The 57,671-nt window shown below is 66.7% G+C and carries 47 protein-coding genes and 1 CRISPR repeat array (1 of these 48 running past the window's edge); of the genes, 36 read left to right on the forward strand and 11 right to left on the reverse strand.

The features are described 5' to 3' along the window. Positions 1-1,463 precede the first annotated feature (1,463 nt). Positions 1,464-1,730, reverse strand: coding sequence for a hypothetical protein (locus GV792_RS16520; protein ID WP_163825021.1), 267 nt, complete (start codon positions 1,728-1,730; stop codon positions 1,464-1,466). Then, a complete protein-coding gene (locus GV792_RS16525; RefSeq protein WP_163825022.1) occupies positions 1,724-2,098 on the reverse strand; it encodes a hypothetical protein in 375 nt (124 codons plus the stop codon). Before GV792_RS16525 ends, GV792_RS16520 begins: the two co-directional genes overlap by 7 nt. A gap of 95 nt (positions 2,099-2,193) precedes the next feature. On the opposite strand from GV792_RS16525, the gene cas3 reads away from it, so the two are divergent. The 25 genes from cas3 (at position 2,194) to GV792_RS16650 (ending at position 32,349) form a co-directional block, all read left to right on the forward strand. Further along, positions 2,194-4,941 carry a CRISPR-associated helicase Cas3' gene (gene cas3 / locus GV792_RS16530; protein ID WP_163825023.1) on the forward strand — a complete coding sequence of 916 codons (2,748 nt, stop codon included), beginning with the start codon at positions 2,194-2,196 and terminating at the stop codon, positions 4,939-4,941. After that, positions 4,938-6,596, forward strand: coding sequence for a type I-E CRISPR-associated protein Cse1/CasA (gene casA, locus GV792_RS16535; RefSeq protein WP_163825024.1), 1,659 nt, complete (start codon positions 4,938-4,940; stop codon positions 6,594-6,596). Before cas3 ends, casA begins: the two co-directional genes overlap by 4 nt. Beyond that, positions 6,568-7,212, forward strand: coding sequence for a type I-E CRISPR-associated protein Cse2/CasB (gene casB, locus GV792_RS16540; RefSeq protein ID WP_163825025.1), 645 nt, complete (start codon positions 6,568-6,570; stop codon positions 7,210-7,212). The genes casA and casB overlap by 29 nt, the downstream gene beginning before the upstream one ends. Before the next feature lie 11 nt (positions 7,213-7,223). Beyond that, a complete protein-coding gene (gene cas7e / locus GV792_RS16545; RefSeq protein ID WP_175584450.1) occupies positions 7,224-8,360 on the forward strand; it encodes a type I-E CRISPR-associated protein Cas7/Cse4/CasC in 1,137 nt (378 codons plus the stop codon). Next, the gene (gene cas5e / locus GV792_RS16550; RefSeq protein WP_163825027.1) at positions 8,357-9,061 is read left to right on the forward strand and encodes a type I-E CRISPR-associated protein Cas5/CasD; all 705 of its coding nucleotides are present in this window, start codon (positions 8,357-8,359) and stop codon (positions 9,059-9,061) included. The genes cas7e and cas5e overlap by 4 nt, the downstream gene beginning before the upstream one ends. Beyond that, the gene (cas6e, locus tag GV792_RS16555) at positions 9,061-9,735 is read left to right on the forward strand and encodes a type I-E CRISPR-associated protein Cas6/Cse3/CasE (RefSeq protein WP_163825028.1); all 675 of its coding nucleotides are present in this window, start codon (positions 9,061-9,063) and stop codon (positions 9,733-9,735) included. Before cas5e ends, cas6e begins: the two co-directional genes overlap by 1 nt. Next, complete coding sequence (gene cas1e, locus GV792_RS16560) at positions 9,732-10,682, forward strand: type I-E CRISPR-associated endonuclease Cas1e (protein WP_163825029.1); 951 nt, start codon at positions 9,732-9,734, stop codon at positions 10,680-10,682. The genes cas6e and cas1e overlap by 4 nt, the downstream gene beginning before the upstream one ends. After that, positions 10,676-11,053, forward strand: a complete 378-nt coding sequence (gene cas2e, locus GV792_RS16565; protein WP_163825030.1) for a type I-E CRISPR-associated endoribonuclease Cas2e — start codon at positions 10,676-10,678, stop codon at positions 11,051-11,053. Before cas1e ends, cas2e begins: the two co-directional genes overlap by 7 nt. 40 nt (positions 11,054-11,093) lie before the next feature. Then, positions 11,094-12,830: direct repeats of the CRISPR family, unit length 29 nt; unit sequence GTGCTCCCCGCACGCGCGGGGATGAGCCC. Positions 12,831-13,159: 329 nt separating this feature from the next. Beyond that, positions 13,160-15,577, forward strand: a complete 2,418-nt coding sequence (locus GV792_RS16570) for a RelA/SpoT family protein (protein ID WP_163825031.1) — start codon at positions 13,160-13,162, stop codon at positions 15,575-15,577. 378 nt (positions 15,578-15,955) lie between these two features. Then, positions 15,956-17,620: a cutinase family protein gene (locus tag GV792_RS16575; RefSeq protein WP_256670514.1), complete on the forward strand. Its 1,665-nt coding sequence runs from the start codon at positions 15,956-15,958 to the stop codon at positions 17,618-17,620. Positions 17,621-17,677: 57 nt separating this feature from the next. Then, positions 17,678-18,589 carry a hypothetical protein gene (locus GV792_RS16580; RefSeq protein WP_175583007.1) on the forward strand — a complete coding sequence of 304 codons (912 nt, stop codon included), beginning with the start codon at positions 17,678-17,680 and terminating at the stop codon, positions 18,587-18,589. Positions 18,590-18,604: 15 nt separating this feature from the next. Further along, on the forward strand, positions 18,605-19,480 hold the full coding sequence (locus GV792_RS16585; protein ID WP_163825033.1) for a MinD/ParA family ATP-binding protein: 876 nt from the start codon (positions 18,605-18,607) through the stop codon (positions 19,478-19,480). Further along, entirely contained in the window at positions 19,477-20,118 is a 642-nt protein-coding gene (locus GV792_RS16590; protein WP_163825034.1) for a hypothetical protein, read from the forward strand. Before GV792_RS16585 ends, GV792_RS16590 begins: the two co-directional genes overlap by 4 nt. Before the next feature lie 96 nt (positions 20,119-20,214). Beyond that, positions 20,215-20,511 (forward strand): hypothetical protein, encoded by a 297-nt coding sequence (locus GV792_RS16595; RefSeq protein WP_014351788.1) that lies wholly within the window; start codon positions 20,215-20,217, stop codon positions 20,509-20,511. A gap of 8 nt (positions 20,512-20,519) precedes the next feature. Further along, positions 20,520-20,789 (forward strand): hypothetical protein, encoded by a 270-nt coding sequence (locus GV792_RS16600; protein ID WP_163825035.1) that lies wholly within the window; start codon positions 20,520-20,522, stop codon positions 20,787-20,789. 32 nt (positions 20,790-20,821) lie between these two features. Then, positions 20,822-21,472, forward strand: a complete 651-nt coding sequence (locus tag GV792_RS16605) for a hypothetical protein (RefSeq protein ID WP_256667919.1) — start codon at positions 20,822-20,824, stop codon at positions 21,470-21,472. Next, positions 21,469-22,287, forward strand: coding sequence for a hypothetical protein (locus tag GV792_RS16610; RefSeq protein ID WP_163825036.1), 819 nt, complete (start codon positions 21,469-21,471; stop codon positions 22,285-22,287). The genes GV792_RS16605 and GV792_RS16610 overlap by 4 nt, the downstream gene beginning before the upstream one ends. A gap of 113 nt (positions 22,288-22,400) precedes the next feature. Further along, positions 22,401-23,873, forward strand: a complete 1,473-nt coding sequence (locus GV792_RS16615; protein ID WP_163825037.1) for a hypothetical protein — start codon at positions 22,401-22,403, stop codon at positions 23,871-23,873. Further along, entirely contained in the window at positions 23,870-25,360 is a 1,491-nt protein-coding gene (locus GV792_RS16620; RefSeq protein WP_163825038.1) for an SCO6880 family protein, read from the forward strand. Before GV792_RS16615 ends, GV792_RS16620 begins: the two co-directional genes overlap by 4 nt. Before the next feature lie 7 nt (positions 25,361-25,367). Beyond that, positions 25,368-27,482, forward strand: coding sequence for a hypothetical protein (locus GV792_RS16625; RefSeq protein ID WP_163825039.1), 2,115 nt, complete (start codon positions 25,368-25,370; stop codon positions 27,480-27,482). After that, entirely contained in the window at positions 27,479-27,787 is a 309-nt protein-coding gene (locus tag GV792_RS16630) for a transposase (protein WP_163825040.1), read from the forward strand. Before GV792_RS16625 ends, GV792_RS16630 begins: the two co-directional genes overlap by 4 nt. A 16-nt stretch (positions 27,788-27,803) precedes the next feature. Next, positions 27,804-29,489: a peptidoglycan DD-metalloendopeptidase family protein gene (locus tag GV792_RS16635; protein ID WP_163825041.1), complete on the forward strand. Its 1,686-nt coding sequence runs from the start codon at positions 27,804-27,806 to the stop codon at positions 29,487-29,489. Next, a complete protein-coding gene (locus tag GV792_RS16640; protein WP_309138524.1) occupies positions 29,486-30,094 on the forward strand; it encodes a hypothetical protein in 609 nt (202 codons plus the stop codon). Before GV792_RS16635 ends, GV792_RS16640 begins: the two co-directional genes overlap by 4 nt. 36 nt (positions 30,095-30,130) lie before the next feature. Beyond that, entirely contained in the window at positions 30,131-31,966 is a 1,836-nt protein-coding gene (locus GV792_RS16645) for a type IV secretory system conjugative DNA transfer family protein (protein ID WP_163825042.1), read from the forward strand. Then, a complete protein-coding gene (locus GV792_RS16650) occupies positions 31,963-32,349 on the forward strand; it encodes a DUF4913 domain-containing protein (protein ID WP_309138525.1) in 387 nt (128 codons plus the stop codon). Before GV792_RS16645 ends, GV792_RS16650 begins: the two co-directional genes overlap by 4 nt. A 69-nt stretch (positions 32,350-32,418) precedes the next feature. On the opposite strand, the gene GV792_RS16655 is transcribed toward GV792_RS16650, so the two are convergent. Both GV792_RS16655 and GV792_RS16660 read right to left on the reverse strand, forming a co-directional pair. After that, positions 32,419-33,021 carry a hypothetical protein gene (locus GV792_RS16655; RefSeq protein WP_163825043.1) on the reverse strand — a complete coding sequence of 201 codons (603 nt, stop codon included), beginning with the start codon at positions 33,019-33,021 and terminating at the stop codon, positions 32,419-32,421. A gap of 405 nt (positions 33,022-33,426) precedes the next feature. Next, on the reverse strand, positions 33,427-34,305 hold the full coding sequence (locus tag GV792_RS16660) for a peptidylprolyl isomerase (protein ID WP_163825044.1): 879 nt from the start codon (positions 34,303-34,305) through the stop codon (positions 33,427-33,429). Between the two features lie 199 nt (positions 34,306-34,504). Between GV792_RS16660 and hisS the strand changes: the two genes are divergently transcribed. The 3 genes from hisS (at position 34,505) to GV792_RS16675 (ending at position 37,575) form a co-directional block, all read left to right on the forward strand. Next, positions 34,505-35,782, forward strand: a complete 1,278-nt coding sequence (gene hisS, locus GV792_RS16665) for a histidine--tRNA ligase (RefSeq protein WP_163825045.1) — start codon at positions 34,505-34,507, stop codon at positions 35,780-35,782. A gap of 45 nt (positions 35,783-35,827) precedes the next feature. Next, entirely contained in the window at positions 35,828-36,478 is a 651-nt protein-coding gene (locus GV792_RS16670; RefSeq protein ID WP_163825046.1) for a hypothetical protein, read from the forward strand. 92 nt (positions 36,479-36,570) lie between these two features. Beyond that, positions 36,571-37,575 carry a malate dehydrogenase gene (locus GV792_RS16675; protein ID WP_163825047.1) on the forward strand — a complete coding sequence of 335 codons (1,005 nt, stop codon included), beginning with the start codon at positions 36,571-36,573 and terminating at the stop codon, positions 37,573-37,575. 18 nt (positions 37,576-37,593) lie between these two features. Here GV792_RS16675 and GV792_RS16680 read toward each other — a convergent pair whose 3' ends face one another. The 4 genes from GV792_RS16680 to GV792_RS16695 all read right to left on the reverse strand — a co-directional run bounded on the left by GV792_RS16680 (position 37,594) and on the right by GV792_RS16695 (position 42,833). Next, positions 37,594-38,673 carry a 2-oxoacid:ferredoxin oxidoreductase subunit beta gene (locus tag GV792_RS16680; protein ID WP_175583008.1) on the reverse strand — a complete coding sequence of 360 codons (1,080 nt, stop codon included), beginning with the start codon at positions 38,671-38,673 and terminating at the stop codon, positions 37,594-37,596. Then, positions 38,670-40,637 (reverse strand): 2-oxoacid:acceptor oxidoreductase subunit alpha, encoded by a 1,968-nt coding sequence (locus GV792_RS16685; RefSeq protein WP_175584452.1) that lies wholly within the window; start codon positions 40,635-40,637, stop codon positions 38,670-38,672. Before GV792_RS16685 ends, GV792_RS16680 begins: the two co-directional genes overlap by 4 nt. Before the next feature lie 143 nt (positions 40,638-40,780). Next, positions 40,781-41,797: an Rv2578c family radical SAM protein gene (locus GV792_RS16690; RefSeq protein ID WP_163825048.1), complete on the reverse strand. Its 1,017-nt coding sequence runs from the start codon at positions 41,795-41,797 to the stop codon at positions 40,781-40,783. A gap of 31 nt (positions 41,798-41,828) precedes the next feature. Further along, the gene (locus GV792_RS16695; RefSeq protein WP_163825049.1) at positions 41,829-42,833 is read right to left on the reverse strand and encodes an NAD-dependent epimerase/dehydratase family protein; all 1,005 of its coding nucleotides are present in this window, start codon (positions 42,831-42,833) and stop codon (positions 41,829-41,831) included. Between the two features lie 244 nt (positions 42,834-43,077). Here GV792_RS16695 and GV792_RS16700 point away from each other — a divergent pair, with 244 nt between their 5' ends. After that, positions 43,078-43,407, forward strand: coding sequence for a type VII secretion target (locus GV792_RS16700; RefSeq protein WP_163825050.1), 330 nt, complete (start codon positions 43,078-43,080; stop codon positions 43,405-43,407). Next, positions 43,404-45,071 carry a hypothetical protein gene (locus GV792_RS16705; protein WP_163825051.1) on the forward strand — a complete coding sequence of 556 codons (1,668 nt, stop codon included), beginning with the start codon at positions 43,404-43,406 and terminating at the stop codon, positions 45,069-45,071. The genes GV792_RS16700 and GV792_RS16705 overlap by 4 nt, the downstream gene beginning before the upstream one ends. A gap of 79 nt (positions 45,072-45,150) precedes the next feature. Here GV792_RS16705 and ypfJ read toward each other — a convergent pair whose 3' ends face one another. Then, positions 45,151-46,071 (reverse strand): KPN_02809 family neutral zinc metallopeptidase, encoded by a 921-nt coding sequence (ypfJ, locus tag GV792_RS16710; RefSeq protein ID WP_163825052.1) that lies wholly within the window; start codon positions 46,069-46,071, stop codon positions 45,151-45,153. Positions 46,072-46,210: 139 nt separating this feature from the next. Here ypfJ and aspS point away from each other — a divergent pair, with 139 nt between their 5' ends. Continuing rightward, positions 46,211-48,034 carry an aspartate--tRNA ligase gene (gene aspS / locus GV792_RS16715; RefSeq protein WP_163825053.1) on the forward strand — a complete coding sequence of 608 codons (1,824 nt, stop codon included), beginning with the start codon at positions 46,211-46,213 and terminating at the stop codon, positions 48,032-48,034. A 60-nt stretch (positions 48,035-48,094) separates the two neighbouring features. Here aspS and GV792_RS16720 read toward each other — a convergent pair whose 3' ends face one another. Then, entirely contained in the window at positions 48,095-49,030 is a 936-nt protein-coding gene (locus GV792_RS16720; protein WP_163825054.1) for a hypothetical protein, read from the reverse strand. A 192-nt stretch (positions 49,031-49,222) separates the two neighbouring features. Here GV792_RS16720 and GV792_RS16725 point away from each other — a divergent pair, with 192 nt between their 5' ends. Then, positions 49,223-50,392, forward strand: a complete 1,170-nt coding sequence (locus GV792_RS16725; RefSeq protein WP_163825055.1) for a phosphotransferase family protein — start codon at positions 49,223-49,225, stop codon at positions 50,390-50,392. A gap of 185 nt (positions 50,393-50,577) precedes the next feature. Here the strand turns inward: GV792_RS16725 and GV792_RS16730 are convergent, their stop codons facing one another. Then, positions 50,578-52,239, reverse strand: a complete 1,662-nt coding sequence (locus tag GV792_RS16730) for an alkaline phosphatase D family protein (protein ID WP_163825056.1) — start codon at positions 52,237-52,239, stop codon at positions 50,578-50,580. A 99-nt stretch (positions 52,240-52,338) separates the two neighbouring features. On the opposite strand from GV792_RS16730, the gene GV792_RS16735 reads away from it, so the two are divergent. From GV792_RS16735 to GV792_RS16750, 4 genes are all read left to right on the forward strand, one after another. Continuing rightward, positions 52,339-53,694, forward strand: a complete 1,356-nt coding sequence (locus GV792_RS16735; RefSeq protein ID WP_163825057.1) for a replication-associated recombination protein A — start codon at positions 52,339-52,341, stop codon at positions 53,692-53,694. A gap of 79 nt (positions 53,695-53,773) precedes the next feature. Next, a complete protein-coding gene (gene alaS, locus GV792_RS16740; protein ID WP_163825058.1) occupies positions 53,774-56,440 on the forward strand; it encodes an alanine--tRNA ligase in 2,667 nt (888 codons plus the stop codon). Next, positions 56,440-56,997 (forward strand): Holliday junction resolvase RuvX, encoded by a 558-nt coding sequence (ruvX, locus tag GV792_RS16745; protein WP_163825059.1) that lies wholly within the window; start codon positions 56,440-56,442, stop codon positions 56,995-56,997. Before alaS ends, ruvX begins: the two co-directional genes overlap by 1 nt. Further along, positions 56,994-57,671 carry the 5' end (the start) of an endolytic transglycosylase MltG gene (locus GV792_RS16750; RefSeq protein WP_163825060.1) on the forward strand. The gene runs 837 nt beyond the window's last position, so only the first 678 of its 1,515 coding nucleotides appear in the window; its start codon is at positions 56,994-56,996; the stop codon falls past the right edge of the window. The genes ruvX and GV792_RS16750 overlap by 4 nt, the downstream gene beginning before the upstream one ends.

Raw genomic sequence — 57,671 nt, forward strand, 5'->3', positions numbered from 1 at the left:
GGGCTCATCCCCGCGCGTGCGGGGAGCGCGTGAATGCAGCGCGCAGCGTGACCCCCGACGTGGGCTCATCCCCGCGCGTGCGGGTGCGGGTGCCGGTTTCGAAGTAAGGTCGATGACCTCGATACGGTCGTGGTTTCCGGAGTCGATGGTGAGATCGTTGTCGGGATCAGTGCTGTATGTGGCGGAGTTGGGATGCGAACCGTTGCTGTACGCCCAGAGAGTCCGGGCGTACGGGCAGACAGTGCGACCGAACAGACCGGACCGGACCGGACCGGGCAACCGTGCGAGTCCGAAGAGTCTAGTCCGAAGGTTCGACAGAGTTCTCCGATGCACCCGACGACCGTGGGCATTCGCGCTATCCGTGCTGTGCGTCAGATGCCGTGGGCGCGATACCACCTCGACGCGGCACCTCGCGCCGTGACAAGCGTTGCGGCTCTGATCGGCCATGCGTATCACCCGTTAGCCGGGGAACGGATCTGTGCCGTGCTGTGCGCGGCAAGTAGTCTCACGCTCGAGAAGTAGCCGACTCGGCGGCGGATGAATGTCGGATCGTCGTCGGCGCAATAGTGCTGGAGTTTGATGCGCTCGGCCGTCGGAGACTCGAGTATGAATACTTCGGGCGATGGTTGTTGTTTGAGCTGAATCCGCTGGCGGGCTGTGGAGGTGGAAAAGTAAACGAAGTTTCGGCTGCAGGTGGGTAGAGTGCCTGGTCAGGAATTGTGCTCCCCGAAGGCGCGGGGATGAGCCCTGGGACAGCTCACCGACGGCACGCGCGGAGGCGTGCTCCCCGCAGCCGCGGGGATGAGCCCATCGTCAAGTGGGCGGGCTTGCCGAAGCAGTAGTGCTCCCCGCAGGCGCGGGGATGAGCCCAGATGCATAGTCGCGCAGCCGCCCATCGCGCCGTGGTCCCTGCGCACGGACGGATGAGCCCGCGAACCAAAGTATGGCCCGTCACGGCCCTGCGCTACCCGCTATACGCGGTGCCGGGGAATTGGCTCATGCTGGAGAAGTGACCGAACTCGGCAGTGCACGAATGTCGTTGCGGACGCCGACCGTATGTGGCTTTTGTTCACCGACTGCTGTCCTGGTGCTGGGGGACTGTCGTTCAGGATCTGAGCGTATCGCTGGCTACCAGGCTTCAGGTGGCAGAAATTCAGGCTGGCTCTGTCGTCTTCCGATCGGCTGGTCGGAATAGGCAGAGTGGTGAGATCAATCTTGGACGCGTGACTTGTTTGGGTCGGCACATCTATTGCAGGTGCGGTGCTCGTGTATCGATCGCATGAGCACCTGCCCTGGCTGTTATCGGCACGCCAGTCCAACAAGTTGAGCAGTGGGCCGCGCATTCCCGCGTTTGCGGGGAACGATGAACTCGAAGAGGGGGTCATCCCGCGACAGCGGGAGTGGACGTTGGCCCGGCCCGTGCCTGTATACCGTTGCGCCTGTGGGTGCTCAGCCTCGGGGCATCATCCTTCGATCCCCAACTGATCCTTGACGGATTGAAGGTGGCTCTGTAGCACGACGGTCAGCCCTTCGAGCTGGTCGATTGTCCGCGCAAGGTCTCGACTGCGCGCAAGTTCGGCACTTCTCCAGCCGCTGACCGTCTGTCTAGGTATCGCGTACTGTCGGGCCACCTGTCGTTCTGCATCTTTGCCCTTAACTCCTCCCGCTACTCGCTCGCCGATGTCCGACAGCACCGCTGCCTTGAGCGCGGGATCGTGATTCGTCACCATTCTACTCCTGCAGGCTGGTCGATTTCTGAAACTCTAAGAGGTTCACGCGGAACTGCGTGAATGATACGCCCGAAGCGGCTGCGGGCAACATCTCGCTGTCCATCAAAGATCCAGCAGCACAGCACATTTGCTACTGGACAGTCTTGTTCGTAGGTATCGATGCTCTCTCGAGGAGGCGGCCCGTATGCGATAAATGCCGTGCTGACCATAACTCGCTGGGTGGTGGTCGGTCGTGCGTCCTTCAGCTCCGGATGCTTGGTCTGGTTGCTGGGTCGGATGTGAATCGTTTCGATGGCGTCGGCCGGTGGCTTGGTCGAGCCGAACAAGCGGCGGGTTTCCGCCAAAAATGTTTGCGCACCACAGATCATGGAACGCGCTGCTAGCTTGGTGGCGGCAGTTCCGTGACGTTGTGGCCGCACAGTCGGATACATTCCGCAAGGGCAGGTCCTCATGAGGGGGTGCATTGCTGAGCGCAGCGACCATGTCGGCATGGGCGAAGAGTGATCGCGAGGGCGGCAGTCTTTCGCTGGTTCGGCACCTGGCCGACTCTGCCGCCGTTGCCGAATGTGTATGGGACGCATGGCTTCCACTGCATACGCGACAGCTCATATCCCACGGACTCCCAGGGGGCGAGCGCGATGGCCGACTGTTGTTGTGCTGGCTTGCTGCGGTACATGACATCGGCAAGCTGACGCCGGCGTTCGCATGCCAGATGCCGGAGTTGGCTGACGCGATGCACGCCAAGGGCCTGACGATGCCCGGCGCCTTGGGCGGGCGCAAGTTGCTTCCGCACAACCTGGCGGGTCAAGTCGCTCTGGAGAAGTTTCTTGCCGGCCACGGGTGGACGAAAGTGGTTGCGGACACGTATTCGATTGTGGTCGGCAGCCACCATGGAATGCCGCCCACAGTGCGCGAGTCTGTGGGAGCGTCAGCTCATACGATCTTGCTCGGCGAAGGCCAATGGGAGAATTCACGAACTGAACTGCTTACGTTCGTTACCGAAAAGGTCGGTGCAGCAGAACGATTGGGCGCCTGGCGGGAGGTCGCGCTCACCATCTCGCAGCAGAGTCTTTTGACGGCCGCGGTGATCGTGACCGACTGGATCGCCAGTAACCAAGACTTGTTTCCGCTGAACGAGAAACGCGTATCGAGCACCGCGGCGCCCGAGGCGTGGCGGCAGCTCGGTTTGCCTGGACCGTGGCGGCCTCGCGCTCGGATACCGGGGATCGACCAGGATCGGCACGGCTTCATCCGCGGACGGTTCGGCTGGACCGAGTCGATGGCTGCCCGGCCGTTGCAGCTCGAATGCATGCGGATCGCTGCAGCCATGACGGCACCTGGCCTGCAGGTGATAGAAGCACCGATGGGGGAGGGGAAGACCGAGGCGGCATTGATCGCCGCGGAGATACTGGCACAGCGTTTCGGGCTCGGTGGCGTGTTCCTCGCCTTGCCGACGATGGCGACGTCGGACGCCATGTTCGGTCGGGTGGCGACATGGGCGGATAGGCTTCCGGACACGCCTTCGAGTATGTTCCTGGCCCACGGCCGAGCTGCGCTCAATCCAGAGTTTGCAGCCCTGCGCAAGCGCGGATTCGCATCGATCGGCCCCGACTGCGCGGACAGCGGTCTCGTCGCGCATGCGTGGCACGTCGGGAAGAAGGGCCCGCTGGCCAATATCGTGGTCGGAACGATCGACCAGGTGCTGCGGATGGCATTGAAGACGCGACATGTCATGTTGCGCCATCTCGCCTTGGCGAACAAGGTCGTGGTCATCGACGAGGTGCATGCGGCCGACAGCTATATGTCGACCTATCTTTGCCGGAGCCTCGAATGGCTCGGTGCCTACCGTGTCCCGGTGCTGCTGCTGTCTGCCACCCTTCCTCCTGCGCAACGCCGACAGCTTGTTCAGGCGTACCAGCGGGGTCGTGGCGACCAAGGTGGCCACGTCCCTGAAGAGACCGGTTACCCCCGGATCACCGTGTGGCCGAACCCGGGCCCGAGCAGACGGGTGCAGGCATCGAGCCGACGGATCGAGGGGATCCGGATCGAGCAGATATCGGATGATCCCGCCCACGTGGTGAGCGTCATCGATGATGCGACGGCTAGAGGCGGGGGAGTTGTCGGTGTGGTCTGCAATACCGTAGCCCGTGCTCAGGAGATCTACTCAGCGCTCACGGATGCCGGGATGACTGATCGCGAGCTCCTGCTTGCCCATTCCCGTTTTGTGGCAAGCCACCGCGCTGACCTGGAGGGCAAGCTGAGGGACCTGCTGGGACCGCCGAACCTCGACCGTCGGAGGCCGGATCGGTTCGTCGTCGTGGGCACCCAAGTCATCGAACAGTCATTGGACATCGATTTCGATCTGCTGATCACGGACCTGGCACCGATGGATCTGCTACTTCAGCGGATCGGTCGACTGCATCGGCATCCCCGCAATGGACGTCCGCCAGGATTGTCAGTGCCTCGCTGTCTAATCCGAGGCGTGGATTGGAATGTTGTGCCGCCCGAGCCTGTGGCCGGATCGCGCGCGGTGTATCGGACAGCGCGGCTGCTTCGTGCCGCCGCGGTCCTTCATGAGCTTGCGGTAGCGGCAATTACGGTCCCCGAGGATGTGCCAGGGCTTGTCGACGCGGCGTACGACGACAACTATGTCGCCCCTGAGATGTGGGAGGACGCGATGCAGTCAGCAGAAAACGACTGGCGCGACCATGGCGAAGATCAACGTCGGCGAGCGGAGTCGTACCTGCTATCCCGGCCTGGCGCCAACCGGACGTCACTACGAGGCTGGCTGGCAGCTGGGGTGCCCGACGACTCAGATGGTGCCGGTGGGCAGGCTCAAGTACGTGATGCCGAGGACACGATCGAAGCGATCGTCGTGCAGCGATTCGGTGACGAAATCCGTGCGCTCGACCGAGTTCCCGTGATCGGAGGAGCAGTCATACCGACTGAGACCGAGCCGCCATCCTGGCTGGCAAAGAAGGTGTCGGCATGCACAATCAGACTGCCCGCACACCTGACTCGATATGGCGCCAAGGAGAAAGTGATTCGCGCCCTCGAGGACACGTGGTACCCGGGATGGCAAAAGTCGCATTGGCTGGCAGGGGAACTGGTGCTGGAACTCGACGAGGATGGCGCGGCGATCGTGGCCGGACATCACCTTGACTACGACGGGCAATTGGGATTGCTGGTGCAGAAACGAGATGCCGCATGAACACGACAGCGATGAGCTTCGACCTGCTCGAAGAACCATGGATAGCCGTGACGAACCAGTACGGAACTACGCGTGAGGTGTCGCTGCGCGAGGTGTTCCGCGAGTCCGAGTCGATTGCTTCGGTAGCCGGTGAAGTGCCTACACAGGCTTTCGCTATTCTCCGGCTGTTGCTGGCGATTCTGCACCGAAGCGTTCACAACCGAGCCGGGGGTCCGGTGGAGGTCTGGCGTGACCTGTGGTCGGACTGGCCGGCCGATGCCATCGACGAGTACCTAGCCGAGCATCACAGCCGATTTGACCTGTTCGATCCTCGGGCGCCGTTTCTCCAAGTAGCGGACCTGCGCTCCGGTAAGGACGCGGTCAGCTCGCTCGACAAGCTCATCGCCGATGTTCCCAATGGTTCAAAGTACTTCACCACGCGCGCCGGGCGCCACATTCAGCGAATTTCTCCTGCCGAGGCCGCTCGGTGGCTTGTTCACGTCCATGCCTTCGATCCTTCTGGTATCAAGACCGGTGCCGAGGGAGACCCCCGAGTCAAGGGCGGCCGAGGCTATCCGATCGGGGTCGCCTGGAGCGGTGGTCTCGGCGGCGTGTTCCTGGAAGGTGTAAATCTCCGCCAAACGCTGCTGCTCAACCTGGTGCTGATGGACCTCAACAACGAGCGATACCCCAGCGATGATCTACCGCCGTGGGAACGGAAGCCGGATGGGGCGCGTGAACGGAGTTCAGGTGCCCCGACCGGCCCGGTCGATCTGATGACGTGGCAGAGCAGACGAGTGCGATTCGTCCGCACGGACTCATTCGTAACCGGCGTTGTCCTGTGCAACGGCGATGCACTTCCGCCATTCAATCAGCACCTTCTCGAGGCGATGACCGGATGGCGTTACAGCGAGATCCAGTCGAAGAAGGCGAACGATACGCGGCATTACCCCGTACTGCATGATCCGGACAAATCCCTCTGGCGAGGCCTGGCGTCCTTGCTGGGAGATGTAGCGAATACCGCCTCCATAGCAGGACGTTCCATCGCTCCTGGGGTAGTCGAATGGGCGAGCATCCTTCTGTATAGAGAAGTGCTACCGGCGACGCAGCCCATACGCCTGCATGCAACCGGAATTCAATACATCAACAACCAGTCCGTTGTCGGCGACATCGTCGACGACACGATCGGATTCTCAGCGGCACTCCTCACCCGCGATCCAGTGCTGCGGAATTGCGCTCTGACGGCGGTGAATATCGCCGAAAAGGCCGTCGACGCACTGGGCACCTTGGCGGCAGACCTGAGCGTTGCCGCGGGAGGCACACCGGAAGCGTCACGCGGTCGCGCCCGCGAGGCGGGATTCTTCGAATTGGAGGCGCCGTACCGGACATGGCTACGACATCTGCGCCCGCGCTCAGATGACTACAGCGACGAAGCCAGTCGATGGGAACGCGCTGTCGATCATATTATTCGTCGCCTCGGAGCCGAGTTGGTCGCGGACGCCGGCCAACAAGCATGGGTCGGTCGCGAAGTTCGAGATCGCTGGGTGGACTCCGCCCGAGCCGATCACTGGTTCCACCTACGGCTCAGCAAGCTCCTACCCGCCGGTAGGGCACTGGACAGTCGCACCGCGGAAGGAGCAATCGCCGATGACGAAATCGTCGACGTCGCATGGTGATCGGGAGGACGCGCTGGCCGCTTACGTCGGCAAGCAGGTTTCGGTGCTGCAGGACCGGTATCGGAGCCGTCACAGCGACGCGCTGGCCGCAATGGCGAAGCTGCGGCGAGGGGTGGGCGGGCAGCCGGGATCCAACCCGGAGCTATGGGAACTCACGCTCGGTCATATGCCCGAGGTACTCGTCACTCCGGAGTTCATGAGCTGTGACGAGCGAGACGGCGTGTCGACGGTGTGGGAGCGCGCTGCGTTCGATGCGATCACTCTGCATGCGTTGCATCAGCAGTCACGTGTCGGCCGAATGCACACAACCGGAGGAACCGTTGGTAGTGCCGCACAAGCACTCGGTGTGCTTGCAGGTTCCCAGCAGGCAGTCCAAGCTCGGTTTCAGGCGCTGGGCACCGCCACCGATCACGATGCACGGTTGGTTCATCTGCGCGGCCTGATCAGCCAGTTTCGAAGTTTCGATATTCCCCTCGACTACGCGCGCCTCGCTGTCGACCTGCGAAGACTCGACGACGGGTTCTATGCGGACCGCGTCTTGCTGAAGTGGGCGCGTGACTATCGGATCCGTGAGCAATCCGGAAAGACCCCAGATGCACCTGAGACAGGAGACTAGTAGTGACCAGAATGTTCGTCGACGTCCACATCCTGCAGACGGTGCCGCCCAGCAATATCAATCGCGACGACACCGGTAGCCCGAAAACCGCGGTTTATGGCGGTGTCCGGCGGGCTCGCGTCTCGAGTCAGTCATGGAAGCGCGCTACCCGAACCGAATTTCGCGAGCTGGTGGACCCGGCGAGGCTCGGCGTGCGGACGAAACGCGTTGTCGAGTTGGTCGCCGACCGCATAGGATCCGCCATCGCTGATGACGACGCCCGCCTCGCGGCTGCTGCGCAGGTGGTCAAGGACGCAGGAATCGTATTGGAGAAGCCGGCGAAGAAATCCAAGAAGAACGATGGTGCGGAGCCTGCGAATGCTGTCGATCTCGTGGAGCAGTCGAAATATCTCCTGTTCCTGAGTGCCGGACAGATCGACAGACTCGCTCAGCTCGCAGTAGATGCCGCAACCACGGGCGCCAAGACGGACAAGGCTACCGCCAAAGCCGCCGCCAACGGCGCCGACAGTATCGATGTCGCCTTGTTCGGGCGGATGGTCGCAGACTCAGCTGACCTCAATGTCGACGCCGCCGCTCAAGTCGCCCACGCGATCAGTGTCCATGCGGTGAACAACGAATTCGACTATTACACAGCCGTCGACGATCGCGCCCCCGAGGACAACGCGGGTGCCGGGATGATCGGAGTCGTCGAGTTCAACTCCTCTACCCTCTACCGTTATGCCACGGTGAACGTTTCGATGCTCGAGCAGAACCTCGGTGACGGGGCGGCTACCGTCCAGGCAGTCGAGGCGTTCCTGACGGCCTTTGTGCGCAGCATGCCGAGCGGAAAGCAGAACACATTCGCAAACCGCACATTGCCCGACGCCGTTGTGATCAGTGTTCGCACCGACCAGCCGGTGAACCTGGTGACGGCATTCGAAGAACCCGTTGGCGCTGCCGGCTCGGCACGGCCGGTCGCCGCGGCAAAAGCGCTTGTCGCCCGGTACTCCGCTATCGAATCAGCATTTGGTAACGGAGAAGCGAGTAACTTCGTGGTCGTCACTGCCGAAGGTGCCGACGCGCTCGGGGAGATCGCTGAGCCGGTGTCGTTTGCGACGGCAATAGCGGGTGTCTCCGAGCATGTTCATGCGGCCGTAGGCGCGCCGTGACCGTGCTGTTGATGAGGCTGGCCGCACCTCTCCAGTCTTGGGGTGTGAGCAGTCGGTTCGCGCGGCGCGAGACCCAACAGTACCCGTCCAAGAGTGGTGTCCTCGGCTTGATCGCGGCCGCGCAGGGACGGCGCCGGACCGACCCGATCGAGGAAGCACTACAGGATCTCGCCTTCGGTGTCCGCGTCGATCAGCCTGGGCGATTGGTTCGGGACTTTCAGGTTGCGCTCAGCATCGACAAGAAACGGTCGTTCCCGCTTTCTCAGCGCTACTACCTTGCCGATGCGGTGTTCCTGGCGGCCGTTCAGGGCGAGCGTGAACTCATCGGAGGAATCCGTGAGGCCTTGCGTCGGCCGGAATTTCCGCTTTACCTGGGCCGCAGGTCCTGCCCTGTCACTGAGCCACTGATGGTCGGAGACCTGTTGGAATGCTCGCTGGACCACGCTCTGCGGCAGGCCGAATGGCAGGCGGCGCGGTGGTACCGGCGGTCGCAGCAGCTCGAAGTCCATCTGACGATCTATCGAGACCTGACATTTGGCGACCAAGCGGAACAGAGTGAGCTCGTTCGTGACATGCCGCTCAGCTTCGACCCGGAACGGCGTGAATACGGATGGCGAACAGTAGTCGAGGACTCGACCACTGTGCACAATCCGGGAGGCCGTACTGGCCATGACCCACTGTCGGCTCTTGGGGGTTCTTGATGTTCCTATCCCGTGTCCAGCTCAACCCAGCTCGGGTCGGCACCAGGAAGTATCTCTCTTCGCCGCAGGTCGTGCATGCCGCGGTGATGTCGGCGTTCCCCCCGGGCGGGGAAGCGCGGGGTGAGAGCCGGTCCGGCCGTGTGTTGTGGCGAATCGACCGACGCGATATGGCTATCGACCTCTATGTCGTCAGCCCGGTCGAACCAGATTTCACGCATATCGTCGAACAGGCGGGATGGCCGACCACAACGGCCTGGACGACCCGGAAATACGCTCCGTTGCTGGATAGATTGACGGTGGGGCAGCAATGGCATTTCCGGCTCACAGCGAATCCGGTTCTGTCCACCTCCCACAACGCCGCACGTGGTCGCCCAAGGCTGAGCGGGCTCGATATCGGTGATCAAATGGCCTGGCTGGAACGAAAATCCGAGGGAAACGGCTTCCGGCTCGGGACTTGTGGTGGCCCCAATGGGAAAGTGCCCGATGTGGTGATTTCCGACCGCTCGGGTCGGCGTTTCCGACGGGGCAGGGCAACGGTGACGTTGTCGACGGCGACCTTTGAAGGCACGTTGCTGGTATCCGATCCGCCGGCGCTGCGATCGGCGCTGGTCAACGGTATCGGCCGCGCAAAAGGTTATGGGTGCGGTCTCATGACGCTGGCGCCCACTACATGACCGACCAGCCCGGTAGCCGTCCGGTGCGCATCGGCGAACTTGTTCGCGCACGTGATCGGCTGTCGTTTATCTATCTCGAGCGCGCGACCGTCCACCGCGACGGCAATGCCGTGACAGCTACCGATGAGCGCGGCGTTGTTCATATCCCGGCGGCGACGATCGGGGCACTGCTGCTCGGTCCGGGAACACGCGTGACGCATCAAGCCATGATGCTGCTGGCAGAAAGCGGCTCCACAGCAGTATGGGTCGGTGAACGAGGTGTGCGGTACTACGCACACGGTCGAACTCTTGCCCGCAGCTCACGTCTCCTCGAAGCGCAGGCAGCCGCTGTCTCGAATTCGACTTCCAGGTTGCGTGTCGCCCGGCGAATGTACGAAATGCGGTTCCCGGGTGAAGATGTCTCGCGCATGACCATGCAGCAGCTCCGCGGTCGTGAAGGTGCTCGCATCCGGCGGTTGTACCGCGACCATGCCGACCGTACTGGCATCGAGTGGAAGCGCCGCGATTTCGACCCGGACAACTTCGACGCCGGTGACGCCGTGAATCGGGCTTTGTCCTCGGCCACTACATGCTTGTACGGCATCGTGCACGCGGTAGTGGTGGCACTCGGTTGTGCACCTGGCCTCGGATTCGTGCACACGGGGCACGAACGATCGTTCGTGTTCGACTTGGCCGATCTCTATAAGGCCGAATTCGCCATACCCGCAGCATTCGATGCCGCGGCAGATGGCGGCGACGACATTCCAGGGACGACGCGACGCGCGGTCCGCGACGCCGTACAAACCGGCCGGCTGCTCGAACGGTGTTGCAAGGATATCTATGACCTCTTACTTCCCGACCAGCCCGACGGCGCAGAGGAATGGGATACCGACATCGTCGAACTCTGGGATCGGAAGGGCAACGTAGCAGGCGGCACGTCCTACGGTGACGAGGAAGTCCCGTGGTAGTGCTGGTTCTCAGCGCCTGCCCTGCTGGACTCCGCGGACACCTCACCCGGTGGTTCCTGGAGATCAGCCCGGGAGTGTTCGTCGGCGTTGTCAGCGCGAAGGTGCGGCAACTGGCGTGGGAACGCATCGTGGATCTATCCAAGGACGGCCGCGCGATCATGATTCACACGACGCGAGGCGAGCAACGGCTGGCATTCAAGGTTCATCGCCACGATTGGGAGCCAATTGATCTGGACGGGATCCACCTGATGCGGCGCCCCCACACCGCCGACCAGAAACAAGGCGGCGCACGTTCCGGATGGAGCAAGGCAAGCCGATACCATCGAGCGTCTAAACGCCGCAGGCATGGAGACACGAACGAAAGTGAATGAAATTCGCCCGAACAGCGAGTAAACGTGCAGATCAGCAAGTGTGCTCCCCGCACGCGCGGGGATGAGCCCACGGCAGCGTTCGCAGGGCTGGCATCGACGACGTGCTCCCCGCACGCGCGGGGATGAGCCCGCTGCCGCGTCGAACGCGCGGCGCGGTGCCTCGTGCTCCCCGCACGCGCGGGGATGAGCCCACAGGAGGCGCCCACCCTGAGGGGCAGGGGTCGTGCTCCCCGCACGCGCGGGGATGAGCCCAGAGGACGGCCGTTGTTGTCGACCGCCCCGAGGTGCTCCCCGCACGCGCGGGGATGAGCCCGGTGCGCGGCCGCGCGGGTGAGGGCAGCGTGTGTGCTCCCCGCACGCGCGGGGATGAGCCCGACGGGTTTGCATGCGCCCAGGTCGCTGGAGCGTGCTCCCCGCACGCGCGGGGATGAGCCCAGTGCCAACGTCATTGCGACGAGCGAGTCGAAGTGCTCCCCGCACGCGCGGGGATGAGCCCAGGCCCCCGGTCGCCATCGCCGGTACGGAAGCGTGCTCCCCGCACGCGCGGGGATGAGCCCTCGACGCAACCCGCACGATGGTCGACGCGGCCGTGCTCCCCGCACGCGCGGGGATGAGCCCGCCGGAGCGAGCGCCTGCACGACAGTCGAGACGTGCTCCCCGCACGCGCGGGGATGAGCCCTTGCCGCCACCCTCACCGAGGTGGCCGCCGGTGTGCTCCCCGCACGCGCGGGGATGAGCCCCGCATGAGCTCAACGATGTCGGTGGCCATCGTGTGCTCCCCGCACGCGCGGGGATGAGCCCTCCCCAGCCCAGCGTCTTTTCCGGCAGATGCCGTGCTCCCCGCACGCGCGGGGATGAGCCCGCCCGCGACGCCTGGAACGGCATGGCCGCCGAGTGCTCCCCGCACGCGCGGGGATGAGCCCAACGCGCTCGACAAGCTGCCCAACCATGAGGGGTGCTCCCCGCACGCGCGGGGATGAGCCCAGCATCCACCCGTGGCAGCACGAAGACGACAAGTGCTCCCCGCACGCGCGGGGATGAGCCCGGGGTAGGAATGGCTTTCTTCCGGGCGGGCGAGTGCTCCCCGCACGCGCGGGGATGAGCCCAAGGCCGCCCTGCCGGGTGCCGACCTCGCCGAGTGCTCCCCGCACGCGCGGGGATGAGCCCCCCGCCAGCTCGCCGGTATCCGGATCGACCGGGTGCTCCCCGCACGCGCGGGGATGAGCCCGCCCCCGGAATCCCTTCATCCACCTCATGGATGTGCTCCCCGCACGCGCGGGGATGAGCCCAACCACCCACAACACCCATTGAAACCGCAGGTGTGCTCCCCGCACGCGCGGGGATGAGCCCCCGGGTGGCGGACAACGACTCTGCCGGACACCGTGCTCCCCGCACGCGCGGGGATGAGCCCGACGGCGGAGACTCCAGCTTCCACGAGATCATGTGCTCCCCGCACGCGCGGGGATGAGCCCAGCTCGACCGCGACCCCCGCCAGCGCGACGACGTGCTCCCCGCACGCGCGGGGATGAGCCCGTATACCGGGTCGCGGTCGTCGTGGCCCTCGGGTGCTCCCCGCACGCGCGGGGATGAGCCCAGCACTACGCGCCGGACCAGCACACCAGGGACGTGCTCCCCGCACGCGCGGGGATGAGCCAGTCGGCCGATCCACCATGCAACGCTGGGAATCGTGCTCCCCGCACGCGCGGGGATGAGCCCATCGCGCCGACCGGCGGGCCCGCGAACGTGTGGTGCTCCCCGCACGCGCGGGGATGAGCCCAAGACGATCATCTACTCGGCCGAATGCGGCCGGTGCTCCCCGTAAACACGGGAATGAGCCTCCTTGGTGACGGCGTAGTTGACTTCGCCCTCGGCGCATCTCGCACACGATGCGTCTCCGCACGCGCGGGGGACGAGGATCGGCTTACCGTTGCCTGCTGCGTCGGGTAGAAGTCCACGATGGGGTGGTGTCTATCGGTACGAAAGTGCCAGAAAATGGCCTTGGCAACCTGTTGCCGGACAGTGTGCTGGCGCGGGGGCTAGAGTTGATGGTCTGGGAGGTTGCGGTGGTCGGATGAGGTCCCGGCCACAGCGTGGAGAGGTGGTGGCATGACTCAGCATCTGGGCGAGGCGAACGTCGAGCAATCGGCTGCCTCGCGGCCGGGCGGTGCGCCGGCCACCTCGTCCGATGGTGCAGCGGCACAACCCGCACGGCCAGCGACCCCAGGTCCCAATCCTGACGTGGTGCGCCAAGGGGGCACGGCGGCGGTGCCGACCTCGGCCTCGCGGCGGGTGCGGGCCCGCCTGGCCCGGCGGATGACCGGCCAGCGGGGCATCGCGGCGGTCAAGCCGGTGCTCGAGCCGCTGGCGACAGTGCACCGCGAGCTCTATCCCAAGGCGAACCTGACGCTGTTGCAGCGTGCCTTCGATGTCGCGGACGAGCGTCACGCCAAGCAGTTCCGCAAATCAGGTGACCCGTACATCACCCATCCGCTCGCCGTGGCCAATATCCTGGCCGAGCTCGGAATGGACACCACCACACTGGTGGCGGCCCTGCTGCACGACACGGTGGAGGACACCGGATACTCGCTCGACCAGCTCACCGCCGACTTCGGTGCGGAGGTCGCGCACCTGGTTGACGGTGTCACCAAACTCGACAAGGTCAACCTCGGTGCGGCCGCCGAGGCCGAGACCATCCGCAAGATGATCATCGCCATGGCCCGCGATCCCCGCGTGCTGGTGATCAAGGTGGCCGACCGGCTGCACAACATGCGCACCATGCGGTTCCTGCCGCCGGAGAAGCAGGCCAAGAAGGCCAAGGAAACCCTCGAGGTCATTGCGCCGTTGGCCCATCGCCTCGGCATGGCCACCGTCAAATGGGAGCTAGAGGACCTGGCGTTCGCCATCCTGCATCCCAAGAAGTACGACGAGATCGTGCGCCTGGTCGCCGATCGCGCGCCCTCGCGCGACACCTACCTGGCCAAGGTGCGCGCCGAGATCGTCAACACCCTGGCGGCCAGCCGGATCAACGCCATCGTCGAGGGCAGGCCCAAGCACTACTGGTCGATCTATCAGAAGATGATCGTCAAGGGTAAGGACTTCGACGATATCCACGATCTGGTCGGCATCCGCATCCTCTGCGACGAGGTGCGCGACTGCTACGCGGCCGTCGGTGTCGTGCACTCACTGTGGCAGCCGATGGCCGGGCGGTTCAAGGACTACATCGCCCAGCCTCGCTACGGCGTCTACCAGTCGCTGCACACCACGGTCGTCGGCCCGGACGGCAAGCCCCTCGAAGTGCAGATCCGCACCCAGGACATGCACCGCACCGCCGAATTCGGTATTGCCGCGCACTGGCGCTACAAGGAGACCCGCGGTAAGCACACCAGCGATACCGCCGAGGTCGACGATATGGCGTGGATGCGCCAGCTGCTCGACTGGCAGCGTGAGGCCGCCGACCCAGCCGAGTTCCTGGAGTCGCTGCGCTTCGACCTCAAGGCGCCGGAGATCTTCGTGTTCACCCCCAAGGGCGACGTGATCACCCTGCCGCAGAAGTCCACCCCGGTGGACTTCGCGTACGCGGTGCACACCGAGGTCGGTCACCGCTGCATCGGTGCCAGGGTGAACGGGCGGCTGGTCGCGCTGGAACGACAGTTGGAGAACGGCGAGGTCGTCGAGGTGTTCACCTCGAAGGCGCAGAACGCCGGACCCAGCCGCGACTGGCAGGGCTTCGTCGTCTCGCCGCGCGCGAAGGCCAAGATCCGCCAGTGGTTCGCCAAGGAACGTCGCGAAGAGGCGCTCGAGAGCGGTAAAGAGCAGATCAACAAGGAAGTCCGCCGCGTCGGGCTGCCACTGCAACGGCTCATGAATGTCGACGCGATGAACGCTGTCGCCAAGGAGCTGCACTACACAGATATCTCGGCGCTCTACACCGCGGTCGGCGAACACCAGGTCTCCGCCCATCACGTCGTCCAGCGCCTGATGGCGCAGCTCGGCGGCATCGGTGATGTGGAAAACGAACTCGCCGAACGCTCCACGCCGTCGACGACCCCGGCACGTCAACGTGTCTCCGGCGATGCGGGCGTGCTCATTCCCGGCGCCGCGGGCACGGTGGCCAAGCTGGCCAAATGCTGTACGCCTGTGCCCGGTGACGAGATCATGGGCTTCGTGACCCGCGGTGGCGCGGTGAGCGTGCACCGGATCGACTGCACCAATGCCGGATCGCTGCAGGCGCAGGCCGAACGCATCATCGAGGTGGAGTGGGCGCCGTCGCCGTCGTCGGTGTTCCTGGTCGCCATTCAGATCGAGGCGCTGGACCGCACCAGGTTGCTCTCCGATGTCACCAAGGTGCTCGCCGACGAGAAGGTCAACATCTTGTCCGCGTCGGTGGCCACCCACGGTGATCGGGTGGCGATCAGCAAGTTCACCTTCGAGATGGGCGATCCGAAACACCTGGGGCACATCCTCAACGTCGTCCGCAACGTCGAGGGCGTGTACGACGTCTACCGGGTGACCTCCGCAGCCTGAGTCGCGTGCCGCACAGCCCGGTGCCGGCGCACCCAGCTCTGGCTCTTGCGTACATAGCTCGAGCTCATTGGCGCGCGCACGCCTGTGGTTTCCTGACGCGCAGCCCGGGTTCTCCGAGGTTCGGCGGGGCCCCGTTCGGCTGGTGGTGATGTCATGGGGACTTGGCAAGGAACCCGGCGAGTTCGGAAACTTTGTCACAGGTCCGAGTCGGCGCGCCGTGGCGTATCCGGGGTCGGGCGGAGGGTCCTGTAAACTTTCCACCGCTTCAGCGGTGATAGCCGGAATCTGTTACGGTCTATTGCGTTTCACGGCGCTGGGTTACTGCTGCAATACGGATTGCGGGTCGCTATGGCTGGATGCACGGCACGATTGTCGGGGATGCTGATCGCACTCACCGTCGCTGTGTCGACCGCTACCGCCGGTACGGTCGCAGGTGGCGTGGCATCGGCACAAGCACCCGATCCCGCAGGCCCATCAACGAATTTGCCGATTGATAGCTGTCCTGCGCTGTACGCGTTGGGAATTCAGGGCACCGGGCAATCGTCCCCGGATGCCGCACCCACCACCGACACTGGAATGCTGTCGACGGTCTTCATGCCGATGATGGCCAAAGCGCCAGATGACGGGCTTGTCGACCGTGCCTACGTGCCTTACGAATCCGGATTCGGCGGCGCCACCGGCGGTGGGGTCGCGCCGTATTCGGAATCGGTAACCGGAGGGTTGTCGAGGCTACGCACCATGGCGAAATCGGTCGCCCAGCGCTGCCCGGACACCAGGTTCGGGATCGTCGGCTACTCCCAAGGCGCGCATGTCGCGTCGATGTTCGCCCAGGAGGTCGGGCAGGGCTCCGGTGTGCTGCCCGCCGAAAGAGTCGCGGCGGTCGCGCTGTTCGCCGACCCGACCCGCAACCCCGGCGCGCCGCTGTTTCCCGGCGCGCCGGGAAAGGCCACTCCCGATGCCGCGCCCGGCACCGAGGGCAGTGAGCTGGCCGAGATCGTCGCGCTGCCGCAAGTGCCTGCCAGCGGCGGCGGCATCGGTCCCGAACGTGACAAGGCGGAAAACTTCGGCGCACTCACTGGACGGGTGGCCAGTTTCTGTGCGGCAGGCGATCTCGCCTGCGATGCCCCCGAAGGTGCGCCCATTCTGAAGGCGGTCGCGAATATCGCGGGCCAGGCCAAGCTCAGCGGCGGCGACCCCATCGCCTCGCTGGTGTCGATCGCGCAGGCGCTCGCCTACACCTCCATCAAGACCGCCTCCAAGGTGGTCAACGAGGATATACAGGGCAACAGCCTGGCGAATCTGTCCATCTCGCCGAAGAAGTCGATCTCCCAGCGCCTGGCCGATGCCGCCGATCCGCGCGCACCGCTGGACATCCCGGCCGCGCTGCGTGCGCTGCTGAAAGTGGGGATGATCGGACTGAACGCGGTGGTCACCGTCGTGCGCTCGGTGCTCAACCCGGCCGCCATCGCCGATCTTGCCACCGCCGGGCTGTCCAATCCGCCCGCCGCGCTGCTGATGCTCGGCACCAAACTGATCGGCGCCATCCCACAGCTCATTCCGCCGACCACCGGCGTCCGGCTGGTGAACCAGGCCTTCGACGCGGTGGTGCAGAACATCACCGACAATAAAGAGCTGCTCAATACCACCACGTGGGTGCGTTATTGGGATACCGTCCAACGTCACGGCGCCTACGGCACGGCCACCGTGTCCGCCAATGGCGATTCGCCGACCAAGTTCGTCGCCGACTGGTTCGCCGCCGTGGCCCGGGATCTGGCCGGTACCTTCGGTTCCGGTAATACGCCGCAGGCGGGCTCGGGGACCGCGCAGGCTCCGGCACCGGGATTCGCCGTGCCCGACTCCGGCGCGTCGCCTTCACCTGAGGAATTCGGTACGGGACAATTTCCGTTTGGGACAGGAGTCGACGGCGCCTCCTATGGCGGCGCGGCTGCGGACCGAATCACCGAACCGATTGTGACGACCGAACGGATCGAGCCGACCGAACGACCCGACACACCCACTAGCTACCCGTTCTCCACGAACTGATCGCCGAGAGGGTTCGACGATGCGATACCACGTGCCCCGATCTGCGGGAATGGGGGAATGTTGAAGTCGTACAAACAGCTCAATCGCTGGTACGGCGCACTCGAGCCGGATACCGGCTCGGGTACCCGGGCACGCCCTGACGAGGAGAGCGCGCCGGTCGCCGACGAGGATGACGGCCCCGCGAGGTACCCCGATTACATTCACGACGACGAGGCGGTCGACCCTCCCGACCCGCCTGTGCGGCGCAGCGAATTCACCGGCGGCTGGTCGGATTGGGTGGCCGATCGTGCCCCGGGACCCGACGACGATTACACCCCGCGCGACGGTGATGTGGTCCGGTTCCCGTGGCCGGAGGACGAGCATCCGGAGATCGCCGAACCCGTCCGGCTCGGCACGACCCGCGAACTACGCGCCGCCGCGAAGCGGCCAGGGGTCGGGCGTGGGCGCACCCTCGCCGTGCTGATCGGGACGGTGTTGTTGTTGGCCGCCGCGGCGGCCGGTGTGCTGTATCTGCTCGGCGGCTCGGGCGATCGGCAGGCCGGCGAAGCGACCGCGGTGCAGTTCACCGCGGGCAGCTCCGATTCCGCTGTAGGGACGGTCGATCGCTGTCCCACCGAACGCACCGACGAGGTCGTGCGCGGCGCGGAAGCAGGCGGCACCGGCTCCGGCCCCGATGCGATCCTGCGGTTCCAGTACTCCTACTACGTCGACCGATCCGCAGTGCTGGCATGGGAAGTGGTGGCGCCAGGCGCGGCAGTCCCGCCGGTGTCGGTGATCCAGCGCGGGATCGACAGCGTCGCCGAGGGCACCACGCACTGCGTGCGCGTCGTGTCCCTGGAGCAGGGGCGCTACTCGGTCGAGGTGACCGAGTACCGGCCCGATGGTCAACCGGCCACCTACAGCAAGCAGATGGTCACCACTCAGGTGATCGGCGGCCGCACCCTCATCACGGGTATCACGGCCGGATAGAGGGAGAGCAGAGCGATGGGAGACGACTGGAGCCGCTGGCTCGACGACGCGCCGGAGGGCGGCGCGCCGTCGGACCGTTCCGGGCGCACGAAGGCCCCGGTGGTGCGGTTGCGCGGTGAGCGCGGCTCCACGCAGGGCGGGCGAGCGGGGCACCGGCCGATCTTGGTGGTCGGCGGCTGCGGTGGCGCCGGAACCACCACCACGGCATTGGGACTGGCGGGCGAGCTCGCGCTGTCGGGCACCCACACCGTCGCGGTCGATGCCACTGCCGCGGGTAGCGATCTCGGCCTGCGCGGCGCCGACGAGCATCTGCATCCGGTGAGCCTGCAGTCGTGGTTGTACGGGCGCGGCGGCGACGAACCGGCGCCGTTGAAGGAATGCCTGTCGCGGTCGACATCCGGGTTCGGGTTGCTGTGGCGCGACGCGGCACCGCTGCGCAGGCGTGCGAGTTATCTCACGGTCGGGCGTGCGGTCGACGATGCCGGCTACACCGCGGTTTACGACGGTGGCCACCCGATTGCCGGACGTCAGCTGCGACCGTTGCTCGACGACGCGGAAGTCGCTCTGGTGCTTGCCATTCCGGCCCGCACCGATGCGGCCAACCGGCTGCGGGTGACGCTGGAATGGCTCGATGACGAGTTCGGTGACGCCATCGACGGTCCAGGTAGCGGCATCGTCGGTGACACGACCATCGTCATCTCCCATCAGCAGCCCGGTGTCGACTCGCGGGTTGCCGACCATTTGCGTGAACACTTGTCCGGGTGGGTCCGCGACATCGTGGAGATCCCCTATGACGCGCATCTGGCGCGTGGCGAACTCGTCCGGCACATCACGCTGGACGAGCAGACGCGCAGAGCCTATGGGCGCTTGCTCTCCGGGGTGGCATCATGACCGCCGCCATGAATCTTCGCCGCCGCAGGCCCGAACCCGCACCCGCCGGGGTGATCGCCCCGCCGGAGTCCCGGCGCGCCCCCATCTGGGACCGCCCGGTGCCCGGTGCCGGGCGTGCGCCGCTGGTGTGGATGCTCGGCGTGCACGGCGGCGCCGGAGCCAGTAGCCTCGCGCACGTGCTTGCGCCCGCGGCGGATTCGGGCCGCCGCTGGCCCGGCGTCTTCGACCGCGAATCGCCCTTCGTCGTCCTCGTTGCCAGGGAGACCATTGCCGGTCTGACCCGCGCGCACGACCTGCTGCGCCAGCATCACGCCGGGTTCGCCGGACCGTCGGAGGTGCTCGGTCTGGTGACAGTGGCGGCGCGTCCGGGCCGGATGCCCGCCGAGATCCGCCGCTACCGCGAGGTCGTCGGATCGCTGGCCGGCCGGTTGTGGCAGGTGCCGTGGTACGAGGAATGGACTCTCGTCGAACCGGAGAAGCTTCCGGTCTGGGCACCGGGGGTGGAGCCACCGCTGAAGAAGCGCAGGATCGATCCGCTCGACGAAGTTCCCCTCGAGCTGCGCGATCTCGGTGCCGAGATCGTCGCGGCGGCACGAGAGAGCATCGCGGACGAGGCGAACGAGGAGGGGTCGCTATGAGTACGCCTGTCACCACACACCCGCCGGGGCACCGATGAGCGAACTGTCTGCGATGCCGTCGATATCCAACCCTCCACCCATCGAGAAAGGCACCCGATGAGCACGATCCTCCTCGCCGTGCAGGACACATACGGCACCGTTCTCGCCCAGGTGGGCAATCCGACACCAGAGGCGCCTCCCGGGTCGGAGAAGATCCTGCAGCTGGTGCGCTATCTCACCTGGTTCGTGCTCCTGTCGGGTATCTGCGGCATCACCTACGCCGGCGGTAAGTTCGCCTGGGAGAAGTGGACCGGTGGCGGCCTCGAATCGCCGAAGATGGTCGCGGGAGCCATGATCGGTGGTGTTGTCGCCACCAGCGCGGGCACCATCATGAACGCCGTCATCGGTACGTGAGGTCGACGATGTCCAGTGTGCGGGCCATGGAAATGCTGGCCTACAAACAGATGCCGGCCGAGGTCGTCGAGCCGATCATGCAGTTGCTCAACTGGCTGCTGTGGTTCGTGCTGATCGGATGCCTGGCCTGGATGATCGTCTCGGCGGGCAAGCTGTGGATCGCATTCCGCGGCGATCTGGCGATGAACGACTCCTCGCACGGTGTACTCATGAGCCTGCTCGGCGCGGGGGTGGCCAGCACGGCCTCCGGCATCGCGCTGGCGTTTCTGCCTGCATGAGTCGACGGCATCGAACAGAGAATCACCAGTCGATGAACTCCACAGTGTGTGCGTCCGGGTGCAGGCAGGCGCGATGGCGCGGCGTACGCGGCCCGGTAGCGGGTGCGTTCGCCGCGACACTGCTCCTCGCCGCGGCCGGCTGCGGTGGCGGGCAGTCGGGCACTGATCTGTCCGCCGCACCGTCCAATGTCCGGTGGGAGCCGTTCCAGGGTGTCGACCTGCCGCGCACCGACCAAGGGCCGAAGCGGGAATCCGGTGGCGCCGCCACGGGTTTCGACCGCTCCCCGCCCGGTGCCGCCATCGCCGCGATCACCCACACCGTCCGGCTGTCGGTGGCCACCGACAGCCAATGGCCGACAGTGGTCGCCGCGGAAGTCGTACCCGGTCCGGCCAGGGACGAGTGGGTGGTGAGCCGGGTGCAGCTCTCCATCACCGGGCCCGCGGCACCGGAGTACGCCCCCCGGCTGCTCGGCTACAAGATCACCGGATACACCGATGAACGTTCCACCGTGGACGTCTACACCGAGTATTCGGACAGTTCGAAGGCGGTGAACCACACCGTTGTCGAATGGTTCGACGAGGACTGGAGGTTACGTCTGCCCGACCCGGACTCGACCGAACGTCCGGTCGATGCCATCGACGAATTACCAAGCGACATAGTGATATTGGAGGCACCGCAGTGAGCGAGAAGAAGGAGTCCTACGCGCGCGATCGCGTCTCCTTCGGCCTCGTCGCGTCCGCCGCGGTGCTCACGCTCATCGTGATCGTCGGTGTCTTCGTCTATGTCGGAAGCGATGACGCGCCCGACGAGCAGGGCAGCGTGTCAGTCGTCGACGGGCCGGGGGCCGAGGGCTTCGCCGAACCCGATGCCGATATCTTCGGGCGCCGTGTTGACGTGCCGAACAATCCTGCGGGACAGCCACTTCCGCAGGACCCGGAGCTGCAGGCGACTCCGTCGGATCCGGACTGGCTGACGGCGGCACCCGCTGGGACCACCCAGCCGCGCGGCTGGCAGCGGGTGTACGGCGCATCGGTGCCCTTCTCCACCTCCGACGGTCCGACCCGCATCGAAGATGGCCTGGCCGTGGGGTATTCGCATACACCGCAGGGCGCGGCGCTGGCGGCGGCGCAGATCACCTATCGGCTCAACGCGCGTCCGGCGGACCGGGATCTGTACGTCCGGCAGGTCCGGGTCTCCGCACAGCAGATCGCCGCCTACGATCGCGCGCTGGAGGCAGATCGGCTACCGGAACAGCAGCCGGAGGATGTGACTCAGTACTTCGTCGCCCCGGACGCGTTCAAGGTCGATGACTACGCCGACGATATGGCCATCGTGCGCCTGGCTACGCGCGCCCAGGTGGTTGATGGCAAACAGTTGTGGGTGGCCATGCGGATGATCATGGTGTGGGACGCCGGTGATTGGCGGCTCAAACCGACCACCTCGCAGAACCCGCCCGCGGAATACATCGAATCGCTGCAGGGGTGGACGGCATGGTGACCGCAACGGACACACGGACTACTGAGACGGCCGCACGACGATGGGAAGCTCACGAGGGTGACAGGCGAACAGCTGGACCGGACCGATTCCCCGCACGACAACGAGGGGTTGACATGGTGAGGCGAATTGTCACGATCTTCGCGGTCATCTTCACGGTGATGATCGCGACGCCGACGGTGGCCTATGGCCAGACGTACGGCTTCGACGAGGCGTGCAACGAAATCCACGACACCCTCGACAATGTCGGTATTCCCGGCGTATCGCTCGGTGATGCCGCCTCGGCGGTGTGCAAGGCGGGCAATGCCGCCTCCCATCCGGACCAGGCCGCCACGGCGGTCAAGGACAAGGCCTGGGACTCGACCTTCGGCAAGGTCGTCGATTCCCTGATGAACGGTCTCGGTGAGGCGATCATCCTCGCGCTGACCTTCTGGATGAAGGTGCCCAACGAAGCGGTCAGCGATTCCGGTTCGCTGTTCACCAAGATCAACGACTACACCTATCAGGTGCAGATCCTGTTACTCATCGCCTCGGTGATGATCTCGGGGCTCAGATTGGCAGAAGCCAGACGCGGGGCCGTGATGAACGAGGCGGCCGAATCGTTTCGCATGTTCGCGCGCGTGGTGTTCAGTTCATGGATGCTCGGTGCGGTGATCGTGGCTGGAACCATCGCCTCGGACCGCTTCGCCGAATGGATCATCACCGACTCCACCAATGGCAATGCCAAGAACCTGGCCGAGTTGATGGTGAAAACCAGTAAGCTCCAAGCCTTTTCGCCCGGTCTTGTGCTGATCATCGCGATCGTTGGATTGCTCGGCGCGTTGGCGCAGATCGTGCTCGCCATCGTCCGGCAGGGCTTGCTGGTGATCGCGGCCGGTGTGCTGCCGCTCGCGGCCGCTGCCTCGGGAATGAGTACCGGCAAGCAGTCCTATCAGAAGCTGGTTGGCTGGATCATCGCCTTCATGTTGTGGAAACCCGTCGCCGCGATCGTGTACATGATCGCCTTCACCACGGCGGGTCACGTCGACGAGCTGACCAGCACCTCCGGGCTGCCCGATGCCGAACAGGCGCAGCGCATGCTGGTGTCGATCGTGCTGTTGTGCAGCGTGGCGTTCGTGCTGCCCGCACTGATGCGCCTGGTGACGCCTGCCGTCGCGATCGTCGGTAGCGGTGGTTCCGGTCTGACGGCAACCGGCGGCACGCTGCTGGCGGCGGCGGGCATCGGAGCCCTGGCGGGCACCAAGGCTGTCGGCGTCAAGAGCACCGCGACGCCGGGGTCGGCAGGCTTCGTCAGCGGGGCGGGCAGCCCGCCGCCGGGCGGAGGAGGCGGACGCGGCGGTGGTGCGCCACGTCCCACTCCGCCGCCACGCGGTGGTGGCGGCGGCGCGGGCGAACCACCACGAGCCTCCGGCGGGCCCGGGGGTGCGGCCGGGGTACCGTCCGGTGCGGCTGCCGCGGCAGGTCGGATCGGGGCGGCACGAGCCGCGACGGCCGGTATGAGCCGCGCAGATCAAGCCATGGGTGATGTCGCGGGTGACCGCTGGGCCAACCGCGCACCCGACCTCGGGAGGAGCACCATTCCGCGATGACGAGCACTGACACCTACGAGCGCCGTTCCTACGGCCTGTGGCAGAAACCGCGCAGCGCAGGCCTTTTCGGCCTGCGCTGGGAAGAGACCGTGCTCGGTTTCGTCGTCGTGATCACCGCACTGATCACCGCGATGGTCGGCGGTTTCCAGTGGGGTCTGATCGTGGGTGGCGTCGGCATCGCGGTGATGGTTCCACTGGTGTGGCGGACGGGGGGCCGCTCCGGCTACGAGACGGGATTGATGATGTTCAACTGGATGCGTTCGCGCAGTCGCGGCGAGCACGTGTATCGCGGTGGCAGGTTCTCCCGGATTCCCGGCGGGGTCACCCGGCTGCCAGGACTGCTGGCTCCGTCGAAGTTGTACGAGGGCATCGACGCGGGTGGGTACAGCTTCGGCATGATCCACCTGCCGCAGTTCGCCCAGTACACGGTGGTGTTGCGGGCCTGGCCGCAAGGCCATGAGGCGGTCGATCAGCCGGTGATCGATCGCTGGGTGTCGGCCTGGGGCACCTTCCTCGCCTCGGTGGGCCAGACCAGCGACATCGTCGCTGTCGTGCCCGTCATCGATACCGTGCCCGAAACCGGAAACCGGCTGCTCACCGAGGTTTCCACGATCACGCGGCCGGAGGCCCCCGAGCTGGCCCAGCAGGTGATGTACGAGCTGGCCACCGAATTGCCGCAGGAGCGGGTGCAGCTGCTGCCGCGCGTGGCGATCACCTTCAAGGCCACCACGGCCGAACGGCGCAAGAACCCGGCCGAGGAAGCGGTGGAGATCGGGCGCAGGCTACCCGGTATCTGCGCCGCGCTCGCCGAGGCGGGGGTGCGGGCCCAGCCCATGGCGGCCGATGAGGTGATCTCGTTCATCCGGCGCAGCTACGATCCTGCCGCCCAGGCCGACCTCGAGGTCGCCGCCGGTGACCCCGACGGCCACGGGCTGGATTGGGCCGATGCGGGCCCGATCTCGCATGACGAGAAATGGGATCACTTCGTGCACGACGGTGGCCGTTCGGTCACCTGGGAGATGGACGCGGCACCGGAGGGCGCTGTCGACGAACGGGTATTGCAGCGGCTGCTTGCGCCGAATCCCGAAGTGCCGCGCAAGCGTATCGCCATCGTGTACCGTCCGCATTCAGCCGCCGACGCCGCCGAGATCGTCGATGACGACTTCAAGAACGCGCTGGTGGCCCAGCAGAGCGAACGCGGAGTCGTCTCCGCGTCGGCGACATTGCGGGTCGGCGCCACCCAGCAGGCCCGTGAGGAGCAGGCGCGTGGCCACGGCGTGACCCGCTTCGGGGCGCTGGTGACCATCACCGAGCCCCTACGCGGCGATCTGCCGCGGATCGAAGCGATCACCCGTGACCTGTCCACACAGGCGCGGTTGAAGATCCGGCGGTGCTACCGCTATCAGGCGGCGGCCTTCGCGGCCTCACTCGGCTGCGGAGTGATCCTGCCCGAACACGCGACGATTCCGAAAGCACTTGCGGGGTGAGCGATTGATGGCACGCGAGCACGAGCCACCCGTACGGGAGCGCGAGGACGCCGTCCGCCGGACTCGGCGGCCCGAGGCCGACCACGACGAATGGGCCAGGCCCGAGCGTCGGCGCGAATCCACGCGGGAGGACCCCGCCAGGCGTGCCCCTCGCGCGGGTGGACAACGCCCGCGCACAGGCGCACCGCGGACCGACGGTGAACGCTCGCGCGCCGACCTTCCGCGGACCGATGCGGCAGGCGCTGCGGACGGATCCGGCCGCGGCGGCCGAGCCCGGCCCAAGCGCGCCGACCAGAATCGCGCGCGTCCGGTGGCATTCGACAAATCCGCCGACCGCGCGATGCGCACCCCCACACAGGACCGTGCCGCTCAGCGGGCGAAAGCCAAGGCGGACAAGCGTCAACAGTCCGGACCACCGCTGCTCGATGACGAGACGCGTGCCCGGCTGGAGATGATCAGCCGCGAACAGTCCGGGCTGCGCGCGGCGTGGGCGACATTCCGCGTGCGCACCGACGATATCCGCCGCCGTAACTATGCTGCGCGCGCCGAGCAGACCTTCGAGGACGGATTCGACCGTCAGGTTGCCGAACTGACCGATCGCGGTTACGCGGGCCCTGGCGGTGGCCGGATGAACGTGGTGGGGCGCCCGGTCGAATACCGCGCCACCACCGCCCAGGTCGCGGGCCTGTGGCCGTGGTCGGTCGGTGCGGGCGCACCGCTGATAGGTACCCCGCTCGGCTCGCATCTGCATACCGGGGCGCCGGTGTGCTTCGACCCGATGAACTGGTTCATGCGCGGCAGTTTCATCACCGCGCCCAGCCTGTTCGTGCTTGGGCTCAACGGTTTCGGCAAGTCCTCGCTGGTGCGCCGGATCGTGCTCGGCGGTATCGCACAGGGCATCACGCCGCTGATCCTGGCCGACGTCAAACCGGACTACCGCAAAATGGTGGAGATGGTCGGCGGCCAGGTGATCGATCTCGGTTACGGGCACGGCAAACTCAATCCGCTGGCCGCGGGCGTGCTCGGCTCGGTGGTGCCGCAGCTGGATCATCTGCCCGCACTGCAACTGCAGGTGCTGCAGGATCTGCGCGCCCGTCAGGTGACACTGATCGCGGGTCTGGTGGAGTTGGTTCGCGGTGCAAGGGTGCGTGATTTCGAGGAGACGCTCATCTCCACGGCCCTGCGCATCCTGTACCTGCCGGGCAGCGGATTCACCCCGGATCAGCCGCCCATCATGGACAACCTGCTCGAGGTGATCGTCGCGGGCGGCGAGGAAATGATGTTGGACGCGGGCGCCGACAACGAAGCCGAATATCAGGTCGCGATCAAGAATCTGCGCCGATCGCTGCGTGCCCTCACCCAGGGCCCGTTCGGCGCCGTCTTCAACGGCCAGACCTCGGTGCCCATCGACACCGATTCGGTCGCCGTCTGCATCGATGTCTCGCATATTCCGCAAGGCGACAAGAAGCTCAAGGCCGCAGTCATGCTGGCCTGCTGGGCCGACGGTTTCGCCGCGGTGGAGGCCGCGCACACACTCACCGACGCGGGCATGGCGCCGCAACGCTATTTCCAGGTCGTGATGGACGAGCTGTGGCAAGTGCTCGGCCTCGGCGACTTCATGGTTGACCGCGTCGACGAGCTGACCCGCCTGCAACGCGGTATCGCCACCGCGCTGATCATGATCAGCCACACCATCAAGGATCTGCAGTCGCTGGGTTCGGAAGCGGCGATCGCCAAGGCACTCGGCTTCCTGGAGCGTGCGCGCGCCAAGATCTTCGGCGCCCTGCCCGCCGAAGAAATCAAACGGCTCGACAGCACGATCCCGTTCACCTCCGCCGAGGAGGAGATGGTCACCGGCTGGTCGGCGCCGCAGGCACTGACGGGTGAGGCGCTCAAACCGGGGCAGGTGCGGCCGTCCCCGCCGGGTACCGGCAAATTCCTGCTCAAGATCGGTGAGGATCGCAGGCCCGGTATCCCGTTCCACATGGAGTTCACGCTGTCGGAGAAGGAAAGCGGGATCCACGACACCAATCAGCGGTTCGACGAGTTCAACCGGGTTCCAGGCTCAGCGGATGGTTCCGACCCCGGCGGTTCGGATTCGGCGGGCGGGAGCGCCGCATGATGCCGCACCGGTCCTATCGCAAGGTCTCGCCCGAGGTGCGTGACGCCGCCGTGGAGCAGGTCATCGCGCTCACTGACAAGTTGCGCAGCGAATCCGAGGCGTGCCGGGTGGTCGCCGAGCAGATCGGCGTGCACACCAATTCGGTGCGCAATTGGGTCCGTGCCGCGGAGGGGCCGGGGCTGGAACGGATGGACGCGGTGGCTCTGCGGCGCAAGGTCGCACTGTTACAGCAGCAGCTGGCCGCCGCGGCGGAGATGAACAGGGCACTGGCCGACACCCTCAACGAAGCCCGGCGCCGCACGTGAACCCTACGAGGGTGTCATGAACGTGCGTTCGGTGCTGGCGCTGGCCGTCGGTGCGATGCTCGGACTGATGATGCTGGTGGTGGTGATCGTGCTGCCGTCGGTGGACGATCCCTGTGAGGGCGGCTCCGTCCTCGGCCCATCCCAGACGATGTTGCCGCCGCTGGGTGGTTATGCGCCCGGCGATCCGCGGGCCGCCGGTTCCTCGCCGTCGGCGCCCGCTTCGGGTAGTCCTGCGGCTCAGGCGAATCCGGCCGTGACCGCGACGCCGTCGCTTGCTGCCGGTGTTGGCTCGCTGCGTCGCACATTACCGCTGGCCACTGGCACTTACAGCATTTCCGATGTCTTCGGTTCTCGCGGCGGCGGGCACAAGGGTGTCGATATGGCGGCCTCCGATGGCACCCCGATCTTTTCGGTCGGCGATGGCCGTGTCGTCGCCGCCGGTCCGGCCTCCGGGTTCGGCAACTGGATCGTTGTCGACTCCGTCGACACCAACGGTCGCGCCTATTCGGCGGTATACGGGCACATGTGGGATAGCGGGGTGCTGGTGCGGGTCGGCGAAACGGTCCGCGCCGGCCAGCACATCGGTTACGTCGGGTCGGCCGGCGAGTCCAGTGGCCCGCACCTGCATTTCGAGGTCGTGCCGGGCGGTCGGTTCACCGGGGGCCGCCAGATCGACCCGATGCCATGGCTGGAAGGGGCCCCGACACCGGATGTCGGTGGCGCACGCGCCTTCTCCGCCGATCCTCGCTGCGTCCGTGGATTCGGTAGTGCCGGCGGTGCACTGGCCGACGGCAAGGTGCCGCAGGAGCTCGAGATCTGGTATCGCCGCGCTGGTTCGATCTGCCCGGAAGTCACCCCCTCACTGCTGGCGGCGCAGGGCAGGCAGGAATCCGGCTTCCGTCGCGGCGCCACCTCACCCGCGGGTGCGCAGGGTCTGGCACAGTTCCTGCCGGGGACGGCGGCCAGTATCAATCCCGATGACGGGCAACCATATGTGATCGACGCCGACGGTAACGGTGTCGCCAGTGTGTGGGACGACGGCGACGCCATCGTCGGCCAGGGACGCTATATGTGCGCCATAGCGCACAAGATCACCGGTTGGATGTCCGAAGGCCGCGTACAAGGCGACCTGGTGTCGTTGACACTGGCCGCGTACAACGCGGGCGAGGGCGCGGTGCTCGCCTCCGGGGGGATGCCGAATCAGGTTGCCGCCCATTACTCCGAGACTCATCCCTACGTGGCGAACATCCTGGCGATGGAACCGCAGTACCGCGCACCCGGCGCGAACGGGCGATTCACCCCGGGTGAGGGGTCAGGCGGCAGCCAGGTCGTCGAAGCGGCCCACGATTGGCTCGGCACACCGTATGTGTGGGGCGGTGGTGGCCCGCAAGGACCGACCGGTGGCGGCCTCGACGGTCCCGGCCTCACCGCGGCCGCGGTCTTCGCCGCATCGTCGGGCGCGATCACCTTGCCCCGCACCTCCGAACAACAATGGGAGGCAGGCGTCGAGGTGTCGTTGAGCGGGATTCAGCCGGGTGACCTGGTATTCAGCGACTTCGGTCCGCGTGGTCCCGCGCAGGTCGGCATCTACGCCGGTGACGGGCAGATGATCCGTTCGGCACCCGGCGCGGACGCGAATTCCGCGGGCGGGGTCGCGGAGGTGCCCGTGCCGGGCGACGCGCGAGCGAGGAGAGTGTTGTGAACACGCGTGCGGTAGTGCCGAACGGGCGGCGCGGGCGGTTAGCCTGGAAGAACAAGGTATCGGCGCACGCGAAACTGGTGGTGGTGCTGGTGACTGGCATCGCGATGCTGAGCGCGGCCTGCGGTCGCGAGCAGGAGCAGGCGGGTCCGGGCGACGGACCCGCCACCTCGACGACCCGTCGGCTCGAAGCCGTTCCGGCGCCGGACCCGGTGACTCCCGAGGGAGTCGCGGTCGCGGCTCTGCAGGAGATCTACACCTGGAAACCGGTCAGTGAAGATCAGGGCGCCTCGCTGGTGCGTGCGCGTCAATGGCTCGGCCCCAGCTTGACTCGGGTCGTCGATGGTTCGACCGATGTTCGCGAAACGCCCAAACCGACGCTGCGCTGGGCGGAATGGGCGCGCGCGGGCGCCCATGTCGAGGCGTTCACGTTCGCGTCGGGAGAGAAGGCGCCGGCAGGCGCGGACCCGAATGTGCAGCAGTTCAAGATCGGTATCGAGCAGACCGTCGTCTATCCGGACGGGCGCGAAGAGCAACTCCCGCCCGCCACCGTCATTGCCACCGTCGTCCGCACACCGGACGGCTGGCGCCTCGACGGCTATCGGTGACAACGCTTTCCACACGGGAACCATCAGGAGGCAGGTATGGCGAAGAAGAAACCGGTAAAGGATCCGGCCGTTGTCGGACCCGACGCCACCCTCATCCTGATCTATGTGGTGGGGGCGATCCTCGCAACACTGTGGCTGGCCCTGCATCTGGGCAATATGCTCGCGGTGACGCGCCAGGACATCCCGGTGAACCCGATCGAGATCGTTGCCGGGTTGATCCGGGGCAATCTGCAATGGCCGCGCGCGTCGACGGTGATCGTACTGCTCGTCATCGCGACGGGCGCCGGGATCGTGATCGCCCGGCGTCGGATGAAGGCCAACCGCAGCAAGGGCAGGCTCGGCGTCGACGACAAAGCCGATGTCATGGGCAACGGCGGCGCTATCGCCTCGCTCACCGAATCCGGTGTGCGAGAGAAGGCCAAGCAACTCGGTGTCCGCCTCGGCTACGATGACGCGCCCGGCGTCCCGATCGGCATCGGCGTCGCCGACGGTGTGATGCTGTACGGCTCTTATGAAGACCTGCACCTCGATATCTGGGGGCCGCGACAGGGTAAGTCGACCTCGCGGGTGATTCCGGCCATCCTCACTGCCATCGGTCCTGTGCTCGCCACCTCGAACAAACGTGATGTGGTGGACGCGACCCGTGACGTGCGCGAAGCCAAGGGTTCGCCGACCTTCGTGTTCGACCCGCAGGGCGTGGCGGGTGAGGAGGCCAGCTGGTACTGGGATCCGTTGGCCTGGGTGGACGCACGGCATGAAGGGTGCGAAATGCGAGCGGCCCGCCTCGCAGGTCATTTCGCCGACGGTGACGATGGCTCCGATGCCAAGACGGATGCGTTCTTCGATCCTGAGGCCGAGGATCTGCTGGCGGGTCTGTTCCTCGCCGCCGCGGTCGGTAATCGGCCGATCACGCAGGTGTGGGAATGGGTGACCGATCCGCGGAACATCGAGCCGATCAATTTGCTCCGCGACACCGGACACCACTACACGGCGTCGGGTCTGGCATCGCAATACAACACGGACGAACGCACACGCAGCGGCATCTTCGGCACCGCCAAGAAGATGGTGCGCTGTCTCAAGCTGACCAATGTGCACAGCTGGGTGACGCCGGAGGGTGGCAGGCAGCAGTTTGACGAACTGGATTTCATCGAGCGCAACGGCACGCTGTACAGCCTCTCGCTGGAAGGCCGCGGTTCCGCATCGCCGTTGGTGAGTGCGCTCACCGAGGCGGTCATCGACGTAGCGATGCGCAAGGCATCCAGGTCGGCGGGTGGGCGGTTGCCGATCCCGCTGCTCGCAGTGCTGGACGAGGCGGCCAACGTCGTGCGCTGGAAGGACCTGCCCAAGCAGTACAGCCATTTCGGCTCGCGCGGCATCGTCGTGATGACAGTGCTGCAGTCCTGGGCGCAGGGCGTGCGTTGCTGGGGCGATGCGGGTATGAACGCCCTGTGGTCGGCGGCCAATATCAAGGTGCTCGGCAGCGGTGTGGACGATACGAACTTCCTGCGTGAGCGTTCCGAAGCGATCGGTGAGCATTCCGCGATCTCGGCCTCGGTGTCGGAATCCAAAGGCGGCAAGAGCTATTCGCGTTCGCTGGGGTCGTCGAAGACCTTCACCGTGCAGGCGCTGGCGACCTTGCCGCGCGGGCGCGTCATCGTCTTCCCCTCGGGTGCGCCGCCGGTACTGGTGCGCACTGTTCCGTGGTGGGAGGGCGAATACGCTGACGAGGTGAAGAACTCGATCGTGGAGCACGATCCGCAGCGCAAGACGCTGATCACGGATCTGATCGGCTCGCCGTCACTGGTGAAAGCGACCCCGCCGCCCGATCAGGGTGATGGGAACGGCAAGATTGAGGAGGTCCGTCCACTGTGAGCGACAACGAGCAAGACGGTCTGATCTATTCGGGCGTAGTCGATTTCGTCGAGAATTACCTCAGCGTGGTATATCGCAGGCAGGTCAGCGATCTCAGCGATACGGTGTGGTGCCCGGAGTGGTGGCAACATGCCGAGGCGGTGGCACGGCTCGATGCGTTGTGGCGGGCGTGGGAGCATTTCCGTCAGGATCCGGCGACCGGAATCAGTGTGTGGTTCCTCGACCATGCGGATAAGCACATGGCCAAGCTGTTCGACCCGAAGGGGCCGTTCAAGTACTGCAGTGTCCGAAATGGCCACAAGGACATGCTCGTCCCGCTGCCGTTGACCACCCCCGACGATAGATTCTTCAGCAATCCGGCCGAGCCGGATTTCCGTTCCTGAAATGGTTGGCATCGACCGCAACGCCCCGCTGGGTTTCCAGCGGGGCGTTGTGCGTTCGGTGGGTCTGGATCAGCGGGTACGTTCCAGGCCGCGGATCAGTTCTTCTTCCCTGGCCCGTGTTACCGCGGGCGCGTATTCGGGCCGCGTGCGGACTGCCTCGATGGGCGGTTTCGCCTGGCCCACCTCGACGAGCATCCGCACGGCGGCGAGTTCCGGTGCCACACCGATCTTCGCCAGATGGGCGGCAAGCGCCATCCGCCGTTCCACCGAGTCGTAGCGGATGGCGGGCTGGGCGGCCGCAGCCACCTGCCCCGCCTGGCCGGTGAAGGCGAACCGGTCCTTCTCCAACGAGACGCCCCGACTCGGCCCCGCCTCCCGTTGGATGGCGACGGAAGCGACCTTTTCGGGCGCACTCATCGTCTTCTCCGGCGCGGGCCGGGAAACCATCTGGGCCAGTTCCATATTCCGCGGATCCTTGGATTTGGATTCGCGGGCCTCGCGGACTTGCATCTCGCGGGCTTCCTTCATGCGGGCCTCGGTGAGCTTGGCCCTGGCCTCGGCTTCCTTCTGACCACGTTCCCGGGTTTTCAGCGCGACCAAGGTCGCGATCTGCAACATGGTCTTCATCATGGCCGCGGTTTCCCGGCCGATATCGTCCAGTTCCTCGGACATGGCTGCTCCCGATGCTGCGGTGATCCCTATGGATGATTGTGGTGCTTCGTCATGAACGCCGCTTCATATGTCATCGACTTCTTACGTCATCGATACAACCGCCATGCGAAAGGTGGCCGCCCGGCGATGTCGTGGCTTACCTGTGCGAACACCGGGAGGCGCGCAGCCGACTTCGCTACGCGCACTCCGTATTACGAGATTACCCGACAACCTTCGGGTGGAGTCGTACGAGCGTGCCGCCCATGAGCATATATCGCACATTTCCGGCACGGAACGAAACTCGCCGGATGATCTTCGGCCGGCGCGCGGAGGTACCGGATGATGAGAGTGCTCGACGGGCGTGCCGCCACGCATCGGGCCCGGTACCGCAATGCGATACCGGGCCCGATCCGAGTGAGGGTGCGGTCAGTCGATACGGACCGAATTCAGCGTCACCGGCAGGATCGGCTTGCCGTCGCCGGGGCCGTTGGACTCGTCCTGACCGCCCTGGGCGATCTTGTCCAGCGTGGCGAGGCCGGTCTCGTCGATCGTGCCGAAGATGGTGTAGTTCGGCGGCAGCTGGGAATCGCCGTAGACCAGGAAGAACTGGCTGCCGTTGGTGCCGGGCCCGGCGTTGGCCATGGCGATGACACCGCGCTTGTAGGCGATGGGTTCCTGCAGGCCGGGATCGGTCGGCGCGTACTGGTCGGTGGGGTACTCGTTGTCGAACTGGTAGCCGGGGCCACCCATGCCGGTGCCGGTGGGATCACCACACTGCAGGACCTCGAGGCCGGGTCCCTGGGTGAGGCGATGGCAGCTGGTGCCGTCGAAGAAGCCCTGACCGGCCAGGCTGGCGAAACTGTTCACCGTGCACGGCGATTCGGCGTTGTTGAGAGTCAGGCCGATCGGGCCCTGGCTGGTGTCCACGCTGATGCTCAGGGTGGCGTTGTCGCCGGCGGTCTGAATGCCGTCCGTGCGCGGCTTCTCGGCCGGCTTGTCGGCCGGCTTGGGGCTGTCGGGGTACGCGCAGCCGACCGTCGCCGGCTTGGCCTGCGCCGACGGCGGCGGCGCGGCGATCGGGGTGCTCGACAGCGATGCGTCCGGCGTCTCGGAGGCGGTGTTCTCGCTGTCGTCACCACGGGTCAGGAAATACACACCGGTTACCGCAGCGACCGCGACGACGACGCCGAGCGCCGACATGGCGATGGTGAGTTGCTTGCGCTTGCGCGCCCGCGCGGCCCGGTTGGCCAGCTGGCGCTCCAGCTTGCGTTTCGCTGCCGCTCGACGCTGTTCGTTGCTCGGCACTACCACGTTCCTCCCGTGCGGCGACCGGACTCGGGGGCCGGCCGTGCGCTGTTCTTCGCTATGGCTTTTCTTCACCACGAAGGTGTCGGTTTCGGCTAAGAGTGTGCCATCTCTTCCTGAGACCACCCGGCACTTGCCGCGACCGGCGCGGGATAACCGGTTGGACTCGAGGCCCGGTGGTGAGGGAAAATGGCCCATCGTGACCAAGACCAGCAGCTTCTCCGCCCCGAAGGGGGTACCGGATTACGTGCCACCCGGCTCGGCCGAGTTCGTCGCGGTGCGCGACGGACTGATCCGCGCCGCCCGACTCGCCGGGTACGGGCATATCGAGCTGCCGATCTTCGAGGACACCGAGCTGTTCGCGCGTGGCGTCGGCGAGTCGACGGACGTGGTGAGCAAGGAGATGTTCACCTTCTCCGACCGCAGTGATCGCAGTGTCACGCTGCGGCCCGAGGGCACCGCCGGTGTGATGCGGGCGGTCATCGAGCACGGGCTCGACCGCGGTCAGCTGCCGGTCAAACTGTGCTACTCCGGCCCGTTCTTCCGCTACGAGCGGCCGCAGGCCGGGCGCTACCGTCAGCTGCAGCAGGTGGGTATCGAGGCCATCGGCGTGGATGATCCGGCACTGGATGCCGAGGTCATCGCCGTGGCAGACGCCGGCTTCCGCGGCCTCGGCCTCGACGGCTTCCGGCTCGAGATCACCTCCCTCGGAGATGACACCTGCCGCCCGCAGTACCGCGAGCTGCTACAGGATTTCCTGCTCGCGCTGCCGCTGGACGAGGACACCCGCCGCCGCGCCCAGATCAACCCGCTGCGAGTCCTCGACGACAAACGCCCACAGGTGCGTGAGATGACGGCCGACGCGCCGCTGATGATCGATCACCTGTCGGAGTCGGCGAAGACGCACTTCGAGCAGGTCCGCGGCCACCTCGACGCGTTAGGCGTGCCCTACGTGGTCAACCCACGAATGGTGCGCGGGCTGGACTACTACACCAAGACCACCTTCGAGTTCGTCCACGACGGCCTCGGGGCGCAGTCCGGTATCGGTGGCGGCGGCCGCTACGACGGCCTGATGGCCGAGCTGGGTGGTCAGGCGCTGTCGGGGATCGGCTTCGGCATCGGTGTCGACCGCACCGTGCTCGCACTGGCGGCCGAGGGCAAGACGGCGGGCGATCCGGCCCGCTGTGAGGTTTTCGGGGTGCCGCTGGGTGAGGCGGCGACACAGCGGATGGTGGTGCTGGCCGCGCAGATGCGGGCCGCCGGCGTGCGGGTCGACCTGGCCTACGGCGGGCGCGGGGTGAAGGGCGCGATGAAGGCGGCCGACCGTTCCGGCGCGAGGTTCACCCTCGTGCTCGGTGACCGCGATCTGGCCGAGAACACCATCGGGCTCAAGAACATGAGCACCGGTGACCAGCGGCAGATCCCGTTGGGTGAGGTGGTCGGTGCGGTAACCGCCGCGCTGCACCGTCCGGAGTAGTACCGTGCCCGGGGAACATCCCGCCGTGAGGACGAATGCGTAGCCGTGACCGATGCAACGCCCGGATCGGGCGAACCTGATCCGCCGATCGGGCTCGACCTGGTCGCACCCGAGGTATACGCGCCGATGCTGCGCCGCCTCACCCTTGCCGCCATCGGCGTCGGCCTCGGCGCCGCGCTGCTGGCGGCGGTGTGGGTGAGCTGGCCGGTCGCCGTGCTCATCGGGCTGGTGGTCGGCGCACCCACCGTCGGCTATGCACTGGCTCTGCGGCGACGGCGGATGTGGCTGAGCGGGAACACTATTCACGCGCGCAGGCTGTTCGGCGAGCGCGTGGTCTCGCTGGCGGCGGCGACCGGTGTGGAGATGCTGGTCTATCCGGCCAGGTTGAGCCGGGTCGTGCTGCGGGTGACGGCGGGACCCGATGTGCAGATCGTGCCGCTGGCGATGTACACCGATGCCGGGAGTGGGCGCGAACTGCATCTTCTCGGGCTGCGCAAACTGGCCGATGCACTCGCCACCAGCCACCTCGCCGCCGCGGTCGCGGTTTCCGGCGTCCTGGTCCAGCAGCTGCGCGCCGAGGCGCGGGATGCGGGCCTGGGGGAGCGTCCGCTGTATCGGGCCGTCACCCTCGTTCGCGCCAAGGACTACGTCTCCCCGGTCGTGCTGACAGACAGCGAAGTAGCCGAACTGGCCTGAGTGTCTGTTAGCTCACCGTCGGGCGAATCCGGCTGTGCGCCTGATTAGGGTGGAAAACGAAGATCATCCGGTCGACCGCCCGAGGAGTCGCTGTGAGCACTGCCGCCCGAACCGCGCCCGTGACCGTCGCCGTGACCGGCGGTGCGGGACAGATCGCCTACGGATTGCTCTTCCGGATCGCCTCCGGCGCCATGCTGGGACCGGAGACGCCGATCCGGCTGCGGCTGCTCGAGATTCCCGCCGCGGTGGCCTCGCTCGAAGGTGTCGCGATGGAACTCGAGGACGGCGCGTTCCCACTGCTCGAATCGGTCGACATCAGCGATGATCCCTGGGAAGGATTCGACGGTGCGAATATCGCACTGCTGGTCGGTGCGCGGCCGCGCACCGCGGGAATGGAGCGCTCGGATCTGCTGGCCGCCAACGGCCCGATCTTCACCGATCAGGGCGCCGCGATCAATGCCAGCGCCGCCGATGACGTCAAGGTGCTCGTCGTGGGCAACCCGGCCAACACCAACGCCTACATCGCCATGTCCAACGCCCCCGACGTGCCCGCCGAGCGGTTCACCGCGATGACCCGCCTCGACCACAATCGGGCCATCGCCCAGCTGGCGAAGAAGACCGGCGCCGCGGCCGCCGACATCGAGCGCGTCGCGATCTGGGGCAACCATTCGGCCACCCAGTACCCGGACATCACCCACGCCACCGTCGCCGGGCGACCGGCGCAGCAACGGGTGGATCAGGACTGGGTGCGGTCGGACTTCCTGCCGACGGTCCAGCAGCGCGGCACCGCCATCATCCAGGCCCGCGGCGCGTCCTCGGCGGCCAGCGCGGCGAGCGCGGCCATCGACCACATCCACGACTGGGTGCTCGGCACCTCGGGCGACTGGGTGTCGATGGCAGTACCGTCCGACGGCTCCTATGGCGTCCCGGAGGGCCTGATCAGCTCCTTCCCGGTGACGTGCGCCCACGGCGGATACGCGATCGTGCCCGGCCTGGAGATCGACGAGTTCTCCCGAGCACGGATCGACGCCTCCGTCGCGGAACTCGACGCCGAGCGCACCGCGGTCATCGACCTCGGCTTCGCCAAACCGGCGTGAGTCTGCCGACGGTGCGGGTCAGCTGACGGTCCAGGTTTCGGTGCCGGTCAGCAATTCCTGCAGTCCGGTGTGGCGCTCCTGTTTCGCGGCCGCGGTCTGGGCGCGGACCGCGTCGTCGTAGGTGGGGCGCGCGACATCGCGGAAGACGCCGGTCACGACGTGATCGAGATTCTGATCCGACAACCGCGACAGGGCGTAGGCGTACTCGGGCGCATCGGATTGCGCGTCGTGCACGATGATCTCGCTGTCGCCCACCTCGGAGGTACGGGCCACCGCGAGCGCGAAACCGTTCCGCACCACGGCGAACTCGCCGTCGGCGCCGAACACGATCGGCTGACCGTCGCGCAACGGGATCAGACGGGACTCGCTGTCGCCGCGGCGCAGCACGTCGAAGGATCCGTCGTTGAAGATCGGGCAGTCCTGCAACACCTCGACGAACGAGGTGCCGCGATGCGCGGCCGCCGCCCGCAGCACCTCGGTGAGCCCGGCCCGATCGGAATCCAGTGCACGTGCGGCGAAGGTGGCCTCGGCGCCCAGCGCCACCGACAGGGTGTTGAACGGGTGATCCACCGAACCCATCGGCGTCGATTTGGTGACCTTGCCCGGCTCCGAGGTCGGTGAGTACTGGCCCTTGGTCAGCCCGTAGATCCGGTTGTTGAACAGCAGGATGGTCATGTTGACGTTGCGGCGCAGCGCGTGGATGAGGTGATTGCCGCCGATGGACAGCGCGTCACCGTCACCGGTCACCACCCACACCGACAGATCGGGCCTTGTCACCGCCAATCCGGTGGCGAGGGCAGGGGCGCGGCCGTGGATGGAGTGGATACCGTAGGCGTCGAGGTAGTACGGGAAGCGGCTGGAGCAGCCGATCCCCGAGACGAACATCAGGTTCTCCTTGCGCAACCCGAGCTCGGCCAGGAAACCACGCACGGTCGCGAGGATGACGTAGTCGCCGCACCCGGGGCACCAGCGCACCTCTTGATCCGAGGCGAAATCCTTGGCGCGCTGCGGAGCATCCGAGCGGGGGACCGTCGCGGTGCCCGAGGCGTCCGGCATGCCGAGGAAGGCTGTGAGGTCAGAGGTTTCGATGATGGTCATGTTCGGCCCCCTGGCGTGCGATAGGTGGCCCGCGCCCTGGCGGCGAAGGCTTTGTCCTGCTCCATCTCGTCGATGGATCCGTCGAGTGCGGCATCGATGACCCCGACGAGTTCCTGGGCCGAGAACGCGGTACCGGCGATCTTGGTCCACGGGCGGACGTCGACGAGGTAGCGGGCGCGCAGCAGCGCCGCGAGCTGGCCACCGTTCATTTCCGGAGCGACCACGGTCCGATATCCACGCAGTACCTCGCCGAGGCCGGGCGGAAGTGGATTGAGATGCCGCAGATGCAGGTGTGCGACCGGAACGCCACGGCGGCGTGCCCGCCGGCAGGCCTCGCCGATCGGACCGTAGGAGCTGCCCCAGCCCACCAGTAGTAGTTCCGCGCGGCCGTCGGGGTCGTCGACCTCGACCGCGGGGACGGTGATCGCGTCGATCTTGGCTTGGCGCAGCCGCACCATCAGTTCGTGATTGACCGGATCGTAGGAGATCTCGCCGCTGCCGTCGGACTTCTCCAACCCGCCGATGCGATGAGCGAGCCCCGTGGTGCCGGGGACGGCGAGCGGGCGGGCCAGGGTCTCCGGGTCGCGGGCGTACGGCTGGAAAGGCCCGTCGTCGGAGGGCTCGGTTTCGAAAGCGGGATCGATCGGTGCCAGCTCGTCGACGCGCGGAATCGCCCACGGCTCGGACCCGTTGGCGATAGCGCCGTCGGACAGCAGTACGACCGGCGTGCGGTAGGTGAGGGCAATGCGGGCCGCTTCGATGGCGGTGTCGAAACAATCCGCCGGTGAGCGCGGTGCCAGGACCGCGACCGGTGATTCGCCATTGCGACCGTAGAGGGCCTGGAAGAGGTCGGCCTGCTCGGTCTTGGTCGGCAGGCCGGTGGATGGACCGCCACGCTGCACATCGATCACCACCAGCGGCAACTCGGTCATCACCGCCAACCCGATGGTCTCGCTTTTCAGCGAGAGACCGGGTCCGGAGGTGCTGGTGACGCCCAGCGCTCCGCCGAGTGCGGCACCGAGCGCGGCGCCGATACCGGCGATCTCGTCCTCGGCCTGGAACGTGGTGACGTCGAAATCCTTGTGCTTGCTCAGTTCGTGCAGGATGTCGGAGGCCGGGGTGATCGGATACGAGCCGAGGAAGACCGGCAGACCTGCCAGCCGCCCCGCAGTGATCAAGCCGTAGGCGAGGGCGGTGTTGCCGGTGATCTGCCGGTACGTGCCGGGCGGAAGGGCCGCGCGCGCCACCGTGTAGGTGGTCGCGAAGGTCTCGGTGGTCTCGCCGTAGTTCCATCCGGCGTGGAAGGCCAGGATATTGGCCTCGGCGACGGCGGGGGAGTCGGCGAACTTGTCCCGCATGAAGCGTTCGGTGCTGCCCAGCTCGCGCCCGTACATCCACGACAGCAGGCCGAGCGCGAACATGTTCTTGGCGCGCTGGGCCGCCTTCTTGCCGACCTCGGCGGATTCGGTGGCGGCCAACGTGAGCGCGCTCATCGGCACCGGATGCACCACGAAGTCGGCCAGGGTGTCATCGGTGCGCGGATCAACGGCATAGCCGACGCGGGTCAGGTTGCGGGTGGTGAATTCGTCGGTGTCGATGATGACGGTGCCGCCGCGGGGCAGATCGCCGAGATTGGCCTTGAGCGCGGCCGGGTTCATGGCGATCAGGACGTCGGGCTGATCACCCGCGGTGAGGATGTCGTGGTCGGCGATCTGGATCTGGAACGAGGAGACCCCGGGCAGGGTGCCCTGCGGCGCACGGATCTCGGCGGGAAAGCTGGGCTGGGTGGCGAGGTCGTTACCGAAGGCGGCCGCCTCATGGGTGAAGCGGTCGCCGGTGAGTTGCATACCGTCGCCGGAATCGCCGGCGAATCGAATCACCACTCGATCCACCGCGGTCGCGCCCGCACGGGTGCGCGCCCCGGGATCGCCCGCCCGGCCTGCCTCGTTGTGGTGCGAAACCATGTGCCTGCTTCACTTCCTGTCGAAGAGAGCTGCCCCTGGCCAACCTACTCCGCTCGGCGGGTGACCTGCCCGGAAAGCGCGTGGATCGTGGGCGCGTCGCATCACTTCCAGGAGCCCGGCCGGGCTCGCTGCCCGCCCATCGATCAGGCGAAGAGAGCCAACTGCGGGTCGACCGCCGCCGGAGCCTCCGACGCCGCCTCGGTCTGTTCAGGGGTGTCCCGCTGCAGCCGATGCCGCTCCAGGAGTGGGTCGATCCGCCCGCGTAACCAGCTCGAGTACTCGGGCGTGACGTAAGCACCGCGCCCGTAGAGCTGGCGGTAACGACGCAGCAGTGCGGGGTGTGTCTCGGCCAGCCAGCCGAGGAACCAGCCGCGGGTGCTGCCGCGCAGGTGCATGGGAAACGCGATCACGCTGCGCGCGCCCGCCTCGGCGATGGCCGCGAACAGCTCGTCGAGATGGCTGCTGCCGTCGGTGAGGTACGGAATCACCGGCGCCACCATCACATCGACCTCGAAACCGGCGTCGGCGAGCGCCCGCACCAGCTCCAGTCGGGCCTTCGGCGCCGGAGTGCCCGGCTCGACACTGCGATGCAGGTCGGGATCGAGCATCGCCAGCGAGACCCCGATATGCACCGGGATCTGGCGGGCGGCCAACGTGAGCAGCGGCAGGTCGCGACGCAGCAGCGTGCCCTTGGTGAGGATGGAGAACGGGGTTCCGGAATCGGTGAGTGCGCGAATGATGCCGGGCATCAGCCGGTATCGGCCCTCGGCGCGCTGATAGGGATCGGTATTCGTGCCGAGGGCAACGGTTTCGCGATGCCAGCTGCGACGCGCGAGTTCGCGCCGCAGCACCGCGGCGATATTGGTCTTCACCACGATCTGATTGTCGAAATCGGTTCCGGCATCCAGATCCAGGTACTCATGGGTGCCGCGGGCGAAGCAGTACCGGCACGCATGCGAACACCCGCGCATCGGGTTGATCGTCCACCGGAACGGCAGGCCCGCACCCTCGGGCATCTTGTTCAACGCGCTCTTGCAGAGCACTTCGTGAAAGGTGATGCCGTCGAATTCGGGTGTCTGTACAGTTCGGACGAAACCCGCCCGGTCCAGGCCGGGCAGCGCGCCGTCGTCGGCGTCCAGGGTCTGGCTTTGCCACCGCACCCAGCTAGTCGAACATGTGTTCTAGCAGGTGTCAAGCGATCTGTCGCGATTGCGGCGGTGTCGTTCCGGTCGGGTCGGCGAAGAAGGCGACCAGGTCGCGCACGGTCTCCTCCAGCGGGCGTGGCCGGTAGCCGAGTTCACGAGTCGCCTTGCCGTGGTCGACGATCGGCGCCGACACCAGCGCGCCGATGGCGGCCTTGGACATGATATCGGTGCCGAGTCGCTTGCCGATCGGCTCGAGTACCGGCATGAGCCCGGAGATCACCTTGGGGGAGATGACGAACCGCGGGCCCTTCTTGCCGCTGAGCGTGGCCGCGGTGCGGCAGACATCGAGCATCGAGGTCATCTCGCCGCCCAGCAGGTAGTTCTCGCCGGTACGGCCCTTCTCGCCGGCCAGGATGAGTCCTTCGGCCACATCGCGGACGTCGACCAGGTCGAATCCGCCGCCGATCATCGCGGGAACTCGGCCGAGTGAGGCGTCGCGGAGGGTGCGGTTGATCCGGGAGAGCGGGGTGCTCAGATCCCGTGGACCGTACACGCCGGTCGGGTTGCACAGCACGGCGTCCAGGCCCTGCTCGATGACGGCGCGTAACTCGATCTCGCCCTGCCACTTGGAGCGGTCGTAGACCGGCAGCTCCGGATCGGTCGACCGGACCGAGGTCTCGTCGATGCTCCCGCCGCAGGTGTACTGGTCGAAGGCGTGGATGGAGCTGGCGTGCACCATCCGGCGCGCGCCTGTGGCAAGGGCGGCCTCGGCCACCACCCGCACACCCTTGGTGTTCACCCGCCAGGCCAGATCGTTCTTCTCGGCGAGGGTGATGACCGCGACCAGGTGGTAGACGATCTCGGCGCCGTCGAGAGCCGACCGCATCGATGCGGGATCGAGGACGTCGGCGGACACCCATGTCACGCCAGCGGGCGCCGGTTGCTGCGGCACGACCCGGTCGATCGCCGTGATCTCGTATCCGCGATCGGCGAGCAGGGGGAGCAAATTCGTGCCAAGGTACCCGGCTGCGCCGGTCACTGCGACCTTCATGGGAGAGAGAATATAGAACTTGTTCTAAATTGCAACACGTTCCAGTTTCGCCATGTGCGCGCGCGAGGGGTCGAGAGATGTCGGTGGCGTCGGCTATATTGGGCCGCAACCGAAGCGGCCGTGCTGTCGGGCGAACATGCGCTGTAGGGGCAGCCGAGCGGACGTTCGAGCAACGCGATGTTTTCGAGCAACGCGATGTTGACGACACTGATGGTGATGTTGATGAGGATTGGGGGGCAGCTCGATGAGTGATGTCTCGGTGGAAACCGAAGGGCTCCGGGCGTTCGGGGCGACGAATGCGGCGATCGCGGGCGATATCGCCGGGGCGGGAAATATGGACGTGGTCGCCAGCGTCTCCGCGATGACTCCGGTGTTCGGTCTCATCGGCGCCGACTATCTGCTGTCGTTCGCCGCCGCGCAGGTCTTGCAGGCGCGCGATATCAACGATTTGTCCGACAAGTACACGAAACTGTCGCAGGCCGCGTTCAGTTCGGCCGCCAACTACGACGTCACCGATCTCGGCAATGCCGGAGATCTGGGCAAGATCGCCGGTGAGATCGGTGGTGCACTGTGAAGCCGTTGGATTCCCCTGGCGCCTCCGGCATCATCGCGCCCGAGGCGAATCGGTCCGTGGTCGAGCAGGTTCTCGACCAGACCGCCGCGGCCGCACAGCAGGCGTCCGCAGTCCCGGTCGAGCAGCAGGCGATCCTCGATCTTCCGATGCCGCAGTTGCCTGCCGATCTCCCGCCGATCGAGCCGCCGGAATTCGTTCTGGCGCAGAAGATCACCGATGAAGGCCCGGGAATGGGTGCCGCACCGATGGGAATGCCCGGCCTGTCCGGCCTCGGTGCGCCCGCGTCCGCGCCGGAAGACATCCTCAGCGGCCTGCCTCCGGAGGTGTCCGCCCTTGTCGGAGACGCCGGTGCGGTAGTCAACCACGCGGCCGCACCGGTGCTCGACGCCGCTCAGGGTGTGCTCGGACAGGCGGGCGGTGCGGTGAGCGGTGCCCTCGGTGGTTCCCCTGTCGCGGGCGCGGCGTCGGCGGCGGGTACGGCGGCCACACCGGCCGCGGCGGCCGCTGCGCTGCCCGCCGATCCGGTAGGTGCGTTGATGAGCGGTCTCGCGTTGCCCGCCATCCCGGGGATCGACGTGCTGTTCAAGCCGATTCTCGACCTGCTCGGCAGCTTCGGCACCGGTGTCATGGGCGCGTTCGATCCCACCGCGTTGCTGAGCCAGTCCTCCAAGGTCATCGAGATGGCGATGCAGGTGGGCAAGGGCAGCCTCGGCGCGGTCGAGCAGGTCTGGGAGAGCCAGGCCGCCACCAGCGCCCAGGACGCGGGTGTGAAGGCCAACAGCGAGGGGCTGGAGACCAGCCAGCGCGGTATCGATATCTCCGAGCTCACCCAGCGTGCCGCAGCGGTGGTCCAGCAGGGCAATGCGCAGCTGACCACGATCGCCACCTCGTTCGCGAGCCAGGCCGTCGCGCTCGCACCGGTGATCATGACTCCGCCTGCGCAGGCGTCGCTGGTGGCCACGGCCACCGAGCACCTCGGTCAGGCGGTGAGCGTCGTCAATGCCACCCGCGGCGACCTGATGGGCAAGACCGCCGAGTTGAACGGCCTGGTGAGCCAGCTGGTCGGTCAGAACGGCCCAGCCCCTGCCGAGATAGCGCAATCGGTCATGCAGAACGTCGGCGAGCCGCTCATGTCGCAGGCGGAGGAGGTCGCGACCACGGCGGCCGGGTTCGATTCGGGCACCGGCACCAGCGGCGCGTCGACCACTGCGGCGAGTTACGGCAGCGGTGGATCGAGCGGTACCGGTGGAAGCGGCGGAGCGTTCGGCACCGGCTTCGGACGTTCGGGTGGCAGCGGCGGCTCCATGGGCCGCGGTGGGGCCGGTGGGGTGTCAGGCATCCCCTCCCTGCCCGGGACCTCCGGGGCGCCGGGTGGCGTCGCCCTTCCCGGTGGCATGCGCGCTCCGATCGCGGGTATGCCGACGGGCTCGGGTCTCGGTACCACCGCAGCCTCCAGCTCCGGGTTCATGGGCGGTCCCGGCGCGGCGGGTGCCGCGGGACAGCGCAATAACGAAGACGAGCATTCGCGCAACGTCGACCCGTACCGCAGCCGCACCGGCAACGACGACCTCACCGGCCCGCTGGGCGAATCCACGCCCGAGGTCATCGGCGCCACCAGCACCGACGAAGGCGACGGTTCCGACTACTACCAGGATCAGTTCTAGGCACCTGAGGCATTCCGCAACAACAGCGGCCTCGCACCGAATCCGGTGCGAGGCCTGCTGTTGTCGTCGATCAGAGGGCTCAGCTGGTGCTCGGATCGTTCAGATCGCGTGCGGAGTAGGTGTCGCACGCACTGACCTGCCCGGTCTGGTATCCGGCGACGAACCACTTCTGCCGCTGCTCGGACGAGCCGTGCGTCCACGCCTCCGGATTGACCCTCCCCTGCGCGGCCCGCTGGATCCGATCGTCACCGACCGCCGATGCTGCCGACAGTGCGTCGCGGATATCGGCATCGGTCAGTTTCTGCAGGAACGGCTGACCGTCCCCGCCGGGTGCCGGCATCTTGTCGGCGTAGTGCGCCCAGATCCCGGCATAGCAATCGGCCTGCAACTCGGTGCGCACCGCACCCGACTCCGGGCCACGCGGATCGCGTTGCGAGCGCCCGATATCACCGAGCAGAGTCTGGATGTGATGGCCGACTTCATGCGCGACCACATATTCCTGCGCCAGCGGCCCGCCACTCGAGCCGAACCGGTCCACCAGCTCCTGGAAGAAGCTGACATCGAAGTAGGCGGTCTGATCGGCCGGACAGTAGAACGGGCCGACCGCGCTGGTGGCATTGCCGCAGCCGGTGGATACCGCGCCGGAGAACAACACCAGCTTCGGTTCGACGTAGTCGACGCCGGTCTGTTTGGGCAGCTCGACCGCCCATACCGCGTCCAGGCTCTGCGCGGTGAGGACGACACGGCAGTCCACATACCGGTTGGCGTCCGCGGCGGTCCGGCAGTGTTCCGGGGTCCCGGCGGTCGGCTGCGACTGCACATCCTGCGCGCCGGTGAACTGGCCGAGCACCGAACCCGGATCACCACCGAGCAGCAACGTCAGCACCAACACGATGAGTCCGCCGGCGCCGCCGCCGAGCGCCAATTTGCCGCCCATCCCCGGCCCGCCGCCGGATGAGGCCCGATTGGGGTCGATCTGCAAGCCCTCATTGAAGGTCATGAGAATCCCTGTCTGTGACGTGTCCGGTACAGCTTCGCACGGGCGGAGGTGATATCGGTTTCCGCTCGGCGAATGTGTCTCACTACGATGGCTTGCACCGGGCGGGCGTTCCGGTGTCACATTCGTCGAAAGGAACATCGTGCTGCGCACCCACTTGGCTGGTTCGCTGCGAAGCGAGCACGCCGGTCAGACCGTCACCCTCAGCGGCTGGGTGGCCCGGCGGCGTGACCACGGTGGCGTGATCTTCATCGATCTGCGCGATGCGTCCGGTGTGGCGCAGGTGGTGTTCCGTGAGGGCGAGCCCGCCGAACAGGCGCATCGTCTGCGTGCGGAGTACTGCGTCAAGATCACCGGCGTGGTCGAGCAGCGCCCCTCGGGCAACGAGAACCCCGACCTTCCCACCGGCGCCATCGAAGTCAACGTCAGTGCGCTGGAGGTGCTCAACGAGAGCGCCCCGCTGCCGTTCCAGCTCGACGAGCAGCCCGGTGAAGAGGCCCGGCTGACTCATCGCTACCTCGACCTGCGTCGTGAGGGCCCGGCCCACACCATCCGGTTGCGGTCCAAGGTCAATGCCGCCGCCCGCCACGTGCTGGCCCGCCATGAGTTCGTCGAGGTGGAAACCCCCACCCTGACGCGGTCCACTCCGGAGGGCGCGCGCGACTTCCTGGTGCCCGCGCGGCTGCAGCCCGGCAACTTCTACGCCCTGCCGCAGAGCCCGCAGCTGTTCAAGCAGCTGCTCATGGTCGGTGGCATCGAGCGCTACTACCAGATCGCGCGCTGCTACCGCGACGAGGACTTCCGTGCCGACCGGCAGCCCGAGTTCACCCAGCTCGACATCGAGATGAGCTTCATCCGCCAGGAGGACGTGATCCTGCTGGCCGAGGAGATCCTGTCGGCGCTGTGGGAGCTCATCGGCTACGAGATCCCCACCCCGATTCCGCATATGACCTACCACGAGGCGATGCGCCGCTTCGGTAGCGACAAGCCCGATCTGCGCTTCGGTGTGGAGATCACCGAGTGCACCGAGTTCTTCAAGGACACGCCGTTCCGGGTGTTCCAGGCGCCCTATGTCGGCGCGGTCGTGATGCCGGGTGGTGCGAGCCAGCCGCGTCGCCAGCTCGACGCCTGGCAGGAGTGGGCCAAACAGCGTGGCGCCAAGGGCCTGGCGTACGTGCTGATCGACGAGGACGGCGTGCTCGGCGGTCCGGTCGCCAAGAACCTGAGCGAGACCGAACGGGCCACCCTGGCCGACCATGTCGGCGCCAAGCCCGGTGACTGCGTGTTCTTCGCCGCGGGCGCGCCAAAGGCGCAGCGGGCGCTGCTCGGCGCCGCGCGTGGTGAGATCGCGCGCAAGGTCGGCCTGATCGACGAGAACGCGTGGGCGTTCGTGTGGATCGTGGACGCGCCGCTGTTCGAGCCCGTCGCCGAGGCGACCGCGAGCGGTGATGTGGCGCTGGGTCATTCGGCCTGGACGGCGGTGCATCACGCCTTCACTTCGCCCAAGCCGGAGTCGATGGACACCTTCGACACCGATCCGGGTTCAGCGCTGGCCTACGCCTACGACATCGTCTGCAACGGCAATGAGATCGGCGGCGGCAGCATCCGTATCCATCGTCGTGACGTGCAAGAACGCGTGTTCGAGGTGATGGGCATCAGCCATGAGGAGGCCCAGGAGAAGTTCGGATTCCTGTTGGGCGCCTTCGCTTTCGGTGCACCGCCGCACGGTGGTATCGCCTTCGGCTGGGACCGGATCACCGCACTGCTCGCCGGGCTCGATTCCATCCGTGAGGTGATCGCCTTCCCGAAGACCGGTGGCGGTGTCGACCCGTTGACCGATGCGCCCGCGCCCATCACCGCGCAGCAGCGAAAGGAAGCCGGACTCGACGCCAAGCCGGAAATCAAGGGCGTGACCGGGGTTTCGGGTGACGGCGCCGCCGCCACCAGCGAAACCGCCAAGGGTTAGCGGCCGATACAACGACGGCCGGTCCCCTCGGGGACCGGCCGTCGTTGTATCAGTGGCAAGTCAGATCGCCGACACCTCACCGCCGGTCATGGTGCGGTAGGCGTAGGTCACCGCGATTGTCGCCACCGGACCGGCCACCAGCAGACCGAATCCACACGCCAGCACGCCGAGTAGTGCGACGACCATGACCGTCAGTGTGAGCAGTAAGACCGGCCAGATATTGGCGATCACGAGCTTGACGCTCGAGGTGATGGCCTCGATCGGGCCCTGGTTCTGGTCGACCACGAAATGCAGCGAGAACATGCATCCCATGCCGACCGCGATACCCGGCAGCAGGCACAGCGTCGAAGCGAGCACAGTTGCAAGGAATGCCAGCACCGCGGTCAACAGCACATTACCGGCGTTGCCGATATGGAAGTATGAGCCGAAAGTCGCTGGATAACCGTTGGTTTCGTAGAGGGCGCCGCGGACCATCGCCGCTTGCAGCAGCCACAGTCCGGCCATCACAGCCAAGAAGATGAAGATCACCGTCAGTGCCGAGCGCGGTGCGAGTACCTGCACGACCGCGACGAACAGCAGGTAGATCACCAGACCGAGCGCGCTCACCGCGAGCCACGGACCGGGATTTCGGCGGAATTTCTCCCAGCCGTAACTGAGCGCATGGCCGACGTCGAGTGCGCTCGGCACACCGGTGCCGCTCTGGCTTTGATACCCGTAGGTCGGCGCCTGCGGGTCGGGGCCGGTGCCGGGCGAACCATAGGTCGGATGCGGTTGTGCCCGACCCAGCGGCGGCGCAGGTTCGACCGGTTCGTTGCCGTACTGGGCGGCACCGGGACCCTCGAACTGCGGGTATCCTGCGGCGCCCGGCATTTCGTGGCGGCCGTGGCCGGGCGGGTAGGGCGCGGAGGGGTCGCTGCCAGGGCCTTGCCCCGTGCCGCCGCCCGGCGCGGGCTTGTCGCCGGGCGGTTGCGGCGCGGCGGATGGTGTGTCGGTCACGGTGGTCGACCTTTCGGGTCAGCTGGTTTGCGCTGTGGCGCACGGTAGTTGACGACCAGGAAACAGCACGGCTGCCATCGTCTCAAGTGATCGGCGCCCACTACCAGAGCGGCGCGGGGACACGCCGGGCGACGCGGAAAGGTTGCGCAACCGCTCGCTAGAAGTGACCCGATGCGAGTACTTTGATCTGTGATGACCGCACTATTGGCCGAACGCGCCACCGAAGTCGTGTCCGCAGCACAACAGTTGCTCACAAAGCGCATGGGTGCTCCGGTGAAGCTGAGCGACCCCATCGAACTCAGCGGTAGTGGTAGGACGACGGTCCTACGCGTGCGAGTAGCCGAGAATGCCTTCTCGCTACCTCGGACCCTGATCCTCAAGCAGGTGCGCGGCACCGCGCCGATGCCACGCAACGCGGGCATCACGCCCGGCGTCGCCAGCATCGACTCCGCATTCCTGCGGGAGGCGGTGTCCTACCAGTTCACCACCGCGCTCAGCCGCGAACAGCGGCCCGGCGCCTATCTCATCGCGCACAGCCTGCCCGATCGGCTGCTCGTGCTCAGCGACCTCGGCGAGAACGCTCGACTCACCAGTGTGCTGCAATCGGGTGCCGAACCGGCCACCCAGAACGCCATGATGGCGTTCGCGCAGGCGCTTGGTCGCATGCATGCGGCGACGGTGGGCCGCGAGGCCGATTTCGTCGCCCTGCTGCGCCGCGTCGACGTGGCTCATCGCATCGACGGCATCGCCCAGCAGTCGGAGGCGGCGGTCGCCGAGGTGCCCGGCCTGCTGCGCCGTGAACTCGGCGTCGAGGTGCCCGACGAGCTGGCCACCAAGATCGTGCACGGCGCCCGTCTGTTCTCCGGCGGACGGTTCCGCGCCTTCAGCCCGTCGGATCTGTGCCCGGACAATGTCATCCTCAACGATGAGGGCGCCCGCATCCTCGACTACGAGTGGGGCGGGTTCCGTGACGCCACGCTCGACATCGCCTACGCGTTGGTCTCGTTCCCGGGCTGCCTGTGCGATGTGGAGCTGTCCCGCGAACGGGCCGCGCAGATGGTCGAGGCCTGGCGCGCCGAGGTCGTTGGTGTCTGGCCTGCTCTCGCCGACGACATCCTGCTCGCCGAGAAGATCCTGGAAGCACGTCTGATCTGGGTCTGGCTGTCGACCTACTGGTTCCTACCCGCCGATCACACCCGCATTGCCGCTGCTCGTGAGCACGGGCTGTCGGTGCCACGGTCGGAAGCGCTGATCAATCGCTGGGCCGCCCTCGCCGAGGACGCACGCGTCACCGGTGACGATGTCATCGGCGATTTCGCCGAGGGCATGACGGCGCTGCTCGTGGAGCGCTGGGACGAGTAATGATCGGCAGTGCGGCCGGTCATCCGCGCTCGAGGCCGGTGCGAGCGTAGCCCTGAGACGCGGCTCGAGCCTCACTGGCACATCGGAACCTCAGTACAGGGCGGCCTCGATGAGTGAGATCGGCACGGGCGACGGCCGGTGTCGGCCGACGCGCTGCGCGAGCCCGCGAGGGCAGGCAGGACGGTTCAGAGTGTCGGTGCCGGCCGCGGCTCGACCCTGCCGCCAGCTCGTACCGCGAACGAGGCACCATGGCGAATGCCGGTGCCGGCATCGGCGACATCGAACACGTAGAACCAATCCATCTGCGTCTGTGCCGCCGTCACATCGAGCACCCCGAACCCGTGTGAATCCAGCTCGACATACCGCAGATGCCGGTTGACACCCTTGATCGCCTCCTCGACCGGCACCGCTGCGGTGCGCGGCGGGGCATGCATCAGTTCACCCATGCTGGACGAGGTCACCGACGGCACCACGAATTCCGCCCCGACACTCGGCCCGGCCGGGTCGGCGGCGTTCACCGGCAGATCCGCCGCCCACGACGAGTGGATGTCGCCGGTCAGGAACACCACATCCGACACGCCCCGCTCGGTGATCGCCCGGTACAGCCGCGCCCGGTCGGCGGTGTAGCCATCCCACTGGTCGGCGTTGGCGGGCAGGCCCGACTGCGGGATGCCCATCGTCTGCGTGATCGCGGCAGTCGTCGTCGGATCCAGCGGCGGGAACACCAGCGGTGCGATCATCACCGAGTTGCCCACCAGCTTCCAGGTCGCCGTCGAGGACGCCAGCCCGGCGGTCAGCCAATCCATCTGGGCTCGTCCGGTGAGGGTGCGTTCCGGGTTGTCCACCTCACGCCAGCCCGCGCCCGGCTTCACTTCCTGGTCGCGATAGCTGCGCAGATCCAACATCGACAGTTCGGCCAGAGTGCCGAATCGCAGGCGGCGATAGATCCGCACCCCCGAACCCGAACTCGATGCCCGCACCGGCATCCACTCCAGATAGGCCCGCGCCGAGGCTGCCCTGCGGTCGGCCCAGGAGCCCATGGTGGCCGGATCGTGCTTGCTCGAGCCGCCGGACCAGGAGTTATCGGCCGATTCGTGGTCGTCCCAGGTGCAGATGAAGGGCAGCAAAGCATGCAGACGTTGCAGGTCGGGATCGGTTTTGTACTGGGCGTGCCGGATGCGGTAGTCGGCGAGGGTGACGATCTCGTTGGCCGGATCGTGCGGCCGCACCGATCCGGTGCGGCCGCCGTACTCGCCGCGTCCGTATTCGTACAGGTAGTCGCCCAGATGCAGGATGGCGTCGAGGTCGGTGCGGCCGGCGAGGTGGCGATAGGCGCCGAAGAATCCGGCCTCCCAGTTCGCACACGACACCACACCGAAGCGCAGGCGGTCGGGGGCGGAACCGAGCTCCGGCGCGGTCCGGGTGCGACCGACCGGAGAGGTCTGGTCGAGGGCGGTGAAGCGGTAGAAGTACACGCAGCCGGGCGCCAGACCGGTGACATCGACCTTGACCGTGTGGTCGGACGCCGCGGCGGCGGTGGTCGTCCCGGCGGCGGTGATCGACGCGAAATTCTCGTCGGCGGCTACCTCCCAGCGCACGGCTGCGGTGGCGCCTGCACCCGAGCCGGGGGTAGCGGCGTCGGCGACGGTGACGCGAGTCCAGATGATCACGCCGTCGGGCAGTGGATCGCCGGAGGCGACGCCGTGCCGGAACACCGGCGCGTCGGCTCCTGCAGGTGCCGCGAGCGCGATACTCGCACCGGCCGCGGCGACCGCGCCACCCTTCAGCACGATGCGTCGCCGCACAGCGGCAGCATCTGAAACGACCACGTTTTCAGCCACGATCATTGATCACAGTCCATCGGCCCTGCACTCGCAAATCGAGCCGCCGCGCGCGGCTCGATGCGCCCGGCGGGCGTGTCGGACCCGGCCGGTAGCGTCAGCATCATGACCGACGGATTGTTCGATGTGCCTGGTGCGGGACCGCCGGGAAGCGGCGCACTCGACACCGACGTCGCCTTCCGTGGCCCCGGCGCGGCGGCCCCGTTGGCAGTGCGGATGCGCCCGGCGACGCTGGACGAGGTCGTCGGCCAGCAGCATCTGCTCGGCTCGGGTTCACCACTGCGCAGGCTGATCGAGGGCTCCGGAGCGGCGTCGGTGCTGTTGTACGGGCCGCCGGGTACCGGAAAGACCACACTGGCCTCGCTGATCTCCCAGGCGACCGGGCGGCGATTCGAGGCGTTGTCGGCGCTGTCGGCGGGCGTCAAGGAGGTGCGCGCGGTCATCGACATCGCGCGCAGGCGGTTGACCGCCGGTGAACAGACGGTGCTGTTCATCGACGAGGTGCACCGGTTCTCCAAGACCCAGCAGGATGCGCTACTCGCCGCGGTGGAGAACCGGATCGTGCTGCTGGTCGGCGCCACCACCGAGAACCCGTCGTTCTCGGTGGTCTCCCCGCTGTTGTCGCGGTCGCTGGTGCTGCAGTTGCGTTCGTTGACCGAGGACGACATCCGCACCGTGCTGCGCCGCGCCATCGCCGACCCACGTGGGCTCGGCGAGCAGTTCACCGTGACCGATGCCGCGCTCGACCACATCGTGCGTATCGCAGGTGGCGATGCCAGGCGCGCGCTCACCGCGCTGGAGGCATCGGCGGAATCCTCGCTCGACGGCAGCGTCGATGTCGATCTGGTAGAAGCCAGTGTCGACAAGGCCGCGGTCCGCTACGACCGGGCCGGCGATCAGCATTACGACGTCATCAGCGCGTTCATCAAATCCATTCGCGGTTCCGACGTCGACGCCGCCCTGCACTACCTGGCCAGGATGTTGAATGCGGGGGAGGACCCGCGCTTCATCGCGCGCAGGCTGATGATCCACGCCAGCGAAGACATCGGCATGGCCGATCCCACGGCGCTGCAAACCGCCACCGCCGCCGCGCAGGTCGTCCAGCTGGTCGGCCTGCCGGAGGGCAAGCTCGCGCTGGCGCAGGCCACCATCCATCTGGCCACCGCGCCGAAATCCGGTGCGGTGGTCGCGGCGATCGGGGCCGCGATGGCCGATGTCGCGGCGGGCAAGGCCGGTGCGGTCCCGCCGCATTTGCGCGACGGCCACTATGCGGGTGCGGCGAAGCTGGGCAATGCGCAGGGCTATCGCTATCCGCATGACGATCCGGGCGGTGTGCTGACCCAGCAGTATCCGCCCGACGAACTCGTCGGCGTCGACTACTACCAGCCGACCGACCACGGTCACGAACGCGCGGTCGGCCCTCGGGTGGACAAGTTGCGTCGCATCGTGCGCGGCGAGTGACACCTGCCGCGCACGGGTGTGACGCACACGGTCGACTCGATGAAAAACCGGGTGCACCGCACCGGTAGGCTGGATATTTGTGCAGACCCACGAGATCCGACGGCGATTCCTGGACCATTTCGTGCGCGCCGGGCATACCGAGGTGCCCAGCGCCTCGTTGATCCTCGACGACCCGAACCTGCTGTTCGTCAACGCAGGCATGGTCCAGTTCAAGCCGTACTTCCTCGGCCAGGAGACCCCGCCGTTCCCGCGGGCGACGAGCGTGCAGAAATGCGTGCGCACCGGCGATATCGAAGAAGTGGGCATCACCACCCGGCACAACACCTTCTTCCAGATGGCGGGCAACTTCTCCTTCGGTGACTACTTCAAGGAAGGCGCGATCAGCTTCGCGTGGGAGCTGATCACCAAGTCGCAGGAGGACGGCGGGTACGGGTTCGATCCCGAACGTATCTGGGTCACCGCCTACGAGTCCGATCCGGAGGCCGCCGAGATCTGGCGCCGGGTCGCGGGCATCCCCTCCGAGCGCATCCAGTTCCGCGACGGCAAGGACAACTACTGGGACATGGGCGTGCCCGGTCCCGGGGGTCCCTGCTCGGAGATCTACTACGACCGCGGCCCCGAACACGGCAAGGACGGTGGTCCGGTCGCCGACGAGGACCGCTACCTCGAAATCTGGAACCTGGTCTTCATGCAGGACATCCGCGGTGAGCTGAGCCCCAAGCTCGGCCATCCGCCGGTCGGTGTGCTGCCGAAGAAGAACATCGACACCGGTATGGGCGTGGAGCGGATCGCGCTGCTGCTGCAGGGTGTCGACAACGTCTACGAGACCGACCTGCTGCGCCCGATCATCGACAAGGCCGAGGCGCTCACCGGCCGCTCCTACGGTGTCGAGCACACCGACGATGTGCGGTTCCGCGTCATCGCCGACCATGCGCGCACCGCGGCCATGCTGATTGCCGACGGTGTCAACCCCGGCAACGACGGCCGTGGCTATGTGCTGCGCCGGCTGCTGCGTCGCATCGTGCGCTCGGCACGGCTGCTCGGCGCCGACAAGCCGGTCATGAGCGAGTTCATGAAGGTCGTCAGCGAGCTCATGTCGCCGTCGTACCCGGAGCTGGCCACCGATTACGGTCGCATCGAAACCGTCGCGATTGGCGAGGAAACCGCCTTCCTCAAGACGCTGAACACCGGCTCGAAGCTGTTCGACGACACCGCCGACTCCGTGAAGGCCTCCGGCGGCAAGACCATCGCGGGCTCGGACGCGTTCACCCTGCACGACACCTACGGCTTCCCGATCGACCTCACCCTGGAGATGGCCGCAGAGGCCGGGCTCTCGGTCGACGAGGAGGGCTTCCGCTCGTTGATGGCCGAGCAGCGCCGTCGCGCCAAGGAAGACGCCCAGGCCCGCAAGCATGCGCACGCCGACCTGTCGGTGTACAAGGACCTGGTCGACCGCGGCGCCACCGAGTTCACCGGCTTCGACGAGCTGACTTCCGAGGCGCACGTATTGGCGCTGATCGCCGACGGCGTGCGGGTGCCGACCGCCACCGCGGGCAACGACGTCGAGGTGATCCTGGACCGCAGCCCGCTCTACGCCGAGTCCGGCGGGCAGATCGCCGACCGCGGCACCATCACCGCGTCGGGACTGAAGCTGCGGGTCAACGACGTCCAGAAGATCGCCAAGAAGGTGTGGGTGCACAAGTGCACCGTGGAGCAGGGCCAGATCACCGAGGGTGATGTGGTGCTCGCCCAGTCCGATCCGGCCTGGCGTCGCGGCGCGACCCAGGGTCACTCGGGCACGCATATGGTGCACGCCGCGCTGCGGCAGGTGCTCGGACCCAATGCCGTGCAGGCGGGTTCGCTGAACAAGCCGGGGTACCTGCGTTTCGACTTCAACTGGCAGGGCCAGCTCTCCGAGCAGCAGAAGGCCGATATCGAGGCCGTCTCCAACGACGGTGTCGGCGCCGACTATCCGGTGAACACCTTCGTCACGGATCTGCCCAAGGCCAAGCAGATGGGCGCGCTCGCGTTGTTCGGTGAGAATTACGGTGACCAGGTGCGGGTGGTGGAGATCGGTGGTCCGTTCTCCATGGAGCTGTGCGGTGGCACCCACGTTCAGCACTCCTCGCAGATCGGCCCGATCACCCTGCTCGGCGAGGCGTCGGTCGGTTCGGGCGTGCGGCGTGTGGAAGCCTTCGTCGGCCTGGACTCCTACAAGTACCTGGCCAAGGAGCGCGCGCTGCTGGCCGGTGTCGCCTCCTCACTGAAGGTGCCCTCCGATGAGGTCCCCGCCCGTGTGGAGCAGCTGGTGGAGCGTTTGAAGGTGGCCGAGAAGGAACTCGAGCGCACCAAGATCGCCGCCGTGCTCGCCTCCGCGGGCACCCTGGCCGACGGCGCCGAACGCGTCGGCAGGCTGCTGCTGGTGGCCGCTGCCGCGCCCGAGGGCGTCGCCGCGGGTGATCTGCGCACCCTGGCCACCGATATCCGCGGCCGACTCGGCAGCAACCCGGCCGTGGTCGTGCTGCTGGGCAACACCGACGGCAAGGTGCCGTTCGTGGTCACGGTGAACAAGCCGGCCCAGGAACTCGGCATCAAGGCGGGCGACCTCGTCGCGAGCTTCGGCCCGAGCATCTCCGGTCGCGGCGGCGGTAAGCCCGAGATGGCCCAGGGCGCGGGCTCGGATCCGTCGGGGATCGCGGCCGGGCTGGCCGCGGTCCGGGTACGGGTGGCCGAACTCGCCGGCTGATGGCTGAATCCGCGAGCACCGAACATCGGGGCGACCGGCCGGATCCGGCCACCGACCCGGGACGGGGCAGGCGCATCGCCATCGACGTCGGCAGCGTGCGTATCGGGGTCGCCTCGAGCGACCCTGATGGCGTGCTCGCCACCCCGGTGGAAACCGTGCCGAGAGCCAAACCGAATCCGCGCGCGGCCGGGCAAGGCCCCGACATCGCCAGGATTGCCGAAATTGTGCAGGAATACGAAGCCGTCGAAATAGTTGTCGGCTTGCCGCGCACGTTACGCGGGGAAAAAGGGACAGCCGCTACGCTGGCAATCGCATTCGCCGATCGTTTGCGGCCTGTTGTCGCCCCGGTGCCTATACGGCTTTCCGACGAACGTTTGACTACGGTGTCAGCTGCACGTGCATTGCGGGACAGCGGAGTTCGCGCACGCGGCCAGCGGCAGGTGATCGACCAAGCGGCTGCCGTGTCGATCCTGCAGGGATGGTTGGACGAACGGAGTTCGGTGTTGAAGTCGGTCGAAGAAGCGGAACGTCGCGTGTCGTCCGGAGACGATGCATGACCGATCGGTGGGCGCGGGCCGAGGAACGCTACCGTCAGCGGGAAGCCGACCGGCGCTACCGCCGGGACGATCAGGCGTGGGAGCGGGATAGTCGCGCGGGCGCGGACGGCGCGGGTAGCGCGACCGACGACGAGTGGGACTACCTCGAAGACGACGACACCACCGTCATTCCCCGGTACGTCGACGACGAGTTCGACGAACCCGAGCCCGAACCGGCACCGGCCCGGCGTGCCTCCTCGGCACGCATGAAGAGCGGTCAGCGCACCCGGCCGCGCTCGGAAGCGGCCGAATCGCGGCGCGGCGGGCGGCAACGTCCCGGATCACGCGGCAAGCGTACCCGGGTCGCCTCACGCAAGGCCGCCGAACGCAAACGTCGCCGCCGGTCCATGCTGCTCATTGCGGGCGTATTCGCGGTGCTCTTCATCGGAGCCGCCGGGTTCGCCGGCATGAAGCTCATGGACGGCTACGCCCCCGCCGAGGATTTCGCTGGTCCGGCGGGACCACCGGTGATCGTGCGAGTGCACGAGGGCGAGACCGCGTTGCAGATCGCCGACTCGATGGCGGACAAGGGTGTCGTCGCCAGCAGCGCCGCCTTCTACGAGGCCGCCGTGCGGAATACGAACATGAATTCGGTGCAGCCCGGGTATTACGCGATCCCGAGTCGCAGCCCGGCC

The organism is Nocardia cyriacigeorgica, assembly GCF_010868145.1.
GTDB lineage: Bacteria > Actinomycetota > Actinomycetes > Mycobacteriales > Mycobacteriaceae > Nocardia > Nocardia cyriacigeorgica_D.

Excerpts from the sequence above, each read along its gene's own strand:
- GV792_RS16635 (WP_163825041.1), top strand. The coding sequence starts at position 27,804 with ATGAACGTGCGTTCGGTGCTGGCGCTGGCCGTCGGTGCGATGCTCGGA.
- GV792_RS16525 (WP_163825022.1), bottom strand. The coding sequence starts at position 2,098 with ATGATCTGTGGTGCGCAAACATTTTTGGCGGAAACCCGCCGCTTGTTC.
- GV792_RS16590 (WP_163825034.1), top strand. The coding sequence starts at position 19,477 with ATGACCGCCGCCATGAATCTTCGCCGCCGCAGGCCCGAACCCGCACCC.
- GV792_RS16575 (WP_256670514.1), top strand. The coding sequence starts at position 15,956 with ATGCTGATCGCACTCACCGTCGCTGTGTCGACCGCTACCGCCGGTACG.
- casB (WP_163825025.1), top strand. The coding sequence starts at position 6,568 with ATGACGAAATCGTCGACGTCGCATGGTGATCGGGAGGACGCGCTGGCC.
- GV792_RS16695 (WP_163825049.1), bottom strand. The coding sequence starts at position 42,833 with ATGAAGGTCGCAGTGACCGGCGCAGCCGGGTACCTTGGCACGAATTTG.
- GV792_RS16725 (WP_163825055.1), top strand. The coding sequence starts at position 49,223 with ATGACCGCACTATTGGCCGAACGCGCCACCGAAGTCGTGTCCGCAGCA.
- GV792_RS16595 (WP_014351788.1), top strand. The coding sequence starts at position 20,215 with ATGAGCACGATCCTCCTCGCCGTGCAGGACACATACGGCACCGTTCTC.
- cas6e (WP_163825028.1), top strand. The coding sequence starts at position 9,061 with ATGTTCCTATCCCGTGTCCAGCTCAACCCAGCTCGGGTCGGCACCAGG.
- GV792_RS16600 (WP_163825035.1), top strand. The coding sequence starts at position 20,520 with ATGTCCAGTGTGCGGGCCATGGAAATGCTGGCCTACAAACAGATGCCG.
- GV792_RS16680 (WP_175583008.1), bottom strand. The coding sequence starts at position 38,673 with ATGACCATCATCGAAACCTCTGACCTCACAGCCTTCCTCGGCATGCCG.
- GV792_RS16630 (WP_163825040.1), top strand. The coding sequence starts at position 27,479 with ATGATGCCGCACCGGTCCTATCGCAAGGTCTCGCCCGAGGTGCGTGAC.
- GV792_RS16620 (WP_163825038.1), top strand. The coding sequence starts at position 23,870 with ATGACGAGCACTGACACCTACGAGCGCCGTTCCTACGGCCTGTGGCAG.
- ypfJ (WP_163825052.1), bottom strand. The coding sequence starts at position 46,071 with ATGACCTTCAATGAGGGCTTGCAGATCGACCCCAATCGGGCCTCATCC.
- GV792_RS16580 (WP_175583007.1), top strand. The coding sequence starts at position 17,678 with ATGTTGAAGTCGTACAAACAGCTCAATCGCTGGTACGGCGCACTCGAG.
- GV792_RS16520 (WP_163825021.1), bottom strand. The coding sequence starts at position 1,730 with ATGGTGACGAATCACGATCCCGCGCTCAAGGCAGCGGTGCTGTCGGAC.
- GV792_RS16645 (WP_163825042.1), top strand. The coding sequence starts at position 30,131 with ATGGCGAAGAAGAAACCGGTAAAGGATCCGGCCGTTGTCGGACCCGAC.
- cas1e (WP_163825029.1), top strand. The coding sequence starts at position 9,732 with ATGACCGACCAGCCCGGTAGCCGTCCGGTGCGCATCGGCGAACTTGTT.
- GV792_RS16700 (WP_163825050.1), top strand. The coding sequence starts at position 43,078 with ATGAGTGATGTCTCGGTGGAAACCGAAGGGCTCCGGGCGTTCGGGGCG.
- GV792_RS16585 (WP_163825033.1), top strand. The coding sequence starts at position 18,605 with ATGGGAGACGACTGGAGCCGCTGGCTCGACGACGCGCCGGAGGGCGGC.
- GV792_RS16655 (WP_163825043.1), bottom strand. The coding sequence starts at position 33,021 with ATGTCCGAGGAACTGGACGATATCGGCCGGGAAACCGCGGCCATGATG.
- GV792_RS16570 (WP_163825031.1), top strand. The coding sequence starts at position 13,160 with ATGACTCAGCATCTGGGCGAGGCGAACGTCGAGCAATCGGCTGCCTCG.
- casA (WP_163825024.1), top strand. The coding sequence starts at position 4,938 with ATGAACACGACAGCGATGAGCTTCGACCTGCTCGAAGAACCATGGATA.
- GV792_RS16605 (WP_256667919.1), top strand. The coding sequence starts at position 20,822 with ATGAACTCCACAGTGTGTGCGTCCGGGTGCAGGCAGGCGCGATGGCGC.
- GV792_RS16735 (WP_163825057.1), top strand. The coding sequence starts at position 52,339 with ATGACCGACGGATTGTTCGATGTGCCTGGTGCGGGACCGCCGGGAAGC.
- GV792_RS16730 (WP_163825056.1), bottom strand. The coding sequence starts at position 52,239 with ATGATCGTGGCTGAAAACGTGGTCGTTTCAGATGCTGCCGCTGTGCGG.
- cas7e (WP_175584450.1), top strand. The coding sequence starts at position 7,224 with ATGTTCGTCGACGTCCACATCCTGCAGACGGTGCCGCCCAGCAATATC.
- ruvX (WP_163825059.1), top strand. The coding sequence starts at position 56,440 with ATGGCTGAATCCGCGAGCACCGAACATCGGGGCGACCGGCCGGATCCG.
- GV792_RS16685 (WP_175584452.1), bottom strand. The coding sequence starts at position 40,637 with ATGGTTTCGCACCACAACGAGGCAGGCCGGGCGGGCGATCCCGGGGCG.
- GV792_RS16625 (WP_163825039.1), top strand. The coding sequence starts at position 25,368 with ATGGCACGCGAGCACGAGCCACCCGTACGGGAGCGCGAGGACGCCGTC.
- GV792_RS16615 (WP_163825037.1), top strand. The coding sequence starts at position 22,401 with ATGGTGAGGCGAATTGTCACGATCTTCGCGGTCATCTTCACGGTGATG.